At 50.7% G+C, this 57,671-nt stretch carries 52 protein-coding genes and 3 pseudogenes (2 of these 55 cut by a window edge); 23 read left to right on the plus strand and 32 right to left on the minus strand.

Features of this window, described 5'->3' with window-relative positions; translation table 11 throughout:
* From IPN95_16375 to IPN95_16395, 5 genes are all read right to left on the minus strand, one after another.
* A protein-coding gene (locus IPN95_16375; protein ID MBK9450947.1) for a BamA/TamA family outer membrane protein crosses the window boundary here: on the minus strand, window positions 1–523 show its 5' end (the start). It extends 572 nt beyond the left edge of the window; only the first 523 of its 1,095 coding nucleotides appear in the window; the start codon lies at window positions 521–523; its stop codon lies off the left edge, out of view.
* A gap of 58 nt (window positions 524–581) precedes the next feature.
* Entirely contained in the window at window positions 582–746 is a 165-nt protein-coding gene (locus tag IPN95_16380; protein ID MBK9450948.1) for a hypothetical protein, read from the minus strand.
* An 83-nt stretch (window positions 747–829) separates the two neighbouring features.
* Window positions 830–1,909: a hypothetical protein gene (locus tag IPN95_16385; protein ID MBK9450949.1), complete on the minus strand. Its 1,080-nt coding sequence runs from the start codon at window positions 1,907–1,909 to the stop codon at window positions 830–832.
* Window positions 1,910–1,915: 6 nt separating this feature from the next.
* Window positions 1,916–4,684 carry a ferritin-like protein gene (locus tag IPN95_16390; protein ID MBK9450950.1) on the minus strand — a complete coding sequence of 923 codons (2,769 nt, stop codon included), beginning with the start codon at window positions 4,682–4,684 and terminating at the stop codon, window positions 1,916–1,918.
* Window positions 4,685–4,723: 39 nt separating this feature from the next.
* Window positions 4,724–5,377 carry a TVP38/TMEM64 family protein gene (locus IPN95_16395; protein MBK9450951.1) on the minus strand — a complete coding sequence of 218 codons (654 nt, stop codon included), beginning with the start codon at window positions 5,375–5,377 and terminating at the stop codon, window positions 4,724–4,726.
* A 215-nt stretch (window positions 5,378–5,592) separates the two neighbouring features.
* Between IPN95_16395 and IPN95_16400 the strand changes: the two genes are divergently transcribed.
* Both IPN95_16400 and IPN95_16405 read left to right on the plus strand, forming a co-directional pair.
* A complete protein-coding gene (locus IPN95_16400) occupies window positions 5,593–6,189 on the plus strand; it encodes a TetR/AcrR family transcriptional regulator (GenBank protein MBK9450952.1) in 597 nt (198 codons plus the stop codon).
* A gap of 70 nt (window positions 6,190–6,259) precedes the next feature.
* Window positions 6,260–6,757 carry an acyl-CoA thioesterase gene (locus IPN95_16405; GenBank protein ID MBK9450953.1) on the plus strand — a complete coding sequence of 166 codons (498 nt, stop codon included), beginning with the start codon at window positions 6,260–6,262 and terminating at the stop codon, window positions 6,755–6,757.
* Window positions 6,758–7,217: 460 nt separating this feature from the next.
* Here IPN95_16405 and IPN95_16410 read toward each other — a convergent pair whose 3' ends face one another.
* The 11 genes and pseudogenes from IPN95_16410 to IPN95_16460 all read right to left on the minus strand — a co-directional run bounded on the left by IPN95_16410 (window position 7,218) and on the right by IPN95_16460 (window position 14,397).
* Window positions 7,218–7,349 (minus strand): hypothetical protein, encoded by a 132-nt coding sequence (locus IPN95_16410; GenBank protein MBK9450954.1) that lies wholly within the window; start codon window positions 7,347–7,349, stop codon window positions 7,218–7,220.
* Window positions 7,307–8,032, minus strand: a complete 726-nt coding sequence (locus IPN95_16415; GenBank protein MBK9450955.1) for a hypothetical protein — start codon at window positions 8,030–8,032, stop codon at window positions 7,307–7,309. Before IPN95_16415 ends, IPN95_16410 begins: the two co-directional genes overlap by 43 nt.
* An 81-nt stretch (window positions 8,033–8,113) precedes the next feature.
* Window positions 8,114–8,842 (minus strand): PKD domain-containing protein, encoded by a 729-nt coding sequence (locus IPN95_16420; protein MBK9450956.1) that lies wholly within the window; start codon window positions 8,840–8,842, stop codon window positions 8,114–8,116.
* Between the two features lie 204 nt (window positions 8,843–9,046).
* Window positions 9,047–10,844: pseudogene (locus IPN95_16425) on the minus strand (ABC transporter ATP-binding protein).
* Between the two features lie 46 nt (window positions 10,845–10,890).
* Window positions 10,891–11,079 (minus strand): hypothetical protein, encoded by a 189-nt coding sequence (locus tag IPN95_16430; protein MBK9450957.1) that lies wholly within the window; start codon window positions 11,077–11,079, stop codon window positions 10,891–10,893.
* Window positions 11,076–12,083 carry a hypothetical protein gene (locus IPN95_16435; GenBank protein MBK9450958.1) on the minus strand — a complete coding sequence of 336 codons (1,008 nt, stop codon included), beginning with the start codon at window positions 12,081–12,083 and terminating at the stop codon, window positions 11,076–11,078. The genes IPN95_16430 and IPN95_16435 overlap by 4 nt, the downstream gene beginning before the upstream one ends.
* A gap of 186 nt (window positions 12,084–12,269) precedes the next feature.
* On the minus strand, window positions 12,270–12,761 hold the full coding sequence (locus IPN95_16440) for a hypothetical protein (GenBank protein MBK9450959.1): 492 nt from the start codon (window positions 12,759–12,761) through the stop codon (window positions 12,270–12,272).
* A complete protein-coding gene (locus tag IPN95_16445; protein ID MBK9450960.1) occupies window positions 12,758–13,018 on the minus strand; it encodes a hypothetical protein in 261 nt (86 codons plus the stop codon). Before IPN95_16445 ends, IPN95_16440 begins: the two co-directional genes overlap by 4 nt.
* Window positions 12,982–13,773 (minus strand): hypothetical protein, encoded by a 792-nt coding sequence (locus IPN95_16450; GenBank protein ID MBK9450961.1) that lies wholly within the window; start codon window positions 13,771–13,773, stop codon window positions 12,982–12,984. Before IPN95_16450 ends, IPN95_16445 begins: the two co-directional genes overlap by 37 nt.
* Window positions 13,706–13,921: a hypothetical protein gene (locus tag IPN95_16455; protein ID MBK9450962.1), complete on the minus strand. Its 216-nt coding sequence runs from the start codon at window positions 13,919–13,921 to the stop codon at window positions 13,706–13,708. The genes IPN95_16450 and IPN95_16455 overlap by 68 nt, the downstream gene beginning before the upstream one ends.
* Window positions 13,918–14,397 carry a hypothetical protein gene (locus tag IPN95_16460; protein MBK9450963.1) on the minus strand — a complete coding sequence of 160 codons (480 nt, stop codon included), beginning with the start codon at window positions 14,395–14,397 and terminating at the stop codon, window positions 13,918–13,920. Before IPN95_16460 ends, IPN95_16455 begins: the two co-directional genes overlap by 4 nt.
* Here IPN95_16460 and IPN95_16465 point away from each other — a divergent pair.
* The gene (locus tag IPN95_16465; protein ID MBK9450964.1) at window positions 14,308–14,565 is read left to right on the plus strand and encodes a hypothetical protein; all 258 of its coding nucleotides are present in this window, start codon (window positions 14,308–14,310) and stop codon (window positions 14,563–14,565) included. The genes IPN95_16460 and IPN95_16465 overlap by 90 nt on opposite strands.
* 317 nt (window positions 14,566–14,882) lie before the next feature.
* Here the strand turns inward: IPN95_16465 and IPN95_16470 are convergent, their stop codons facing one another.
* Window positions 14,883–15,683: a hypothetical protein gene (locus IPN95_16470; GenBank protein MBK9450965.1), complete on the minus strand. Its 801-nt coding sequence runs from the start codon at window positions 15,681–15,683 to the stop codon at window positions 14,883–14,885.
* Window positions 15,684–16,028: 345 nt separating this feature from the next.
* On the opposite strand from IPN95_16470, the gene IPN95_16475 reads away from it, so the two are divergent.
* Window positions 16,029–17,177, plus strand: a complete 1,149-nt coding sequence (locus IPN95_16475) for a saccharopine dehydrogenase NADP-binding domain-containing protein (GenBank protein ID MBK9450966.1) — start codon at window positions 16,029–16,031, stop codon at window positions 17,175–17,177.
* Between the two features lie 68 nt (window positions 17,178–17,245).
* Here IPN95_16475 and IPN95_16480 read toward each other — a convergent pair whose 3' ends face one another.
* From IPN95_16480 to IPN95_16490, 3 genes are all read right to left on the minus strand, one after another.
* Window positions 17,246–17,614: a hypothetical protein gene (locus IPN95_16480; protein ID MBK9450967.1), complete on the minus strand. Its 369-nt coding sequence runs from the start codon at window positions 17,612–17,614 to the stop codon at window positions 17,246–17,248.
* Between the two features lie 277 nt (window positions 17,615–17,891).
* Window positions 17,892–18,428, minus strand: a complete 537-nt coding sequence (locus IPN95_16485; GenBank protein MBK9450968.1) for a hypothetical protein — start codon at window positions 18,426–18,428, stop codon at window positions 17,892–17,894.
* A gap of 81 nt (window positions 18,429–18,509) precedes the next feature.
* Window positions 18,510–20,033: a hypothetical protein gene (locus IPN95_16490; protein MBK9450969.1), complete on the minus strand. Its 1,524-nt coding sequence runs from the start codon at window positions 20,031–20,033 to the stop codon at window positions 18,510–18,512.
* 103 nt (window positions 20,034–20,136) lie between these two features.
* Here IPN95_16490 and IPN95_16495 point away from each other — a divergent pair, with 103 nt between their 5' ends.
* Complete coding sequence (locus IPN95_16495; GenBank protein MBK9450970.1) at window positions 20,137–20,484, plus strand: hypothetical protein; 348 nt, start codon at window positions 20,137–20,139, stop codon at window positions 20,482–20,484.
* 294 nt (window positions 20,485–20,778) lie between these two features.
* Here the strand turns inward: IPN95_16495 and IPN95_16500 are convergent, their stop codons facing one another.
* The 3 genes from IPN95_16500 to IPN95_16510 all read right to left on the minus strand — a co-directional run bounded on the left by IPN95_16500 (window position 20,779) and on the right by IPN95_16510 (window position 24,804).
* On the minus strand, window positions 20,779–21,540 hold the full coding sequence (locus IPN95_16500) for a hypothetical protein (GenBank protein ID MBK9450971.1): 762 nt from the start codon (window positions 21,538–21,540) through the stop codon (window positions 20,779–20,781).
* A 70-nt stretch (window positions 21,541–21,610) separates the two neighbouring features.
* Window positions 21,611–22,117, minus strand: a complete 507-nt coding sequence (locus tag IPN95_16505; protein ID MBK9450972.1) for a cupin domain-containing protein — start codon at window positions 22,115–22,117, stop codon at window positions 21,611–21,613.
* Window positions 22,117–24,804: a gliding motility-associated C-terminal domain-containing protein gene (locus tag IPN95_16510; protein MBK9450973.1), complete on the minus strand. Its 2,688-nt coding sequence runs from the start codon at window positions 24,802–24,804 to the stop codon at window positions 22,117–22,119. Before IPN95_16510 ends, IPN95_16505 begins: the two co-directional genes overlap by 1 nt.
* 171 nt (window positions 24,805–24,975) lie before the next feature.
* On the opposite strand from IPN95_16510, the gene IPN95_16515 reads away from it, so the two are divergent.
* Complete coding sequence (locus IPN95_16515; protein ID MBK9450974.1) at window positions 24,976–25,704, plus strand: FkbM family methyltransferase; 729 nt, start codon at window positions 24,976–24,978, stop codon at window positions 25,702–25,704.
* A gap of 166 nt (window positions 25,705–25,870) precedes the next feature.
* Here the strand turns inward: IPN95_16515 and IPN95_16520 are convergent, their stop codons facing one another.
* On the minus strand, window positions 25,871–26,743 hold the full coding sequence (locus IPN95_16520) for a hypothetical protein (protein MBK9450975.1): 873 nt from the start codon (window positions 26,741–26,743) through the stop codon (window positions 25,871–25,873).
* A gap of 199 nt (window positions 26,744–26,942) precedes the next feature.
* Window positions 26,943–28,667, minus strand: coding sequence for a T9SS type A sorting domain-containing protein (locus IPN95_16525; protein MBK9450976.1), 1,725 nt, complete (start codon window positions 28,665–28,667; stop codon window positions 26,943–26,945).
* A 311-nt stretch (window positions 28,668–28,978) separates the two neighbouring features.
* Between IPN95_16525 and IPN95_16530 the strand changes: the two are divergent.
* Window positions 28,979–29,766 (plus strand): annotated as a pseudogene (locus tag IPN95_16530) (ATP-binding protein).
* Between the two features lie 52 nt (window positions 29,767–29,818).
* Complete coding sequence (locus IPN95_16535) at window positions 29,819–30,232, plus strand: hypothetical protein (GenBank protein ID MBK9450977.1); 414 nt, start codon at window positions 29,819–29,821, stop codon at window positions 30,230–30,232.
* 281 nt (window positions 30,233–30,513) lie between these two features.
* Here the strand turns inward: IPN95_16535 and IPN95_16540 are convergent, their stop codons facing one another.
* A complete protein-coding gene (locus tag IPN95_16540; GenBank protein ID MBK9450978.1) occupies window positions 30,514–31,785 on the minus strand; it encodes a hypothetical protein in 1,272 nt (423 codons plus the stop codon).
* A gap of 42 nt (window positions 31,786–31,827) precedes the next feature.
* Here IPN95_16540 and IPN95_16545 point away from each other — a divergent pair, with 42 nt between their 5' ends.
* The 3 genes from IPN95_16545 (at window position 31,828) to IPN95_16555 (ending at window position 33,072) form a co-directional block, all read left to right on the plus strand.
* On the plus strand, window positions 31,828–32,073 hold the full coding sequence (locus IPN95_16545) for a hypothetical protein (GenBank protein MBK9450979.1): 246 nt from the start codon (window positions 31,828–31,830) through the stop codon (window positions 32,071–32,073).
* On the plus strand, window positions 32,070–32,591 hold the full coding sequence (locus IPN95_16550; protein ID MBK9450980.1) for a tetratricopeptide repeat protein: 522 nt from the start codon (window positions 32,070–32,072) through the stop codon (window positions 32,589–32,591). Before IPN95_16545 ends, IPN95_16550 begins: the two co-directional genes overlap by 4 nt.
* 73 nt (window positions 32,592–32,664) lie before the next feature.
* Entirely contained in the window at window positions 32,665–33,072 is a 408-nt protein-coding gene (locus tag IPN95_16555; GenBank protein ID MBK9450981.1) for a hypothetical protein, read from the plus strand.
* 30 nt (window positions 33,073–33,102) lie between these two features.
* On the opposite strand, the gene IPN95_16560 is transcribed toward IPN95_16555, so the two are convergent.
* Window positions 33,103–35,607: a cation-translocating P-type ATPase gene (locus IPN95_16560; GenBank protein ID MBK9450982.1), complete on the minus strand. Its 2,505-nt coding sequence runs from the start codon at window positions 35,605–35,607 to the stop codon at window positions 33,103–33,105.
* Window positions 35,608–35,962: 355 nt separating this feature from the next.
* Here IPN95_16560 and IPN95_16565 point away from each other — a divergent pair, with 355 nt between their 5' ends.
* From IPN95_16565 to IPN95_16610, 10 genes and pseudogenes are all read left to right on the plus strand, one after another.
* On the plus strand, window positions 35,963–36,178 hold the full coding sequence (locus IPN95_16565) for a hypothetical protein (protein MBK9450983.1): 216 nt from the start codon (window positions 35,963–35,965) through the stop codon (window positions 36,176–36,178).
* Between the two features lie 427 nt (window positions 36,179–36,605).
* Complete coding sequence (locus IPN95_16570; protein ID MBK9450984.1) at window positions 36,606–37,649, plus strand: zinc-dependent alcohol dehydrogenase family protein; 1,044 nt, start codon at window positions 36,606–36,608, stop codon at window positions 37,647–37,649.
* Window positions 37,650–37,695: 46 nt separating this feature from the next.
* Window positions 37,696–38,529 (plus strand): alpha/beta fold hydrolase, encoded by an 834-nt coding sequence (locus IPN95_16575; protein MBK9450985.1) that lies wholly within the window; start codon window positions 37,696–37,698, stop codon window positions 38,527–38,529.
* Window positions 38,530–38,799: 270 nt separating this feature from the next.
* Complete coding sequence (locus IPN95_16580) at window positions 38,800–41,436, plus strand: Ig-like domain-containing protein (GenBank protein MBK9450986.1); 2,637 nt, start codon at window positions 38,800–38,802, stop codon at window positions 41,434–41,436.
* Between the two features lie 12 nt (window positions 41,437–41,448).
* Window positions 41,449–43,498, plus strand: a pseudogene (locus IPN95_16585) (outer membrane beta-barrel protein).
* A gap of 289 nt (window positions 43,499–43,787) precedes the next feature.
* A complete protein-coding gene (locus IPN95_16590; GenBank protein MBK9450987.1) occupies window positions 43,788–44,537 on the plus strand; it encodes a DUF3494 domain-containing protein in 750 nt (249 codons plus the stop codon).
* Window positions 44,538–44,548: 11 nt separating this feature from the next.
* Window positions 44,549–45,025, plus strand: a complete 477-nt coding sequence (locus IPN95_16595) for a T9SS type A sorting domain-containing protein (GenBank protein MBK9450988.1) — start codon at window positions 44,549–44,551, stop codon at window positions 45,023–45,025.
* An 85-nt stretch (window positions 45,026–45,110) separates the two neighbouring features.
* Complete coding sequence (locus tag IPN95_16600) at window positions 45,111–45,938, plus strand: ABC transporter permease (GenBank protein MBK9450989.1); 828 nt, start codon at window positions 45,111–45,113, stop codon at window positions 45,936–45,938.
* Entirely contained in the window at window positions 45,938–46,672 is a 735-nt protein-coding gene (locus tag IPN95_16605; protein ID MBK9450990.1) for an ATP-binding cassette domain-containing protein, read from the plus strand. The genes IPN95_16600 and IPN95_16605 overlap by 1 nt, the downstream gene beginning before the upstream one ends.
* 19 nt (window positions 46,673–46,691) lie before the next feature.
* Window positions 46,692–47,480: an MCE family protein gene (locus IPN95_16610; protein ID MBK9450991.1), complete on the plus strand. Its 789-nt coding sequence runs from the start codon at window positions 46,692–46,694 to the stop codon at window positions 47,478–47,480.
* Between the two features lie 827 nt (window positions 47,481–48,307).
* Here the strand turns inward: IPN95_16610 and IPN95_16615 are convergent.
* The 4 genes from IPN95_16615 to tnpA form a co-directional block, all read right to left on the minus strand.
* Window positions 48,308–50,149, minus strand: a complete 1,842-nt coding sequence (locus IPN95_16615; GenBank protein MBK9450992.1) for a T9SS type A sorting domain-containing protein — start codon at window positions 50,147–50,149, stop codon at window positions 48,308–48,310.
* 612 nt (window positions 50,150–50,761) lie between these two features.
* Window positions 50,762–51,379 carry a hypothetical protein gene (locus IPN95_16620; protein MBK9450993.1) on the minus strand — a complete coding sequence of 206 codons (618 nt, stop codon included), beginning with the start codon at window positions 51,377–51,379 and terminating at the stop codon, window positions 50,762–50,764.
* A complete protein-coding gene (locus IPN95_16625; GenBank protein ID MBK9450994.1) occupies window positions 51,376–52,815 on the minus strand; it encodes a hypothetical protein in 1,440 nt (479 codons plus the stop codon). Before IPN95_16625 ends, IPN95_16620 begins: the two co-directional genes overlap by 4 nt.
* 217 nt (window positions 52,816–53,032) lie before the next feature.
* Window positions 53,033–53,500, minus strand: a complete 468-nt coding sequence (gene tnpA, locus IPN95_16630; protein MBK9450995.1) for an IS200/IS605 family transposase — start codon at window positions 53,498–53,500, stop codon at window positions 53,033–53,035.
* 246 nt (window positions 53,501–53,746) lie between these two features.
* On the opposite strand from tnpA, the gene IPN95_16635 reads away from it, so the two are divergent.
* A complete protein-coding gene (locus IPN95_16635; protein ID MBK9450996.1) occupies window positions 53,747–55,210 on the plus strand; it encodes a site-specific integrase in 1,464 nt (487 codons plus the stop codon).
* Window positions 55,211–55,413: 203 nt separating this feature from the next.
* Here the strand turns inward: IPN95_16635 and IPN95_16640 are convergent, their stop codons facing one another.
* Window positions 55,414–55,875, minus strand: coding sequence for a hypothetical protein (locus IPN95_16640; GenBank protein MBK9450997.1), 462 nt, complete (start codon window positions 55,873–55,875; stop codon window positions 55,414–55,416).
* A gap of 611 nt (window positions 55,876–56,486) precedes the next feature.
* Here IPN95_16640 and IPN95_16645 point away from each other — a divergent pair.
* A protein-coding gene (locus IPN95_16645) for a T9SS type A sorting domain-containing protein (protein ID MBK9450998.1) crosses the window boundary here: on the plus strand, window positions 56,487–57,671 show its 5' portion. The gene runs 1,140 nt beyond the window's last position; only the first 1,185 of its 2,325 coding nucleotides appear in the window; the start codon lies at window positions 56,487–56,489; its stop codon lies beyond the right edge, outside the window.

Genomic DNA, 57,671 nt, shown 5'->3' on the forward strand with positions numbered 1-57,671 from the left:
GGGTTTCGATCGATCCTCCCGAATCAGGCACGACTTTGAAGACATTTTGCATTTTCAGGCGCATGCCCAGGTACATGTTGTTGCGAATACTTCGTAGCCCCCGAGCCTCCACCTCAAGCCGCGTCATGTCCACGCGCTCGACAGCTGTCTTGGGCATCGCCGCCCCGATTCCCCAATAATTCTCCGGAAACTTGCGAAAACCCACCAATCCGTCGAATGCCAGCTTGTTTTTGCGGGTAAACAGGTTCCATCCGACCTCCGTGATCAGCTGTTTGTTGAGCGTATAGCTGACCTCCGCCTTGGCACTCGACAACCTTGTGAGCGAATCATCCTGCCAGAATCGGAGCGTAAACAAGGCCACGGCCCCAAAATACAGCCGCGTTTCGGGGGCGAATCCAATCGTCGGAACAGGCAGCACCCCGATTTTGCGCACTTTTTTTGCAGGCACCGCAAGCGAGTCCGTCTGTGCGGCCGCAGACATGGACAACAGGATCAGCAGCAGGAAGGAAATGCTTCGAATCATACAGCAAGATAACACGCTTGCCGCAGCAAAACCACGGCAAGCGTTTCATCATTCGAATTTACATCTGCTCATAATTGACCTTGAACTTGGGCCCGGCATTCAAACCGTCGTTCAAGCCCGTTGGCGTTTGCATCAGCTCGACGGCCTGCAATCCCATGCTATACATGGCGCCGATGGCGGCTCGAGGTATATTCGCTGTCTTCTGCGGGGGATGAGTGCGCATGATGTTACTTCGCCCCGCGCTTGAATCACTTGGTTTGTAGGCGCTCATGTTCAAACACCTTCTTGGCTATGAAGTATTGATTATTAGTTGAAAATGTTAAAGGTAATGTAAATCGCCAAGTCTTTTGGCTCGATCTTCAGGCGATGGTGCAGTTTTTGATTCACTGTATCGACGTGCGAATAATGCCCATAACTGCTTGCCCATCCTAGGCAATAGTCGATCCTTGGTGCATCTGGAAATAAAGGATTCGCTTTGTCATCAAACTTGGTGCTCATATATTCACAAACATAATGCTCTTCAAAAGGGGCGCCTTCGTAGAAATCGCCATTGTCATCCTCCATTTCTGCAAATCGAAAGCGATCTTTGTTAAAGATGTCGCCTTTAATGATGAAGTAGTCATTCCAAATGGGCCACGGTCTGCGAGGCTCCAACGAATTGGCCGGATAGTAGGCTTGCAAAAGCGTATAAACGGTATCAAAAAGCGCCCAAACAAAATTACTATCGGGGGAAAATTTGGGATGGTTGGTGTCCAACAAATGGGGATCCAAAATCGGATCTTCAAAGAACAGTTTAGCTATTGTTAGGTTCAGCCCAAGCTGCCCTTCCGGAAATTCATAGGGTGGGTACTTCGAGAACTCATATACAATTGCTAAGTGAGGAATGGAATCATTTGTTTCTTTGCGGACATAGATCTCATATTTATATTGATTGCTGAAGTTGGCGTATCCACCATACTCGCTGGTATAATTCTTTAAAGTGTCGGCAGCCTCAAATGCTGTTTGATTAAAGGCCTTGGCGATGTGTCCAAGCACCAAATCGATGCGCCTGCTTCCGAGGCTGTCCTCAAAAGCTTGTACCTCTTTTGTCGACCGACATGAAACGCATAGTGGGATTTTGAGTTCTGAAAGGCTTTTGAAACGTTGCGTACTTTCCAACGTTTCGATTTTGGGAGTCTGCTTGCATGCAAAAAACATGCTGGTAATCGCTGCCATTATCGGCCAAAGGATGGTGTTGAATGCTTTCCAAATGATAGTCAAGCCTGCAAATGGCCTCTCGGTCATCTTTTTAGCTTTCCCCATTTGATTATGTTTCCAAGAAATGCTTCGAATCATACCCCAAGATAACACGCTTGCCGCAGCAAAACCACGGCAAGCGTTTCTCATTCGAATTTACATCTGCTCATAATTGACCTTGAACTTGGGCCCGGCATTCAAACCGTCGTTCAAGCCCGTTGGCGTTTGCATCAGCTCGACGGCCTGCAATCCCATGCTGTACATGGCGCCGATGGAGGCCCGCAGATTCGTTGGATTCCCATTGAAGGTCTCATGGAGCGACAACAGCAAGGCCTGATAACTCTCCGCAAACATCTGCGAAAGCAATGCCGCGCGCGAACCTTCGGGATAAGCCACCAAACTCGGATTGTCGATCATCGGGTACACGCCTGCCGGATCGAAGGGGATCTGCGGACCTGAATAAGCCCAGCCGCCGGTCGGCGTTTGGATCAGTTGCCGACCTTCCACGATCTCCGAATACTTATAATAGTGAGCCAATTCGCCATCGCCATCCATCGGATCCTTGGCATCTGTTCCTTCGCCTTGGTCCTTGATTTCGTCAATGGCATTCAACGCATCCTGCAGGCTGTTGATGACATAGAGCTTGCCGAGGCCGCTCCATTCGCTCACCTGCTTGTCGGCATTCCCGAATGTAATTTGGCCGGAATCGCTCAAATTGGTCAGCGCAGCCTTGATTTGGTCGTAGAACCAGCCAATCGTGTATTCGGCATATTCCATGTTGGGGCTGTTGCTCAAGGCATTGGCCCGCATTTTGGCATCGAGGTTGGGGTCCATACGGCGCATCCGTTGCAGCAACAACTCCTCCGGCATCTCGATTTGCATGAAACAATCCCGAATCTGCTCGATCGAACACCGTTTGAGGTTCACCGTGAGGCCATTGCGCAATCCGCCGGGCAATCCGCCCGGATAGGTCGGAATGAATCCCGGTTGCCCGATCGACGGACTTCCGCCAATCGAGATCAAGATGTTGCAGGCCAATGACATGTGCAGCATTTCCTCGATCACGACCCCGCGAATGAGGCTCGCAACCTCTGTATTCTGCCCGGGAATAATGCTGTACATGGCCGTGAGATAAGGCGGAATGGTCGAATGCTCCAATTCGATGGCCGTTTGCAGGGCCTGCATCAACTGCGGTACCGAATCCAGATTCATATAAGCCGGATTGTCCAGCCATCTAAGCAGCATTTCGCGTTTGGGCTTGCTCAGGTCGCGCGTGACGGGCATGTAATTCGGATCGGATTCGGGGGTGCTGAAGACATTCTTGAGAATGCTCCGGTGTTTCATCACAGAGCCGTAATTTCCCAAGTCCACAATCCGTTTCATGACCGGATAGAGGTCGGCATATTGCTGGAAAATGGGCTGGACATCTTCGATCCAGGTGGGTTGATCCGGAATCGCATAGCCGCTGAAAACCAGCAGATTCAGGATTTGGCTTGGGTTTTGGATGGCACCAACTGCGGGAGCGACCGGCCCCAATTGATAGGCCACGCCATAAACCTGCCCGTCGATGTACCCGCGCGGATTTCCGGGATTTGTGGCTTGGATTGAAATGGTGGCGATGCCGTTGGAGAGCGTCTTGACCTGGAACCCGCCTTTGGGATTGGTCAAAGCGCCGGGGAACGTCACGGCCGACGTCGGAATGCCAGCGGGTGGTCCCGCAAGCGGACCTTGCGTTTGCTGACCGACCATGTTGGAGCTGTCCATTTGGAATGAAATCGTGGCATTGGGCATCGGTTTTCCAAATTTGGTCGCGTAGAGCGTGGCCATGTTGGTTTCCGTCGGATTAAAGCGGAATACAAACTGGTCAGCGCGCACATATTGCCCGTTGGCCGATTCGGAAGCGAATGCCGTATTGCCGCCGCTACCCGGCTGCACCAAACTGAGCGGCTGATTGCCGACAAGCGTTTTGTTTGCTGGGGTCAGTGGAAAACTCACAATGCCCGCTGTTCGGCCATACCAATCGTTTCCAGCGTAGGGGACGGTCCCGAGGAAAACGGTGTTTCCTGCACTGTCTTCGGTCGCAAGCATCAGATTTCCAAAAGATTGCAAAGGTCCGCCCGCACTTGTCGTGGGAAGGCTATTGCCGAGATCCAAGTGAAGAAAATTGTTCTGCACGGTCGCATACGCCGTATTTAGCCCGGGTGATGTGCCTGGTGTCGCAAAAATCGTGCGCCCTGAGACAAATTGCCTTGGCTCGGCGGCTTGTTGCGCCCCAATAGCGCCCGTCACGCGTCCGAATGTGAAATCCACCTGCGTATTGTCATCTACGTAGCCATCGACATTGAACTTGATGCTCAATTCGTTGCCTGTTCCCGTGGCTGTCTGCAATTCCTGCAAATAGCGCGAACTGGGCGCGCCGGTGATTCCCTTTTTGAGTTGGATCACGCTCTGGTAATACGCTCCGAAAAACGAATCCGGCGAGCCTTTGGGATAGCGGACCCAGATGTCTCCGAAGGAGGCTACGGCATAGTCGCCGCCAAATCCGATCTCTGAGCTTTTGGCGCCGAGATAGACCTGAAAGCCCCAAATAGCGGAAACCATCTGCTGCTCAGGATCCAAATCGACCAATTTGCCTTCGACACGGTCCACCACGCTGTTGATGGGCATTCCGACGACGGGATCCAGATTCGGATCGTCGCAAACCGAACCGTCGAGGTATTCGACTTGCGTCACGACACAGTCCTTGAAGCGCCATGCGCCGGTTCCCTTCGGATTCCACCAGCCGTTGCTCGCCCCTTGCCCAAATTCGTCGTAGTTGGGTTGGAAACGCGCTGTATTGAAGTGCTCCGGATCATTGTTGACCGTTGAGGGATCCGCTTGGAATTTTCCCGAGAAGATCAGTCTTGGAAACTGCAAATAACTCATTGCTTTAAACTATTGAAGTTGGAATAATTGGTAAATCAATCAATTGGAAACGGAGGAGGTCCTGCGCTTCGAATGCAAAATCAACCGGCCGATGCCCCAAACTGCCGTTGCCAGCAGCATTACGGCGAGAAATGCATAGAGGCCGCTGTTCAGATCGACGGCATAAGCGCCCGCGACGGCATAGAGGACGGCTGCAGGGATCAGGCCGAGGATAGTGCCCGGAATCAACTGTTTGCGGGGCATTCCTGAAATGCCGGCAATGATGCTGATCGCTTCGGCGAGGATCGGAATCGGGCGTGAAACAATCAATGCGATCAAACCATGCTTCTGGAAAAAGGTCCGTGCGCGGTCCAAGGCCATTTCGCCCATCCAGCGTTTGCCCGCACTTTCCCCTTTTGTACCGATCCAATGGCCCGTCAAGGTGGCACCCAATCCGCCAAGAATGGAAAGCAGGCTACCTAGAAATACCCCAAAAAGGACGCCATTGACGAACATGATGATGCTCGAGGGTACCGGTGCCACGACATCAGCCACGAGCAAGCCGATTCCTGCCAAGGCGGCCACCCATTTTTCCTGTGCCATCCAGAAATCAGGGCTTTCCTCCAAAAACGGTAAATGCAGGGCCTGGACCACGAAAAAAAGCAGCAGCATCGCGCCCAGCAATACCAGCGTGAACACCCAAAAGCGTCTCATAGTTGATTTTCAAAGTTGGAGCAACCCGCAAAGTAGGCCCTGCGATGCTAATTCAAGTATAATTGATTGCTATGAACAATCCAAATGTTGCCATTCGGTGGCTAGATGGTTGGGCGGGTAGCGATCAGTTCCAAATGAAGGCTGGTTGAGCAACGGAAAAAAAAGTTTGATCGACCCATTGTACTTTCAGACCGAACGGTCTTAGCTTTGCATTCATGGAAGCGAAAGCCGACCGCACGCGGCGGATCATCATCGAGAAGGCAAGCAGCCTGTTTAACCGAAAAGGTTATCACGGCACTTCCATGAGTGACATCCTCAAAGCAACAGGATTGGCCAAGGGAGGCGTCTATGGGCACTTTTCCGGGAAAGAGGAGATTGCTGCCGAGGCCTTTGAGCACGCCTTTTACAAGGTGATGGATGAATTGGCGATCCGGATCAAAAGCAGTGAAACGGCATTGGGGAAGCTCGAAGCCATTCTTGATTTCTATGCCCTTTTCCTTTCCGCCCCGCCCGTGGACGGCGGCTGTCCGATTCTGAATCAGTCCGGCTACGCCTTGGACGACGTGCCGGCGATGGCCAAACTCGTTTCCCGCGCGACGCGTACGATGCTCGATGCACTCGTCCGTATCCTCGAAAAAGGCCAAAAATATGGCCAAATCAAAGCAGAAATAGAGGCTGAAGCCTACGCAGAAATTATTTACAGCAGGATCGAAGGTGCCTTGGCACTTGCAAAGGCGACGCGTGACGAGGTGCGGCTGCACCGGTTGCTCGAAGCTTTGCGGCAAGACATGCGCCGAGACCTGACCGCATAAAATTTTTTACACAAAAATAGACCGATCGGTCTAAATAATAGAAAAGGAGAAAAATATGTTATACGGAACGATGCAACTTCCAAAAGTCCTCCAAAGTGAGGCCATTGTTCGGTTTCAGGATTGCGATCCCTTCAACCACCTGAACAATGCCCGTTACATCGACTACTTCCTCAATGCCCGCGAAGATCAGTTGCTCAAGCACTATGGCCTCGACATCTACGGTCATGCGATGACGACGGGCGCCGGTTGGGTCGTGGGCCGCAATCAGATTGCCTATTTCAAGCCCGCCAAGCTCATGGAGCAGGTGGTCATCGAAACGCAGCTGATTCGTTTTGGCAACAGGGACATCACGGTCGAAATGCGCATGTTGGACGCAGAAAAGACACAGATCAAGGCCTTTATGTGGGCAAATTTCATTCACTTCCGTGTTGCGTCGGGCAAATCCGAGGTGCATTCGGAGCAGCTGATGAACATGTTTGGCGAAGTGCATGCTCCGATGGAGGCAACAACATTCGATGAACGGTTTATGCAGTTGGTCGGTGGGAGCTCCAAGGCTTCGCGGGGCTGATTTGCGATACCACAGAAAAAATTCCCCGCAGCGTGGGCTTTACCTACGCTTGCGGGGATTTTTGCTGACTGTTGACTGATGTATTTTAGTCCGAGGCTTTCAGGGCAAACTCGGATGGACTGGGTGGGAAGGGAACTGGAGTTTCAGTTTGAGTTCGAGGCGGAAGTTCGATGGGCTGATCGCCGCCGAACAAGTTGGTGCTCAATTGGGGTGATTTTTGAGTCGTCTTTTTTGTGAACGGCTTCACTTTCAATCTTGATTTTCCTTCATTTCAAGGATCGTGAACGAGTTCTCTCTCATTCTCAATACTTAAAAATACGTTGGGCCTTTGACATCTCGTGTCAAGGAATTAAGTAATTTTTATTTTTATTGCGCTGATTGTGAGTTGATTAAGTATACAATAAAACAAGGCCCGCCGTTACCGGCGAGCCTTGCTCAATCAATCGTTTCAGACCAGAATTTACTGTACAATCAGCTTGCCGGATCCTACGACGCCGGATGCGCTTTCCAAGTTGAAGAGGTAGATGCCTGCAGGCAATCCAGCTGCGTTCAATTCGTGCTGTTCGCCGGTGATGCCTTTGTCTTGCAGCAAAATTTTACCGGTGATGTCGTGGACCGTGAGCGTGTGTTTTCGCCGCTCAGGTTGTCAAAGCGAATCATCGTGCTGCCGTTGAAGGGATTCGGAGCCACACCCAAATGGATGTTGTTGCGTCCAGGCTGCACTGCGACCAAGGTCGCCAAGGTATTGAGCGTGGTATTGGTCACGATCGCCGAATTGAAGTCAAAGTAGATATGCGCCGTGTTGGTCAATTCCGTTCCCAAAGGCAGGGTGCTTTTTGGGGTGATGCGGTAGATCACGTGGCCATGGCTACCAGGCTCATTGGTGTTGGAATCAGGCAACATGATGTTGCGGAATTCGAAGGCCAATTTGCCAAAGTCGTTGTGCCAAGTGAAGGGATGGCTGCCACCGATCACTTCCAAGGTGCTTTGGTCAAAATCGACATCCAAGGTATCGCGCAACATCACGTCGGTCGCATAGAAGTTTCCGGTATTTTGGAAGCGAATCTTATAGGTCAAGCGAGTACCCGGTGCAATGTCTCCCGAGTTTCCGATGCCAGCAGGTGTGGCAGCCTTGTCATTGGGGTCGTAGGAGGAAAGTACCGTCATATCCGCACCATCGACGTTATCGCCAGGGGCAACGTCCCCGACAATCGGGCTGATCGTTGCTTGGAATGGCAGTGCAGTTCCAACGACCGTATTGACTGGAATCGTCAACTGGCAAGTGACCGATCCAGAAGTTCAGGCAAAAAGGTTGCCGAGGCTCCAGAAACGGTATTTCCAGCATGCGTTCCATTGTTAGATGCGCCCATAGATCAAACTCGCATCGTGGTCAAAGGTCAAAGTTGCATTGAGGACGGTCGTCCCAACGTTTTCATAGTGAAGTGTGTAGGTGCGGGTAAATCCAGGGACCGGAGGAATGGCATAGAAGCTTACGCGGAGGTCATTCATGTTGGCAATGGGGCTGATTCCGAAGTCATTGCCATTGTGAATTGCACCCGTACCACCGGAAGCGATCGTATAAGATTGTCCTGAAGGTTCAGTGATTTGATGATAGGTCGGTGGAACACACGTGAACGTGTAGTTGCCCGTGGGGAGATTCACTGCCCAGTTGCCATTCGCATCGGAAGTCATGAAGAAGTTTCCTGGCTGGATATTGATGATCCGGTTGGGCCAATCAAGTTCGCCAATGTCCTGGTTGCCATTGCCGTTGGCGTCATTGTAGGTCGTACCACTGAAGTAGTCGTGGTTGGCGCAAAACGAATCCACGGTGATGTTGAAGTACAGCGAATCAGAAAATCCAGAGATCGAGTCCCAGGAATAGAAGTTGACCGTATAGGTGCCTGGGCTGCTGTAAACATGAGAAATGTAGGGTTGCTGCGAGGTGCTGCTTCCGTTGCCGCCGTCACCAAAGCTCCACCACATCCAGGATTGCGTGTAGTTGCCGCTCGTGTCTGTTGCATAGAACATTACCGGAGCACCGACGCAAGGGGTGAAAGGTAGATAGGAGATGACGTGTGTAGGCATCATTTGAGCTTTACCTAACACAGGGAAAAGAAAGCAAGCGAGCAAGAGTGGAAATAATAGTACCTTTTTCATAAACCTTACCATTTAGTCTCAATCAAAAATTAGATTGTGATAACGATACAAAGATTCGCCACCTGCATTTTCTTTACAAGTCTGTTTGGTGGGAATGTTACGTATCCAAATGGTATGTCGTGACTTAACTGTTTATTTATCAATAGATAATCCCGTCTGAACATGCCATAGATCTGCATAGATTCCACCGTGCAAAATCAGTGCATCATGCGTTCCATGCTCGGCGACACGGCCCTTGTCGATGACCAAAATGCGGTTGGCTTGCCGAATCGTACTCAAGCGATGCGCTACGACGATCGCAGTTCTTCCTTGGGCATATTTTTCGAGATTCTCCTGAATTGCCCGCTCGGTTTCCGTATCCACCGAACTCGTAGCCTCATCCAGGATCAAAACGGGGGCGTTTTTGAGGATCGCGCGCGCAATGCTCAAGCGTTGCCGCTGCCCGCCGGAGAGTTTGATGCCACGTTCGCCGACCAGACTTTGGTAGCCTTCGGGCAGGCTCATGACGAAGTCATGCAACTGCGCTGCCTTGGCAGCTTCCTCGATTTCCGATTCGCTTGCGCCTTGTTGACCGTAAGCGATGTTTTCGGCGATGGTTCCGTGAAACAGGTAGACATCCTGACTCACCAAGGCGATGTTTCGCCGCAAATCCTTCAGTTTCAGATCACGCAAATCTTCCCCATCCAGCTGGATCATGCCGTCCTTTACATCGCCAAAAACGCAGTAAAAAGCTTGATCAAGGTTGATTTTCCCGAACCCGTCGTTCCTGCAATCCCGATCGTTTCCCCGGCAGCCACCTCAAAGTCAAGCCCTTGCAGGACCGGAACCTCGTTGCCGTAATCAAAGGACACATTTTCAAATCGAATATTCCCTTTTGCCCTGCCGATCGACTTCGCACCGGCTCGGTCCACGATCGTGGCTTCCACATCCAGCAAGCCAAAAATCCGTTTGGCGCTCGCCTTGGCGCGCTCATAGCTGTCAAGGTCGCGCCCAAGCGCGTGATCAGCCATAGCAGCCGCTGAATCATCATCGAAAACAAAACCAATTCGCCGACGGTGATCATGCCGTTGTCTTTCAAGACCCAATAGCTGCCCAGCAGCAATGTGCCGCCAAATCCGACGGCTACGAGCATGCGAATCAGCGGAACATACACGGCGCTGAGTTTGATCGCCGAAAAATTCGCTTCACGATAAGCCTCCGAATTGGCTACAACCCGTTCGCGCTCATAGTCTTCTGCGGAAAAGATTTTGATGACGGCGATGCCGCTCAGGTTGTTTTCCATCCGGCTACCCAGCAATCCGGCTTCGTCACGCATCTTTGCATACCGCGGGCCAACCAGCTTTTGGTAACGGCGGCTTCCCCATAAAATGAATGGAATCGGCACCATTCCAATCAATGCCAATTGCCAGCTCGTCGTAAACAAAATGATCCCTGAAAAGATGAACAGCACGACCAATTGCAGGATTTCGTTGAAGCCGGTGTTGAGGAAACGCTCCAATTGATTGACGTCATCGCTGAGAATCGCCAACGTGTCGCCCATGCGGTGCTTTTCGAAGTAGGCCATTTCGCGGTGTTGCAGATGGTCGTAGGTGTGTACGCGCAGGTCGTGCTGCACGCGTTGCGCGAGGCGTTTGAAGCCAAAATCAAGTAACCATTCGAAGAAACTCTCCACCCCGAAAATCACGACCGTAAGCACTGAAAGGAAAATCGCCAAGGACCAGGCATCGTCGGTGCGGGCAAGCCAACGCATCCACGCAGGCGCTTCCCCACGTACCGCGTCGATGACCCAGCCCACCAACAACGGCGGCATCAGGTCAAAAACCTTGTTGGTCACGCTCGCGGCAGAAGCCAGTAAAAATTGACTGCGGTAGGGTTGGAGGAATTGAAACAGCCGCCGCATGGGGCGGTCATTCGGATGGGGAATCGCCATGCCCGAAAATTAGGCATTCTGACGGCGAAAAGGAGACTAAATGCAATTATTCCAGCACAATCGTCTTCACATCACCTTCGATCCGCTCGTCGTCCTTGATCACTGTTTCGGTATATTCGAGGGTATGGTTGTCTTTGAACCGCGGTGCCTCGACGACCCAATTGCTCGCTGCCATGTACATTAGTTTAGCGTCGAACTTGTCCTTTTTGGCCATGGTATTGCCTTCCAAGGTCAAGACGAAAATCCTTGTAGCCGAAGGTATTGGGTAGGATTCAAGGCTGTGAAGGCGACTTTTTTCTTGTCCGGCGACCAAGAAAGGCTGCTGATCGCTTCGGTATCCTCCAAGAAGGTCATGTAGACATTCTCCTGCTTCGTGATCGGATCGTAGGTGCCGACACCACCAAGACCAGCATAGAGCAAGGTTTTGCGGTCGGGCATCAGATGTAGCGAAACGGGGTAATTCACCTTGTTTTCCATGCCTTTGGCGAGTGCAAGGGGAATGCCATTTGCGTCCAACAGCTGATATTCGGTGCCGCCACTCGCCATCAGGTATTCCTTTTTGAGCACGATGAATTGGTCGGTATGGTATTCGATCGACTTGGCGTATTCCATCTCGGAAGCCTTGAACTCATTCCAATTCATCAACATGAAATTCTTGAAAATCGGCGCGTATTTCGCCACGGACGGATCGACATTTTTCTCGATTTCCGCATTGTTTTCTGGCGAAAATTTACCCCGGATGGCAAGTTTTGCGCCGTTGTGCAAGAGCATCAATTTGGTCGTGAAGGGATCATTGCCGTCACAGACATTCTGGTACATAAAACAAACTTCCAAAATGCCATCCCGGTCCAAATCTATGAGCTGCAGGCTACTTCCGACGAATGTCATTTCGCAAAGCGCCCCGCTGAAATCCTGAATGTCCCATACCAACGAACATTTGCCGTCCACCACGCGGTATTGGTACACATAAATGTCGCGTTTCGATTCCTTTTCATTGGCGTCGTAGCTGAGAAACACGGTATTCGCGCCGGACTCATCCTTCCAAACCAGGCCATCCTTGAAGGTGCCTTTGTAGATCATGCGTTTGTCGAGGGTATTTTCACGCACATGCGGAATGAAATACCCTTCGCTCATGGAAAAATAATCCTGCGCCCAGACGCCTTGGAAACAACCGAAAACGGCAAACAAGCCTATCGCGAAGACTTTCGCGTTGAACGACAAAACGTTGATTCTGCTCATTTTCGACCTTCAATTCCAATTTTTCTCTTCATCACCTATTTTCCTCAAACCAATAGATGCCTGGACCCGGAGTAAATTTCCTTGCCCTTTTCCTTGCAAAGCAAATTCCATTCAATTCGTTGTACCCGGGTTTGGCGTGAACGGAAATTATGAATGATCTTTCCCTTGGCATCCATGACAATGCATTCACCTGGACGCCTCATTTGGGCCCAGAACCATGTATTTAAGTAGCATTTTGGGTTGCCGTGCCTCGGTGAATGGATTGGGCGCCTTGCCCCAATTGTCACGCCATTTGATTTTGTTCGGGGCGAATACCATCAATTGCTCCGTCGCATCGCGTTTGGCAGCCGCCCGCAACTCTTTCAATTCGACAATGTAAATGCTGCGTCCATGGGTTGCGACCACCAATTCCGGTTCGCGGGGATGCACGACCATGTCATAGGTGGCCACATTCGGAATTTTACCGAATGCCATCCAATTCGCGCCGCCATCGAGACTTGCGTAGCATCCTTGATCGGTTCCCAAATACAGCAAATCGCGCACTTCGGGGTCTTCGATCAGGACATTCGCATTTTCCTCGGGCAGGTTGCCTTTCAAGGGGAACCAAGTTTTGCCCAGGTCGGTCGTCTTGAAGGCGTGGAAGGCAAAATCGTCGTTGCGGTAGCCGGTCAACGTCACAAAGCCGTGGCCTTGTCATGCGGCGATGGCGAAATGTAGCTGACCCACAGGCCTTTGGGAAGGCCAGCAGTGACATTCGACCAAGTTGTGCCCGCATCCGTCGTGACTTGTACATTGCCATCGTCGGTCCCCGCCCAGAGCAGGCCAAACTTCAGCGGCGACTCCGCCAAGGCGGTGATCGTCGAAAACGGAACATTGCCCTGCGGCTGCTTGTACGTCGTCAAATCCGGGCTGATCCGCTCAAACGCATTCCCCATGTCCAAACTCCGAAAGACATATTGGGCACCATGTAGATGATTTCGTGGTTGTGCGGACTGCGAATGAGCGGCGTGCGCCAATTCCAGCGGTATTTGTCCTCGCCAATGTCATGCTTCGGGGTGATTTCCGTGGATTCGCCGCCTTCTTCCAAGCGGTAATAGTTCCCGAATTGAAAGCCCGTGTACACAATTTTGGGATTTTTGATATCCGGTGCGACACACATGCCATCCCCACCAAAAATGTATTCCCAATCCTCTTCCTTGCCGGCGACATTCTTCGAACTGCCTTTTTGGACGCCGTTGTCTTGCAATCCGCCATAGACATTGTAGGGCTTTTCCATGTCCACTGCGACCGTATAAAACTGACCGACAGCGACATTGTCCAGGTGGCGCACATTTTCGGCGCGGTCATAACTTTCGTAGAGGCCGCCATCGTTGCCCAACACGATATGTTCCGGATCGCGCGGATCGAGCCAAACGACGTGGTGGTCGACGTGGATGTCATCCGCATCGAAGACCGCTTTCCAGGTTTTGCCACCATCGCGCGTGCGCAGGCAAGGCACGCCGGCAATGTAGGCTTCCTCGGGATTGTCAGGCGCGACTTTCATCATCCCGAAATAGTAGCCGTAGGTATAATAAACGTCCTTGAGCGCCTCGCTATGCGTTCTTGTCCAGGACTTTCCGCCGTCATTGGAGCGGTAGAGAGCTCTGCGCCTTTGGCTGCGGTGTTGAACATACCGCGTTGGCGTCGCCAAAGTATTCGGCGACGTCTTTGACGGTGTATTTTCCGGCTTTGATGTCATTTTTGATGCCGGCTGCTTTGTATTTTTCGGGGAATCCGCTCTCTTTCAGGAATTTGTCGAGGTTGCTGTCGGCAAGGGCAAGGACATCGGCCTGCGTCATCTTGGCCAATGCGCGGGCGGTAATGCCGCCGATGGTATCTTCTTTTTGGAGTTTGGGATCGGTGTCTTGGTTGTCGAGCACCGCATACACGATTTTGGATTGCTGGCAAGCCAGGTTTCTCCGCCGTCCTTGGACTCATAAATGCCTGAGCTTGGCCCATCCTCGTCAAATTCCCAAGCCTTGCGGCTGCGTTGCCAAGCTGCGGCGAGCAGGTGATTGGGATCCTTGGGGTCGATGGCAAGGTCGATCACCCCGGTTTCGGGGTTGATATAGAGCGTCTTGCGCCAAGTCGCGCCTCCGTCGGTCGTTTTGAAAACGCCACGGTCCTCGTTGGTCGTGTACAGCGCGCCGATGCTCGCGACCCAGGCGGTATTGATGTCGGTCGGGTGCGTGACCACGCGGCTGATGTGCTGCGTGCCCGTGAGGCCCTTGTGCGCCCAGGTTTTGCCCGCGTCGCTCGAGCGGTACACGCCCATGCCCGCGTAGGAGCTGCGGCTGCTGTTGCATTCGCCGGTGCCAACCCAGATGATGTCGGATTGGCGGTCGAGACGGCGATGTCGCCGATGCCCATTGTGCCCTGCTCGTCAAAAATCGGAGAAAACGACATGCCGTTGTTGGTCGTTTTCCACCCCGCCGCTCGCTAGGCAACGTAAAGCACTTTGGCATTCGCGGATCGGCATCAAGGTCGACAATGCGTCCGCCCTGCTGCGTCGGGCCGATGTTCCGTGCCGGATAATTGGCGAGCACGGAGCCTTGGCGCAGTGTGGAGCGCGTTTGGGCTGCGGATTCGACGGTAGCGGCAGGTGTCTGGGCTTGCGCTGAGGCGTAGCCTGACGCTGCAAGGATGAGGGAAAGGGCTATTTTTCTCATTTGGGAGGCAAAATAGGGAGAAAATTTGGGTTTTGGGGTTGCTCAGAAAGTTGGCGGAATGCGAGGCGGGAATTCAATCCGAACGTCGGTCTCAAACCTTGATCACAAACGGCAAATACCCCTTCCGCAGTTCATATTCATGCAAAAGCGCTGCCTTTAGCTGCGCATTGTTGCGCATGAGGAAAAACATTCCGCCTTGGGCCCGCAGCAGCCTTTCCTTTTCATCGACGCCCAATTGCACCTTGTACAGCTCCTTGATCGCCTTGACAAATTCGGCTTGGAGGTTGAATTCCGGACTTTGGTAGGCTTCGAAGACTGCGGCAAAACAAAATGCCTCCAATTGCAGCGACCGCTCCTTTTGGGTGGATTTGATGCCGTTGATGCCCACACAAACTTTGCCGGAATAGTAGCCTTCGGGGGTGATCTTGTTGATGTTGAAGAATTTAACCGCGACATCCAGCACTTTGTCCATGGAAAAGGAATCGGTCGGAGGGAGGCTCGGATTCAGGAAACGGGCGGCGAATGTGTTCAAGAGCTGATTGAACTCCACGTCTTTGTTCAGTTGGTTGATGAATGCCTTTTGGAGCTTGGTACTGTCATCGACGACTTTTTGCAAAGCTTTGTAGTCCAAGTGGCTGCAATTTTTGAGGAAATAGTCCAGATACATCTGATTGGCATTCACCAACGGCGCGAGGCAATGGTTTTCGGGGACGGAGTCGACATTCGTTAATACGATCGAACGCTTCCCATCGACATAACGAAACGCATTAAATATGAGGCCATAGTGGTCTGAAATGGCGCATTTGGATGTGTTTTGTGCTTGCAAGCTGCCGATGGACAACAAGGTCCAAATCAAGGCCGTGAGCAGGTGAGGGGAAAATGTTGGTTTCATGGTTTCCAAGTTCTGGAAAAAGTCTTGCAAAAAGAATTGCTGGCCAGCGAATTGCCTAATCCAGTCTTCGTTTGCCACGCTATTGGGCTGGATCGTCGATGCGCTTGTACCGATCTTCAATAAATTCGGGGTATTGCTGGTTCATTGCTTTCCTCATCTCATTTGAGAAACATTCCAACGCCAAACTCAAAAAAAACTCCCTACCTTCGTCGTATGCAACGCAGCAGAGTCCAAATCCTCCACGCCAAGCCCTGGGTTTTCATCCCGGGATTGTAGTGTTGTCTGCCAACCATTCCTCCAAACCCCCTTTCATTTTCCATTCTGAATTCTCAATTCTCCATTAAAATGAAGTCAGTAATCGTCCTTGGCGCCGGCATGGTCGGCAGTGCAATGGTCCTCGATCTTGCCAGCCATTTTGAAGTCACCGTCGCCGACGTGAATGCCGATGCGCTCAAACGCCTCGCCAAACGCAACAAAAAGGTCAAAACCGTCGAGGCTGACCTGCGCGACAAGTCGCTCCTCAAAAAATTGATCAAGCCGTTTGACTACGTCTTGTCCGCTGTCCCCGGAGGGATGGGATTCGCAACGCTCAAAACCATCCTCGAATGCAAGAAAAATGTCGTGGACATTTCCTTTTTCCCGGAAAATAGCCTTGACCTCCAGGAATATGCAAAGGCGCAAGGCGTTACGGCCATCGTCGATTGCGGCGTGGCACCCGGCATGGACAACATCATTCTCGGATTTCACGATTCGATCATGAATGTGTCTGACTTTGAATGTCTTGTCGGTGGCTTGCCCAAGGCGCGCACTTGGCCATGGGCCTACAAGGCGCCATTTTCGCCTGCGGATGTGATCGAGGAATACGTCCGCCCAGCACGCTACGTGGAAAATGGCCACATCATCACCCGTCCAGCGCTCACCGATCCCGAAATCGTCAATTTTGAAGGAATTGGTTCACTCGAGTCTTTCAATTCCGATGGACTGCGCTCGATCATGTTCACGATGAGCCACATCCCCAACATGAAGGAAAAGACCCTGCGCTATCCGGGACACATTGAATATGTGCGTGTGCTCCGCGAATCAGGTTTCTTCAGCGAAACCCCGATTGAAGTGGCGGGCCAACAAGTACGGCCGCTCGATCTTACGAGCAAGCTTTTGTTCAAGGAGTGGAAACTGGGCGAGACCGAACCTGAATTTACCGTGATGCGGGTGACGGTTTCCGGCGAATCGGAGGGTTACGACCGCACGATCGTCTATGACCTTTACGACGAATACGATCCGAAGACGCAGACGAGTTCGATGGCGCGTACAACGGGTTACACCGCCACGGCCGCCATTCACTTGATTGACAGCGGTCTGTTTACAGAAAAGGGCTTGTTCCCGCCGGAATTGCTCGGCCGTCACGAAGGCTGCTTCGCATTTTTCCTGACCTACCTTGCCGAGCGGGGCATCCACTACAACCGCAAGGAATATACACAGCGGAATACGCAATAAGCTGCATCAAAGCATTCGAAATGAGGCCGGGAAGTGATTTCCGGCCTATTTTTTTGAAGCAACTGGAACTAGACCGGCTTGATGTGGAAGACAATACGCTTTTCCTGTCCATTCAGCGTAATGAACCGCACGACGCATTTGATGTTGGCCTTGGCCTTGGGAAAGAAGAGAATGTCCTTCATCGCACCCCGCTCGTTGGTTTGATAGACCTTTTTCACCAATGGAAATCCGTTTTGCTGCGTAATCAGTTCGACGCTGCTGTTGGGCTGCAGGTCGTAGGTCTCCAAGCTTAAGAACTGATCTTTGTTGACGGGGAATTGCGCGTTTTCGACGACGTTTTTGCCGTCGAGATAGATCATGGAGGCGAAATTCTGGCCGATTTGCGGAGTTTGCGACCAAAGCAGGCTGATGAGGCAAAATTGTATTGCCGCAAACACAAGGACAATTCTTGTTGTAGCCCGTCGCATCACCACAAATCTACGAAAAACATGTGGATAAGGTTGTGAAATTGTGGATAAGCCCGCACGGAATTGACCGGGCTTTTCCTTCCAAACAAACGCTAAAAGTTAGGCAAATCGCCAGGATTGTTCAAATGAGGATCGTCATGCTCCCGTAAAAGGCCGAAGAATATTTTGAATATTAAGCCAAAGGCCTCCGTTTTGTGTGGATCGGAGCCTGTTGGGAGGTGCCTGAAAACTTCGAATTTGGCCAGGCCTATCGCGCGTAAATCGGGTTTTTGCCACTTTTGTCCTGTGGCCGCTCAAATTCCTTGAAGGTGAAGGTGAATTCGGGAATCATCAGCTCGGAAAATGGTACGACGACGGTCTGTCCTCCGCCCTGATGCAGAAGCAAGCCACCTTCGGTGTTTTCCATGTGAAAGCCTTCGATGGTGCAAAAAAGCGATTCGATCAATTCTTCTTCCCCGAAATTTGTGCAAGTAAGCGTGGTAGTGTTTTTGGCTTCGTCAAAAGTCGCTACACATGGCCCAAACTTTTCAACCAAATCGGCAAGCCCAATATTGACATTCTCCGTGCAAGTGAAAGTGATAAAACGAATCACGTTGAAGTTTTGCGGCTTCATATTCACCAAAATGGAGATGTACCGCGCGTCAAACGGCTTGACCCTGATGGCACCAAACATGTGGGCAGACCGGGGTTTTCCAAGCAGAAAAGCGATGTAGTTGGAGGAAACATCCTTGCGGTTCATAAAAGACCGCAGTTCCAAGATGGAATCGATGAATGACTTTTGCATGGGGCCAAAATAGTGTTTTTTTGGTTTCCGACGGGGAATAACCTTATAAAACTGATGCAATTGACTGCATTTAAATCACCGTCACGGTTCCTGCGCGACCGTTCTCGGTAAGCGCGTGATGGGTACGCCGGCAATGCGGGAAGAAAACCAGTCCAGAATGTCAAAAAGTTCGAGCACACTGAGGTCATTGCTGTTTTCGAGAAGGCTTTGAAGCTCGGTACGGGTCTTTTCCAGCAAAACCAGCTCTTCCTTTCGGTTGCGAATTCCCCCGGCTTTTTTGAAAAATTGCGTGACCAACCGCATAAAGGGCGTCATCGCCTTGTGTTCCCTGAGATAGTGAATCGTGCCTGGAATCTGCTGCTCCACCACATCGAGATGCCCCAGACTATAATGCGCGACCAAAAACAGAATCCAAGAGTAGAAATGGAGATCGGGTCTGCTCGATTCAAGTTTACCATCGCGCAAACTCAAAATCCAGGGTATTGCCTCCGAATTGCGGTCCACGGTGAGGAGGAAAGCGCCTGTGATGTGTCGCAACTCCATGTTGTCGGTTTTGCTGAGTTTTTCCTTGAACCTTCGCAAGCCCTCCTTGATCGATTCGACGGCTACCAACCCATTTTTTTCGTCGAGGCGCTTCTGTGCATAAACCAACTGAAGTTTCCAGTACCGCGAAAATAACAAGGCTTCTGAATCGCCGGTCTTGAGGTTCTTTCGAATGGTTTTGAGCTTTTCCGCGGCCTCCATCGCCGAGGCATATTCATTGAAGGCGATCGAGTGCAAGCCCAATTCCGTGATGGTATTGATGTAGACAAGCAACTTGCCGGGGTCAGCCATCAGAAACTCGTTTTCTTCCAAAATTTCAATGATCCGTTGGGCAAAGTATTTCCAGCCGGTGTCGCGCCCCTGAATGCTGTAAAGGTGGTTCCAAGTCCTGAAAAAATACAGCTTGGCGGTGATGGACCTGCATTCGGACTCATCTTGGAGGAGTTGATGGGTCAAAATGGAATTGACCATGGTCATGCGGATGTTCATCGGCACTTTTTGTGCGATGGAAGCTGTGTCAAAAAGGTCGCGGTACCGTTGCAGGTTTTGCTCCAACTCTTTTACCCAGGCTTCTTTGTTGCGCAAGACGCGCAGCAGGTCCAGGTATTCCTCCGGTGGAAGAAAGTTGCGGGCAATTTCCCGCTGAATGTCGTGGAGGTCCAACAATTTGCGGTAAGCTTCCAGCTTTTCTGCAAGTTTGACGGCCCGGTTCACGCGCGCCATCGCTTGCTTGTGCAAACTTTTTTTGACGAGAATCGTGATTTGTTGGCGGTATCGGTCAAATTCAGTTTCGATCGATTGGTGGTGCGGCAATTCGCAGAGGACTTCCAGAAGCCTGTCGTAGAGGTTGCTCTTGGCAATGGAAAAATTGTTCAGTGTCTTGGTTCCTTGAAATTGGGCCTTGGCCTTTTCCTCGTCAAAAGACTCCATCCCGTGCAGAATGTCAAAGACCTTCAAATAGACGTGGTCGCCTTGGCGTTTCATGATCTCGGCCTTGAAGGCTTTCACCTCCTTTTCGGTGAGTGACTTTACCAAATCATATAGATCCGACTTCGGCGTCATGATATTGTAGATTATTAGAACAATTGCTGAATATGGACGAAAATACGAGTAAAATTCGAGAATATGGGTGTATAAAATATAAGAATGAGGCGCATTTTGATTGTTGAAAACTGCAAACCCGCCTACATTTGCCTCAAGATCATTGGATCTGCTCACGCCTAGGAAGGCATCAGAGACCGTTCTTTATCTAAAATCTGAACAAGATTTAGCAAAAAGAAAAAGTGAATGCAGTTGCTTTGAGTGTCTGCAAAATAGTGAAGATAGTGACTCCCCTCGCCGCAAGCTTGGGGAGTTTTTTTTATGCTGCGCCTTTGTTTCCCACCTTTTCTGTCCGAAAGCCATCCTCGAGAACGGAATAGAATCAGGGAAATTCGACTTTAGTAAGAATAGTAGCGCTTTTGTGAGCTTTTTAACTCAAATGGGCGGTATTCGAACAGATAAAGTTTATTAGAATAGTGCCAATTTTCATTTTTACATTCTTATCTCTGCCTTATACTTGTAACAGAATTAGAGAATGATCACGCTCGTGATCAAATCTGACGATTAAGCGTTCTTTTTTTGGCAATTGGCTTTAGACATAGTTTTAGAAAGGGTGATTAACCCTGATGAATCGTTCTTTTAGCTTTCCTCTCTTAGAGAAATAAACTCCTCCATAAATCTCGTATTTGTGGGGGAGTTTTGTTTTTGAGCAATTGTGAATCGTTTTTCTGGATGGAAAGATGACCCTGCGAATTGTCCCAAATGTCTAAGCATCAAGATACGGAGCCTTCAGGAACTGAATTTGAGCAACTTTTGGTGCTTGCAAAAGGCTACCCACCATTTCCACCATTTCCCGCAGCAAAAAATGGCAAAATTCCCATTCATCGAGAAAGCCAAACGAATCCCATTGGATAGGGTGGTGAGCAGCAAACGAAAATTTACGGTCACCCAATGTGAGCTGCAAGTCCTTGCCGTTCACGGGACAAAAGCGGCCTTCTTGGGAGAGGCTGTCGCGGTAGATTTGCCATAACGTAAGCAGGCTTGCCTCGCCCTTTGATTCCGTCAGTCCCAACAACGACAAAAACACCGAACCTAAGGGATACTTGGTTTTGATTGGATTTGCGGAGAGCGTATTCAGTAATTCTCGGAGTAGAAGATCCATTTGCCGCACCACATGCTGCACAAACCCCAATTGCATCAATTGCCTGATGGTCTTGTTATTGTTGGCAATAAGGCGTTTGTCAAAGGTATGGCTGAATTCAGGCTGCACTTCCCACCACGACAAGTCGTTGCCATGCGACCGAAGGTGCATCGCATTTACCAGCAGCGCATGCGCCTGCCCGCAAAGTTCCGACCAGAACACCGAACGGAAATCTGGGTGAAGATGTCGTTTGTTCCAGAAATTTCGTGGTTCCAGTACAATGTGATAGGCCTCCGCTGCAAAACGCACCATACGTTGCGCAGGAAAATTCCATTCATCCTTGGGATCATATTGACTGAAGTCGAAGTCTGGAATCCGCGTTGCCATGTTGTAATGGGTGATTTACCATTGCCGGTGAATAAAAAGCATATTGGAATGCGACTTGTTTCCGGCGAAACTATGCCTCGGAAGTCAACGCATCAATCATTTCAGCATGTGCCGGGTACGCTTCCAACAGCATTTGTCGACCTGCCAATTCGAAGTCTGCAAAATCAAATCCCGGAGCCATGGTACAGCCACACAATGCAAAACCCGATGCCACGCGCCCGGCAAACCAACTTCCTGCGGGCGCAATCAATTGCGGCATACAGCCTTTTGCATCTGACTTTCCCAACCATTTGGATTCCAAATCTCCATTCGGATGAATGAAAATCAGTTCCAGCGCATCTCCAGCGTAATGGTGCCAGATTTCATCCGTCGCCAACCGGTGGAAATGGGATGGCTTCTCCGCGGTGACCAAAAAATAGATGGCAGTGCTGGCATTCCGGCTGCCGATGTAGCCTTGCCCCAAACTGTCTTCCTGCAAAATTTCAGGGCTGCGAAACGTCTCCTTGAAATATCCACCTTCAGGATGCGCGATCAAACCCAGTCGGTCGATCCAGTATTCCGCATTTTGGGCCGCCATCAACGCAAAAGGGTGACAGCAAACACTTTTTGCTTGTCCTTTTCAGGAATGGCTTCGTCGCCGACGATTCGCACGGCCACATAGTAGACGCCTTCAGGTACGTCTGCGCCGGATCCTGTTTTTCCATTCCACATCGCATTCTTGTCGGTGGTATTGAAAATCTGCTTTCCCCAACGGTCATATACCGCGATTTGGTAAAAGGCATCCCCGTAGTAATTGAACAGCAATTCGTCGTTGATTCCATCGCCATTGGGTGTGAAGACATTGGGAATGACCAATGAATCGGCAACGATATTGACGGTGGCCGTGCCCCGGCAACCGCTTGTATCATAGCCCAATACCGTGTACAGGATCGACGAAGTCGGTGCAACAACAGGGTCCGGGCATGTGATACAATTGATGCTCGTATCGGGTGACCAGGTATAAAACATCGCCCCGATGGCTTGCAATTGCACGCTCTGTCCTGGATTGATCGTGATGTTGCTGGGGGAGGCCTGCACTTGCAATTGACTTACGGTCACGGCAACGGAAATCGTGCTGACACAACCGTTCGTGAGGTCGGTGACCAAGGCGGTGTAAACGTTGTTGACGTCGGGTGAAATGACAGGGTTGGCAATCGAATCATCGCTGATGTATCCTCCAGACGTGCTGAGCCATTCGACCAGATAGTTGCCCGAGCCGCCACTGATCTGCACATCCAGTTGGATGCTGTCGCCCAGACAGATCGTCGAGTCAGCCCAATGGTCAAGATCCAATTGGAAAACATCGATATGAATTGAATCAATGTAACCACAACCCGACAGGGAGTTGAAGCCCGAGAGGTAATAAGTGGTATCAACCGGTGGAGAAATCACCGGATTCGGAATCGTGGGGTCACTCACGCCAACTGCGGGCAACCAATTCCAGGTGTTGACACCTGAGGAGCCAAATGTGTTGGTAATGTTGATCACGCCGTTGTTGCAAACAAAGGTGTCGGGCATCGTGATGTCGATGGAGTCAGCGACATTGACGATCACATCCGAACTGACACTGGCTGTGCAGCCATTGGCATCGGTGACCGTTACGGTGAAAGTCGTGGTCAATTGTGGTGCAACCGTCACAGCTGCAGTCGTTTGGCTATTGCTCCAAGCATAGCTGTAGGGCGTTGTGCCGCCGGCTCCGGTAGCCGAAATCGTACTCGTTTGACCAGCACAAATCGTGTCAGGATTAGAAAAAGCTGTCACGGTTGGGGATGGCAAAACCGTAAGCGTGATGCTACCGACGGTGCTGCAACTGCTTTGATCGGTGACAGTCACCGAATAAGTCGTAGTGGCACTTGGATTCACTTGTATGGAGGCGGTAGTGCCACCTCCCGGGCTCCAAGCATAGGAATAGGAACCTGTACCGCCCGTTGCGGTTGCGGTCAATGTGGCAATCGACCCGTCACAAAGGGTATCCGGATTTGCGGACAAACTCACGTCGGGGGTGTCGACGGCTACCACTGCTACCGTCGCGGTGTCAGAACAGGACGCCATGCCAGATGTATCCACGACTACCAACTGATAGTTGACTGTGCCGGGCGTGACGGGTAGTACCCAAGGTTGGGCAGCAGTTGTTCCGCTCAAATTCGTATTGGGAGTCCATTGATAGGAATAGTCATTGTTGGGGGAGCCGCCCAGCTGAAATGAATCGCCTAGACAAATCGTCCCTGGATTGCCAGTATTTGCACTCGGGAAGGGTTCTACAAACACCGTGACCGTATCTCGGTCATTGCAGCCTGCAATGTTGGTCGCAAGTATGTTCAAGTTGTAGGGGAGTGGGATCAGACTCGTAAAAATCGGATTGGAAATGTTTTGATTGTTGATGATCGGAAAGCCTTGGCCCCAAAAGTAGGTAACCCCTCCTGATGCCTGCAATTGCAAGGGTTGACCGGGACAGGTTGCCGTATCCGGGCCAGCATTGGCAAAGTTGGCATCGACACAAATTACCTGGTTTTGACCGGGATTGCCGCTTGCGCCAGTAAATCCCCACCAAACGTTGCTGTTCCCGCCAAAAACGGTGTTGATCAGGTCGATGTTGGCATTCAACCGTAAGTTGGTCATCGTCGGATAAAAAATCCTGATGTTATTGGTTCCGGGAGTCCAGAGGACTCGGTACGTGCGGCAGGAGCTGTCATTGATGGATCCCCCGGAGGCAATTGCCGGTGTAGGACCTGCAAGCGCAGAGGTGAGAACTCCATTTTGGTGAATCGCGATATGGTTTTGATTGATGTCGGCAACCCCAGCGCCCTGATTGCCCCAGGTGTCCAGCTCAAATGCAATGCTTGGCGTGATTGAAGTGTAGAAAGCATTCGGAGGGACCGCTTCCGAAAATCCAAGGCCATTCCCTCCGGCACCATAAGCGTTCAGACCTTGGCGCTGCAAGACCAAAGCGATCCCGTCTGCGCCGAAATTGAGCGAAGAAGGTCCCATCATGATCGAAAAGCTAAGGTCAAAAGGCTGGTTGAGGTCGAGTTGCACCGAATCCCAAACTACGCCGCGCGTGTTGGCCGTCTGTGGGGTGAGCAAAAAGCAATCGCCTCCCAAGCTTGTAGCGGCATTCGGGGAAGGTCCGGGAATCACCGGAAAGTGCCACTGCGCCTTGAGGGGCGAAGCAACCGAAAATACCATTACAAAAGCCAGGACAAAGACTCCAATCAGATTGCGCATCCGAACAAAAATTTAAGAATTAGCCTACAAATTAAGCGGTTTTTGTTCATTTTTAAAAGCTATTCGATGATGCTGGGCGAATCGGGAGGCATGAATGGCCCGTCCAACAAACCAATCACAATTTCGTCCAGCTTCTCGCACTGTATTTCTTTTCCTAACTTGCGGCCGTCAATGAAAAAATTGGTTCAAAACGCATTGCAGTCGGTGCTCGGCTTTCGCCGGTACCTGTTCTTGTTTTCGATGTTCAAGATTCGCACCCTACGGCGCGATAAAAAGGAGGGAGATTTTTTCCATTTCCTCTCCATGATTCCTGAGGATGCCTTGGTGCTCGACATCGGTGCCAACATCGGCATCATGACCGCTTGGCTCGCCAAACATTGCAAAAAGGGCATTGTGCATGCAATTGAGCCCATTCCCGAGAATTTCGAAACGCTTACGCGTATCTGCAGGCATTACAATTTTGCCAATGTCAGGTTGCATCAGTTTGCCTTGGGGGCCGAGGAAGGTCAACTCGAAATGGTGATGCCCGAAGTCAAAAACGTGAAAATGCAAGGCTTGAGCCACGTGGTCCATGACAGCATCACGGACTTCAACGAGGGCAGGCGCTACGCCGTCCCGCAACATCAACTTGACTTGCTTCCCGAAATCGTGGAGGAGGTCAAAGCCATCAAAATCGACGTTGAGAATTTTGAATACTTCGTTTTCAAAGGCGGCGAAAAGATGTTGCGCAAGTACAAGCCACTGATCTACTGCGAACTCTGGGACAATGAAAACCGCGAAAAGTGTTTTCAGCTCCTCCAAGGCGATCTCGGCTACAAAATCATGGTGCTTCATGGCGGAACCTTGGTTCAGTTTGATGCCAAAATCCACCAAAACCAAAACTTCTTCTTCGTAGGCTAGGGCAGAAGTGCTGTGCACGCCTCCTCCTCACTCACACTCCACACTCACACTGAAAAAGCCGCTCCGGGGTCCGGAGCGGCTTTTTTCGCCTGTGACTTACAAAAAACGTCTAGAAAAATGCTGTGGTTCATATGTGGATACCCATTGGCATCCCAATTTCTTATTCTCAGTAGCTCCAGAGGTGATGCTCGAAGTTGAGCATTTCATTCCGGCGGAAATCTGCCTCGGCCAAAGTGCGCACGCCGCGACCGCTGACATTGGTGACAAAACCGCTAAAGATCCGCTCCTCAAAAATCTCGCGCATGTTGCGGTCCTCGGCATCGTTGAAGGCGTTTTTCCACTGCGTCGCTTCCAAGGTCTCGAGCACATCGCTGAATTTCAGGCAGATGAAGTTTTCGTCAGGAAGCGTTTCGCCTGGATCTACCCAAACCAACCGAATGTACTGGATGTCAAAGATTTCGGCTGACCTGTTTTTGTCGAAGATGCGGTTTTCGATGAATTCGATCACGCTTTCGTAGGGTGCAAGGGAGAAGTCGCCTTCAGTGGCTTGGCCGCTGCCGCTTTGTGCGAAGGTGCCTTGGCCTTCTGCATTGGCGCCGGTTTCATCCACCATCACGTCCTGATCCTCTTCCATCCACATTGGATCGTCTTCAGGAAATTCTGGATCGATCGGATCCTCAAAGTCTGGCGTTTCGTGTTTGGATTGGTCCTTGGCCATCACATCCTCGTAAGTCAGCGACTTGGTGAGGTTGTCCGGGTCGTAGGCGAGGTATTTGCCGGACTTGAGACCGTTCATCAGCGCCGCGATCAGCCCGTTGGTTTCAGGGTAGCGGTTGTTGCCATACAATCCACCGTCGGTGGTGGAGATCAACGGCTTGTTGATTTTTTCGCCGAGGTCGATGCGGTTCACGACCAAGTTGCGCTGGAAGTGGTCGTCGGGACGTGGTGGGATGTTCGCTCCAGGGATTTGGGCCATCACTGGACTTGCAAACAAGCCGGCCACTACGAGGGCGAAGACGGAGATTTTTTGCGTTTTCATTGTTTTCAGCTTAAAAGTTTTACCTGAGTTTTCGCTCCAAGATCTGGGCCCAAATCCTGGTTTCTGTAAGCATAATACCATACCGGATTCAGGTTACAGGGCAGGAAAAACTTTTTTTGGATTCTCCCTTCGAATGCAAAAGAAAATGGCGGCCCAAGAGCCGCCATTTTCTATGTAATGAAATGAAAATCAATTCATTTTATTCCTTGATCAGCTGCATATATTCCTCATTCCCTTCGAATCGGATGCGCAGAAAATAGATGCCTTTTGCCAGATTCGTCAGGTTCAATTCGCCTGCGTGCTCCATTTCCTGTTCAGCAGAAACCATTCGGCCCATCGCATCTAGCAAGGTCACTTGGAACTGGAGTTTGACATTGGCGGCAACGCGTACCGTGCTTCCATTTGCCGGATTGGGCCAAACCGTGAAGTTCATGGCTCCCATGCCGTTTTCGATTCCGACAAGTTCCACGAGCGTCGCCGCAGAGGTATCGGAAGGACAGCCATTCACCCAAACGATCGCGCTGTACAATCCATTCTGGCTCGGGTTGATGCTCGTTCCATTCGTCAGGAGGTAGGCGCCGTTGAAAAACCACTGCACAGAGTCCGCATTGGCTGTTGTCGAAAGGTTGGGTTGCGAAAATGTCAAAACCGGCGCATTTGGATTGAGATGGACGACCGCATTGGTGGTCGCGCTGCCCTGACAACCATTCGAATCTACATAGGTATAGGTCATCGAATGGCTGCCTGCTCCTGCCGTTCCCGGATCAAAAACGCCGTTGGTTACGCCCCAGCCAACATAGGTTCCCCCTGCTGGACTGCCGGAATTGAGCACCATAGCGGGGTCATTTTCGCAGAATGGCCCGATGGCGCCCATGCTCACTTGCGGCATGGCATTGACGGTAATCGACCCTGTTGTCGTGGCTGTACAACCATTCCCATCGACAGCAGAATAGGAAATCGTATGTGTGCCAACACCCGCCGTCGCAGGATTAAACATCCCGTTGCTCACACCCGCACCTGAATATGTGCCGCCCGCAGGCGTCGCACCCGTCAGCGTGAGCGCTTGCGCATCCACGCACAGGCTCTGAAACTGCGGCAGCGTCGCCACCGGTTGCAACACAGTGACCACGACCGTGTCTTGGTCTGCACATAGCCCGCCATCGCTTGCCGTCAATATATATGTGGTCGTCACGCTCGGCGAGGCCGTCGTCGTCGCCGAATTGGGATTGCTCAAGCCCGTCGTGGGTGACCAGGAATAGACAGTGGCACCGCCGGTGGCGCTGCCGCTGAGGTTGGTTGACCCGCCAGGGCAGACCTGCGCATTTGCCCCCGCATTGGCGACGACGTTGCAGGGCAAAACCGTGTTGCAGCAATTGCCGCCCGTACTCAATTGGTAGGGCTGTGCGCTCCAACAGCCGTATTGCGTGAAATAACTCGTCAAGGTGCCACCCATCGTCGTCTGGAAATAGTCCTTGATCTGATCCGCCGTATTGCAGCCACCTTGATTTGTCGCTGTGGAACAGCTGTAAGCGCAAACAATCGAGGAGTACCCATTCGGATTGCTCAATGTTGCAGGGGGGAGGAAATTCACCGAAGTGAGCCCGGGATTTACCCCTGTAATCGTGGTCGTGCTCGGCGAATTGTTGCAGTGGAAGTTGTTGGTACTCACATATCCGGCATACCGTACTTCGGTCACGTTGGCGACAAATGCGCCTGTGAGGTTGATCGTGGTCGGTTCGTAGGTGCAAATCCCGATTTTAATGTTGGGAATGTTGACGTTCACGTCGATGTTCAGAATGCCACCATCGTAGTTGGCGTAGACAAACAAGTTGCCGTTGGGGGAACAGGTGACCTGCGCAACCATGCCGCTGCGGAGTGTGAGCAAGAGCACGAGCGTGAAAACCAGGGAGTAAAATTGCTTCATTGATTTCTTCAATTGACTTTTGTGGGACTCAAGATAGTGGGTTTTGCGGGGAATGTGAAATGGGGAGGGGGAAGCAGCAAACTGTTTTTCTTAGAACTGCTTCCCAGATTTTTAAATGGCAGAAAGCACAAAATGACCGGTTAGAAATCAAGGGCTTTCCACCGGTCCTCGCTTGGGATTTGCGCCTGAACATGAATAAACCTCGGAAGTGGTAAAAGTACGATTTTGAGGTTATTGCAGCCTCAACGAACGATCAACGTGATCTCGATATTGACGCCTGAAAAGAAGATGAATTATCACCTTTTAAAAGGATGCAGGAAATTTGGGCAAAGCGGGGAGCCCAAAATGGAGGGATGGATGATGAGGTTAATGCCTATAGGGAGCGATTTTTGGCGATGATCGATACCTTGTTTTGCGATTCTGGGAAAACGATTGCCAAAGAACGAAGTTTCTTCCATCGGGGGGAGATCCTGCCCTCTCAACTTTCCGCTGGAGAAAAACAGCTTCTGATCATCCTCATGACCGTTCTGGTGCAGGACAATCGGCCCTCGATCCTTTTGATGGACGACCTGAAATCTCCTTGCACATCGATTGGCAAAAGAAGTTGATTGGCTACATCCGCGAACTGAATCCCAACTGTCAGGTGATCATTGCCACGCATTCGCCCGCGATTATCATGGAGGGATGGCACGATCACGTTTTTGAGGTGCGGGATTTGATCACATTCGCAAACGCCTCATCAGCCTTCATCGCGGCCTATCTGCGGCTGTGGAAAGCGACGAGGATAGCCTTGGCGCAACGTGCTAGCGATTACAAACATTTGGGCATTTCGAGATCAATTTGCCTTCCGATATTTGCAAGGAAAACTTCAAGTTCTTGCGCGGAAAACACTGGCCCAAATTTAATACTTACCCTTTGGATCATTCGGGAAGTCAAGGACATTCTTGAGAATCCGTTCATTTTCAGAAAACTACTTCTGTTTCGCGCCAAGTTTGCATCAGCTTGGCGTGCTGCCCCCCCCCGAACGCCCCCCCGCTTGGGTTTTGAGGAGGTGATGCTCATTCCGGTGATCTTGAGTTGTTTTTTGGTTGTCCTTTAAGGCAATGGGGACAGCACTTTGATTCAATTTTGATGGATTGTCAACCGCCCCAATGGATACCCTGAATATTGCTTTAGACGAATTGAAGTCGCGCGTGGATGCCAAGGTGGCGGAGTTGGAACGGATGTTTCCACATACCATAAGGGATGCCATAAGGCCATCGGATTCGACCTATTTGTTTGCGAAGGGTCATGCCATCCTGACCAATGTGGTGTTGTCTTCCCCAGCTGCGCATTTGGAGAAGTTGGCTTCCTTGAAGGGTGCCGCTTTACCTGTAGAGACCCGAAATCAGCTACTCAGCAAACAAAAAAATGCACGCCTCAGCATCGACAAACTCATTCATGCCAATACAGAATTCAAAACCTGTACGATCAAAGCCGACCTAGACCTTCAAGGCCCACATGCGTGTGACAAGAGCGCATTTGACCAACAACCTCGGCTTGTCCCTTTCCGGAACGTGGACTAGACAAGCCACCACTGAGTCATTTGGGCCTTTCAGCACCCGCGCCCGGGACCTCCGTCGGGTGTCCGTGGTGCGAGGACTCCACCGTCGGCCCGCAGTAAGCGGGCCCTTGCCCGTAACGGTTTGCGCCAAAACCTCCTTTTCCGTTCGAGCGGAGCGTTTCGAAGGTGCTTCAGAAACCATTTCCAATGGTTTTGTATTCCGCGGAGCGGCAGCAAATTCGCAGCCAAAGCTGGCGATGCACAAAAATGCGGTTGCTGTCCAAAATTTTCGATTGCGCGCTTTCATTCCAATCCATTCTTTTTGACCATACACCGACGAATCCGACTCAACAGTCCAGCGCGTTGCTCGCTCGACAAATCAGTGAGTTTGCTTTTGTGGCTGCCACCCTCGACCACGTATTTATTGTCAACCACAACGGATTGCAATGCCCATGGGTCATTTTCGCCATAGACAAAAAAGACGGTATGGCCTGCGGGAGCGTCCAGAAAGTCTCTTGCACCCTCCAAAAAGGCGCGGTCAAAGTTCATGGGAACATCCTTGGGCGCAAAAAATTGATTCGGATAGGTTTCCGCTGTGAGATAGTCTTTAAAGGGTTCTAGATCGTATTCGTAGTAACCGAGTTCGGTGTAGAACTGATAAAATGCTGGAGCCCAACGCTTGCGGGTAAGCACGGTGTAAAATTTGGGCGAGACGATAGCATTCAAGAAATCAACGCGCTGTGCTGCGGTCGCATTCGCCGAAGGGATATCTACGCAATCGCCGCCGGTTTGCCAGAAGGAGTAGGGGAATTCAAGCAATGCATAATCCAGCACCACCGCCATTTCCAAGTCCCCAAAGTCAAGTTTTTGTGCCATCGCAGCCGCGATGAATGCCGGAAAAATGCTGTCCTTGTGTTGGAAGCAGTACAGTTGAAAGTCAGCAACTTGTTGTCCGCAGGGTGTTTCCATCAGCGGTTTGAGCAGTGCATCGGTCGTGATGGTGGGACCTTTTTTGACCGCTGTTCCGAAGACCAAAGTTGCGGAAACATCGTCGGGAAAGTACATCCGATGCGCCAATGCCGCTTGACCGCCCTTGCTCGAACCCGTTGAAATCCAGCTTCCGGTCAACAATTTTCCGAGCAGTTCCCGCACCAAGTGCACATCCGCGGCCGCCTGTTTGGTGGAAAGTTTGCTGTAATCCAGCGTCGAAGGTTGCGATTTTGAGAAGAATCGGTGTTCCACCACCACGAGATTGGCCTGCAACTGCTTGGAGAGCTCGTGCTGATAGTCGGGCTTGGCGGCATAGTCGACACCATAGCCCTCCGTCACCAGCACAATGGGCGCATCAATCGCCCGGATTCCCAAGAAAACGCGGTGAGAAAATGTGCCGCCCGTTGAGTCTTCATGGTCAAGCAATTGCGGAATGGAAAGAATAAAATAGCCCGCAGGAAACTGCGGATTGCCGATCTCCGTGACGGTAACGCCGGGCAATTCGCTCAGTCGGTCGAGCATGTAATTGCCTTGCGCAGAGATCGTTCCAGAGAAGCGCAACAGAATTCCCAGTAAAAAAGCCATTCGTAGCAATCCCGACGCTTGGCTCCGCCGCAGGCTTTTCAAATGGAAGAGGAGGATGGATGGAAAAATCAATATTGCCGGTTTTCTCATAACGCTTCAGTTGACAAAGTGCTTTGGATGGCCAAAATCCGCTTAAATCGGCTTGCTCAAACGACCTCTTTGAGAAAATCAATTGCTTTCATCCATTGCGTACTCAGGCGGAACGAAGATAGCAAAAATTTGCTTGGTCTCAGCAGTATCGAATTTGGTGCGAAGCGTTACATTCGTTTGAAAATAGGAAAAGAATGAAGAAGTTGTTGTTGGTCAATGCCTTGGTGTTGATGTTTGCAGTGAGTGGTAATGCCTGTTTCAATGGCTTTGGAGAGTCATTTGGGGAAAGTGTGCGCATGTCCCAAGCATCATTCCCGGTTCCCAATGGCCATCCGGTCAATACCAAAGATGAAGATGTGACGGAAACCCTTGATGTCCTTAAAAGGGAATATGAAAACGGTGAATTTGAATTCTCCATCGACTATGGCCTGTACCTCGTCTATGACAAGCAATACGAAGAAGCCGAAAAAGTCTTTCGCAACATCGTCGGGAAATGGCCCAACAAATACGAAGCAGCCTCCAACTTTGGGACCATCCTTGAAGTCAATGGCAAAAACGCCGAAGCCCTCAAATGGATCAAAAAGGCCATTTCCATCAATGCCAATTCCCACGATGGCTCCGAATGGCTGCATGTCAAGATCCTCGAAGCAAAGTTGAATCCAGCGAAAAATGGTCAGGTGCCACACTTACCGGCGTCGACTTCGGACGTGGTTTAATTCTCGAATCATCCAAATCGACCGCCGAATTGAATAAACTCCAAAAGCAGCTGTTTTCCAATTGAATGAGCGGGTGACTTTCATTCAACCCAAAGATCCGTTTATCGCGGCTTTGATGTTTGAACTGGGGAATGTCACCTTCGATTTGGGACATATTTTAGACGCCTTGTCGATTTACAAAAAGGCGAAGAAGTATGGTTTTGAGGACTCTTTGATCATAACGCGGATACAGCAAGGTCAAATCATTATGTCTGACCTGCAGAAATGCCTTGTTGCAACTGACACCATCATCCACGATTATTCCGCAGAAACGATTCCCGCAGCTACCATTCCGAATGACTCCGTGGCGACAACTCCCACCGCAACAAGCGCCCCGATGGGGCCGATGCCGGGCAGCCCTTGGATGTTGATTGTGATTGTGGGCGGATTGACCGTGGCAGTGTCCGCGCTGATCTATTTTCTGAAGCGTGCAGCCAGATGATCATTCACTGATGATTCGCCAAAGCGATCCTTACTTCCCGGATTGCATGCGCTTGAATTTGATCAGTTTCCACGTTTCGAGCACCATCAACAAAGCCAAGGATCCGCCGAGGGAAGGCCAGAAATGCCAAAACCCGGGGAATTCGAAGGCGAAAATTTGTTGCAAACCTGGAACCGTGATGATCAGCAGCAGAAGTGCAAGGGCGGAAATCAAGATCAGCAAAACCGCTTTGTTCCCTTCGGCCAAGACCGCGATAAAACTCCGGGTACGTGAAAGTTGGGCGACGATCAGGAAAATATTTCCGATGATCAAGGCTGAAAAGGTGATGGCTCGGATTTCTTTTTCAGAATGCCCTTCGCCGCGTGAAAAGAGATAGACACCGAGCACCATTCCCATGAGCAACAATCCTTTAATGGCACTTTGGAAAATGCGTTTGCCCCCAAAGAACATTTCATCCTTGTTGCGCGGCGGCCGTTCCATGATCCCTTTTTCCTCATTTTCTGATTCGAAGGCAATCGAACAAACCGGGTCAATGATCAGCTCCATGAACACGATATGCAGCGGCAAAAGCAGCAAGGGCCATGTCGAAAGAAATGCCGGAATCAGGGTAAAACCGATGATGGGGATGTGAATGGCAATGATAAAGGCCATGGCCTTCTGCAAATTGTCAAAGATGCGCCTGCCCAAGCGCATACCCGAAACGATCGACGCAAAATTGTCGTCGAGCAAAACCAAGGAAGCCGCTTCGCGCGCCACATCCGTTCCTTTTTTGCCCATGGCGATGCCGATGTGCGCTGCTTTGAGGGCCGGCGCATCATTCACGCCATCTCCCGTCATTGCCACAACTTCCCCGTTGGCTTTCAGGGCCTCCACGATGCGCAGCTTCTGCTCGGGCACTACCCGGGCAAAAATGCTCGTGTGTTTGATCTTCTCCCGCAAAGTCGCTTCGTCCAGTTCGTCCAGTTCCTTACCGGTAAGCACAAGTCCATCGGCCGGCAGCCCGATTTCGGCGCCAATGCTTTTGGCCGTCTCGGGATAGTCTCCCGTGATCATGATGACCCGGATGCCCGCCTTGTTGCAGAGCGCAATGGCAGCCGGCACTTCCGGACGGATCGGATCCTCCAAGGCAATGAGCCCCAGAAATTTGAATGTAAATTCGGATTGGGTTTCCGGCAAAGCCTGCCCTGCCGGATGCGCTGCTTCCGCGACGCCAATGACGCGTAATCCCTTGGCCGCCATGGCAAGCAAAGCCTCCTTGATCGGTGCGATTTCCGCGGGACTGAGTTTGCACAGCGCCGCAATTGCCTCAGGTGCCCCTTTGGCAGCCACAAGCGACGGCGTTTCCCCGACCGCAGCGAAGGCACGGCTCATCACCAACTGCTCATGCGTCAGGGCGTATTCCTTCAAAGCCTTGGGTGAAGGGGCCGTTTCCGGAAATTGGGCCGCGTGTGCAACCAAAATGGCCTTGTCCATCGGATCAATCGAATCTTGCGGCGTGGCGGCATGGGCAATATGCATCAGGGATTGTATTTGCGCGATTTTTGCCACAAAGTCCGCTTTGCCGATGTGAACGCCATCCGCATAAACCTCGGCGACAGCCATTTGATTTTGCGTAATCGTGCCCGTTTTGTCGCTGCATAAAACCGTCGCCGAGCCCAAAGTCTCGATCGCCGACGGATTGCGCGTGAGGACATTCTTCTTGGAAAGCCGCCAAGCTCCCAATGCGAGGAAGACGGTCAGGACAACCGGAAACTCTTCGGGCAAAATGGCCATCGCCGAACTCAAACCGTTGAGCAAGGATTGCAGGAAATTGCCGCGGGTGAAGTAGAAAAGCAAAACAACGGCAATGGTGAGAAAGATGGCGATGAAGGCAAGCACGCGGATGAGCACCTTCATTTCGCGTTGCATCCGGGTTTCCACCTGCTCGATTTTGCTGAGTGTCGCACCGATTTTCCCGAATTCGGTGGATGGCCCGGTTTGCCCGACTTCTGCAACAGCCCGTCCGTGGACCACAAGGGTTCCACTGAAGACGCGGTTGAGCTTGTCTTCTGCGGTGGCGTCAAGTTTTTTTGAAACGGGCAGCGACTCGCCGGTCAGCATCGATTCGTCGACGGTGAAATTGGTCGCTTCGAGCAGGGTGGCATCCGCGGGCACACGGTCACCTTCTTGGAGGATCATCACGTCACCCGGCACCACTTCGCGTCCAGGGATGCGAATCTCTGCGCCGTCGCGCAGCACGAGTGCCCGCGGACTGCTCAGATTTTTGAGCGCCTCGAGGGCGCGCTCCGTTTTGCGGTATTGAAAAAAGGTAATCCCGATGATAATGAAGATCGTCGACAACATGATCGCGCCTTCCTTGTAGTCGCCGAGCACCATGTACAACACGCCGCAACTGATGAGCAGGAGGAACATCGGTTCCTTCATCACCTCCAAGGCGATGCGCCCGACATTCTTGGGCGCAGCCGTCGCAAGCTCATTGTAGCCAAACTTTGACAATTGTGCCGCAACCGTGGCTGAATCAAGACCTTTTTTCATAATAACTTTGATCGCCGACAAATTACGCTCAATCCGTTTTCTCCACGAGGAAATTTCTTAGGAGAATGGATGATAAATATCAGCTTTATTCTTGAAGCGTCAACCAAGAATCATTCCCTCAAAAAGGCCTGCAAATTGGGTTTGATTCGTGTGTAAATGTTTGATAGGTAGTATTTTGGAATCAAAATGTTCCTTCCGAAAGACAATGATTTTCAATCCCGATCTGTGAATTTTGTACAATTTCCGAAGCATACTGTAAGGTACCTCGGCATGAGCTTTCGGAATTTTGAATTCTTGTTCCTTTCGGTACAAAGAATTGGGTCGGTGGACATAAGGTTCAGCGTAATCTAGGAAAATGGGAAATAAATTTAAAGAGGGCGAGATTGTGTATGCAAGCAGCAATCCGCGGTTACCGCTGATCGTGATTTCCTATATTGATGGACTGTATCAATGCCGCGTCGAGGCGGATCCAACAAGGCAAGGACTTGTCTATATGGAATCAGACTTGTCCTCTTTCCCAACGGTTGAGGTTGCTACAGAAAGCACCGAAAAGGGCGGGCGGTCATGTTGACGTTCAAAGTATCCTATCGGGAATTTTGCCAGTACCTGTCAGATTTGTGCATGCCCGGGCCCAAAAACGATGCTGTCGGGGAGCGGACGAAACGCCCTCCGGACCGCCGGCGGGCGGGGCGGGCGCGAAGTGGCACGGCGGCGGCGCCCTTGGTTTGGAAACATTGCATCAGATCTTCCCCCCCCACCCGCCCGGCCCCCACCGAGATGGCGCGCGACCCGGCACCCTGGCACCTTTGCGGCAGGAATCGGGTAAACCAATGCGTCCACATTGCGCTGTGATGTCACAAAGTATTGTAGTTGAGCAATATAGTGGCCACCTGTACCTTTTGCAACTTTTACAACATTCGATATAAGCAACGCTGAGACTGCCCGGCGTAGCTTGCCTGAAGTTGCAAGTTAATGAAGCGTTGAAAATTTAATTCCTTATGAAAGCACTTGTCTATCACGGTCCAGGTCAGATCCTATGGGAGGAAAAACCCAATCCTACCCTCCAAGAAAATTCGGATGTCATTGTAAAGGTTCTCAAGACCACGATTTGTGGTACGGATCTGCACATTCTCAAGGGAGATGTTTCCACAGTCGTAGCCGGGCGGGTGCTCGGTCACGAGGGTGTGGGTGTGATTACTGCTATCGGTACTTCAGTAACCAATTTTGAAGTTGGTGACCATGTGGTCATTTCTTGTATTACCTCTTGCGGGAAATGCGAAAGCTGCAAACATTCCATGCTCTCCCATTGTGAGACAGGCGGATGGATTTTGGGCAATACGATTGACGGTACCCAGGCCGAATTTGTGCGCATTCCGCATGCAGACAACAGTCTTTATTTGATTCCTTTGGAGGCCGATGAAGAAGGAATGGTGATGTTGAGTGATGTCTTGCCGACCGCATTTGAATGCGGGGTGTTGAATGGCAAGATCAAACCTGCCGACACGGTTGCCATCATTGGTGCGGGTCCCATCGGCCTTGCGGTGCTCCTGACAGCCCAATTTTATACCCCTTCGATGCTGATCGTGGTCGACCGCGACGCCAACCGTCTGCAGGTCGCGCACGATTATGGTGCAACACATATCATCGACAGCCGCATCGAAAATGCCTATGAAGAGGTGATGAAACTCACCAAAGGCAAAGGTGTCAATGTCGCCGTAGAGGCCGTCGGAATTGCGGCCACCTTCGAATTTTGTGAGGAAATCATCGCGGTTGGTGGTCATGTCGCAAATATTGGCGTGCATGGAAATAGTGCCATCCTCAAGTTGGAATCCCTTTGGTCCCGGAACGTCACCATTACCACCGGACTCGTCGATACATCCACCGCTGCAACCTTGTTGGAGCTTGTGCAGGTCGGGAAATTGGACCCGCAAAAGCTGATTACACACCGATTCAAGCTGGATCAAATGATCGAAGCTTATGCTGCATTTGGTGACGCAAGCAATATCAAAGCCCTCAAAGTGATTTTGACCAATGAAAACTGAAAATAATCCTCCCCATCACGATGCTTCTGATTTCCACATCGAAGGAATGAATAAGCAAGTCACCATCAACGGTTTGGTGGTCAGTTACAATGACGTCGGTGCAGCTGATGCCCCTGTGATGATTCTGCTTCATGGTTTTCCCCTCAACAAGTCGATGTGGGCTCCGCAATTGGAGGCGCTAAGGGAAGACTTCAGGGTTATTGCCTACGATATCCGCGGGCATGGGGACTCCGAATCCGGGACCGCAGATTTTTCCATCGAAATGTTTGTGAACGATTTGCTCTGCTTTATGGAAACCTTGGGACTGGAAAAAGTAATCCTGTTTGGGTTTTCCATGGGAGGCTATATCGCACTCAATGCGGTGGAGCGTTTTCCCGAGCGATTTGAAGCACTGATATTGAGTGATACACAGTGCATTGCCGACACGCCCGGAATCAGGGAGAAGCGCATTGCGTCGATGGACCGGATTTTGGAAAACGGGGTGGAAGCCTACGCGGATGAAATCCTGGTCAAATTATTTGCGCCTGCGTCCTTTGTCAGACACCGTCCGGAGGTAGAGGCTGTGCGCGAAATGATTGTCAATACCTCTACCGAATCCCTTTGCAATACCCTGTTTGCCTTGGCCGCCCGCAAGGAGACCCGTGGCAAATTGATGGAAATCGGAATTCCCACCCTGATTTTGGTGGGGAAAGAGGATCAAATTACGCCACTTGAAGCTTCCCAATTGATGCATGGCAGAATCCGTGGTTCGGTTTTGGCCGTTGTGGACCATGCGGGTCATCTTGCCAATATGGAGAATCCCGTGGTGTTCAATAAGCATTTGGTGCATTTTGTCGCGCAGTTTACCGACGTGCGCGTAGCCATCGGGAGATGGGCCTGAGGCACCGAAACACCGAACTATTGGTCAACTTGACCTTGGTAGAAGCTGAAAAAGGGTCGCAAAAAGTACAAGGGAATCCTTGACCTGCGGCCCTTTTTTAATTGCGCTACCACTTGGTTCATGCCCGCAATTTTGGGACAAACACATCCGTGACTTATGCAAATCATCGCATGCCTTCTGTAAGCAATGCCGTTGTCAGGAGACGCAATTTTGTAGCGTGTCAAACTTCAGACACTTGATTCCCTTTTCAGACGCAATAAATTGAAGAAAATGAATTTAAGAAAACTCTTTCCCATCCTTGCGATAGCTTGGGTGGCATTATTTGTAGGTTGTAAGAAGGACGATTTCGTTGAAGTCGACGGGAAATGTCCTGTTGTGCTCGTGACGAGTCCAGCCAACGGTGAGATCAACGTTGCCTTGAACAAAGTCATCACCGCAACCTTCAACGAGCCGATGAATCCGCTCACCATTACACAGGCATCGTTCACCATTCAAGGTGGAACTGCTGTGGCCGGCACAATTTCCTATGCGGGAGAAACTGCTTCCTTCACGCCTTCGAGTCCGTTGTTGAACAATACCACTTACGTGGGAAAGATCACAACTGCGGTGAAGGATCCAGCAGGCAATGCCCTGCAGACCAATTATATCTGGAGCTTCAGCACGGGCGCATTGGTCGCTCCGATGGTGATTTTTACAGATCCAGCAGATGGTGCAACCGGCGTCGTGCTCAACAAAGTGGTGACAGCTACATTTAGCATGCCCATGGATGTTGCAACACTGACAGCGGCCAATTTCACCGTGAGAATGGGCGGCAATATTGTGGCAGGAACGGTTACCAATACCGACACTACGATTGCATTTACAAGCACTGCCAACTTGGTCGCTGACTCGGTTTACACGGCAACAATTACGGTAGGCGCGAAGAACCTTGCCGGTGTCGCCATTGCTCAAGACACATCTTGGAGTTTTACCACGGGCACAATTTTGGCACCAACGGTAATTTCTACTGTGCCGCTGAACAATGCGACAGCTGTTCCGCAGAACCAGATCATCACGGCCACATTCAGCGAGCCGATGAATCCTGCGACCATCAACGGTTCCACCATGCAGGTGCGTGATGGTTTGACGCTTGTACCAGGCACTGTAACCTATTCCGGTTCGACAGCCACCTTCACCCCGACCACCAACCTGCTCGCCGGCACTGTCTACACCGCCACAATCACCACAGGCGCCCAGAATATGGCCGCTATCGGTTTGGCAAACAACTATGTCTGGACCTTCACCACTGTTGTGATTCCAGCCCCAATGGTCATTTCAACGGTCCCTGCCAACAATGCCATCGGTGTCCTGCGCGGTCAAATCATCACCGCTACATTCAGTGAGCCGATGAATCCTGCCACGATCGGCACCATCAGCTTCACGGTGAAAGACGGCGTGATTCCGGTATCGGGCACAGTCACCTATTCAGGTGTCACCGCAACCTTCACACCGACGACGCAGTTGAATCCAAGCACATTGTACACGGGAACGATTTCGACGGTGGCCACAAGCGCCGCGGGCGTGCCGCTTGCCAACAATTATGTTTGGACATTCACCACGATCGTGATTCCACCACCGACCGTGATCTCGACCGACCCGATCAACAATGAAACGGGCGTCTTGGTCAACAAAGTGATCACGGCAACCTTCAGCGAAGCAATGGATCCTTTGACCATCAACGGCTCGAGCTTTACGCTGAAGCAAGGTTTGGTGACAGTTCCCGGTGCTGTGACTTATGTCGGCAACACTGCTTCCTATACACCAACCTCAAACTTGGCCTCGGGAACGGTTTACACCGCTACGATTACCACGGCAGCAAGAAGCTCAGCCAACAGTATTCCGATCGCGACCAATTATGTCTGGACCTTTACCACCTTGGTGATTCCACCGCCGGTGGTGATCTCGACGATCCCTGCCAATTTGGCTACCAACGTTCCCCTGATTCAAGTGGTCAGTGCTGACTTCAGCGTGCCGATGGATCCGCTCACCATCAATACCCTGACCTTTACCCTGAGGAAGGGCGTCACAGTGGTGCCGGGTGTGGTTGGCTACAGCGGTACAACAGCAACGTTTACGCCCAATACCTTTTTGGAGTCGAATGCAACCTATACCGCTACCGTCACCAATGGTGTAAGAAGTGCCCAGAACGTGAACATGGTAAATGATTATGTTTGGACATTCAATACGGTGCCGCCGCTTGGACCACCTCCCGTTGATCTTGCTTCGGCAGACGCTTATGGTATCCTCGCAGGTGTTGGTATCAGCAACAATGCCGGCTTCAGCGAAATCCATGATATGAATGTTGGCATCAGCCCGGGCGTGCGCTCATCCGTCACCGGATTCCCGCCTGCGGTCGTCATCAACGGTGCGATCTACTGCTCCGACGACGTCTCGCCTCCTGGAATTGCTGCCCTGCTCATTCAGGCCAAGCAAGACCTGACCAATGCCTATCTTGCAGCTGAAGGCGCAAGCAGCCCTGCTCCGGTCACGGTTTCAGGCGACATTGGTGGCACCACTTTGGCGCCAGGTATTTACAAGAGTACCTCGACCTTGATGATTCAATCGGGTGACCTGACCTTGGATGCCCAAGGCGACATCAATGCAACCTGGATTTTCCAAGTTTCCTCAGCCTTCACGACCGTCGGCGGCGCCGGTGGAAACGTCATCCTGAGTGGCGGTGCCCAAGCCAAGAATGTCTTCTGGCAGACGGGCTCTTCGGCCACCATCGGTGACTTCACCATCTTCAAGGGCAACGTACTTGCCTTGACCTCCATCACCATGAATTCCGATGCTGTGGCCCAAGGCCGCATGTTGGCAAGGAACGGCGCGGTTGTCATGACTAGCACCAACATCATCACCAAACCTTAATCCAACGCTATTATGAAAGTCAAGAATATTTTCACCAAGGGGGCACACAAAGTGTGCTCCCGATTGGGCCTCGCAACGAGAAGCCTGCTCGTGACCGGCATGGTCGTCGCAGGTTTGCAAAGCACAGCAGTTGCACAGCAAAAGCCCGAATATACCCCCGCATCATGGTGGTTTGGCCTCGCAGGCGGCGGCAACCTGAACTTCTACCAAGGTTCGACCCAACGCCTTACGTCTGATCTTGTCGCCCCAATGGCCTTCCATTCGGGTATTGGATTGGGTGTGTATGCTGCCCCTTTGATCGAATACCACCGCGCCACTTCCAACTGGGGCTTGATGCTGCAGGCAGGATATGACAGCCGCAGGGGTAAATACAATCAGGAGTTTTCGCCTTGCAATTGTCCACGTGACCTGGCCGTGCGTGTCGGTTACATCACTGCCGAACCGAGCCTGCGCTTTGCGCCGTGGAAGTCTGACTTCTACATCTTCGGTGGTCCACGCTTTTCCTACAACGTGCGCAATAAGTTTGTGTACAAAGAAGGAACCAATCCCGATTACCCTGAGCAAGTTGCCCCGCCTGATCAAATTGGCGAACTCAGCGACATGAAGCCGTTGTTGATCTCTGGACAAATTGGTGCAGGCTACGACATTCACTTGAATGCCCGCAACAGCCATACACAGTGGGTACTGTCGCCATTCGCTTCCTATCAGCCTTATTTTGGTCAGGAGCCACGCACGATTGAAACCTGGAATATCACCACTGTGCGTGCCGGTGTGGCACTCAAGTTGGGTCGTGGTCGTTTGATTGAACCCCCTAAGGAGGTCATCAAACCTGAGCCAATCGCCGTCGAGGTGGTAGAGCCTAAAGTGGAATTCACTGTGAACGCCCCTGCCAATATCCCCGCCGAAAGGACTGTACGTGAGGTATTCCCATTGCGCAATTATGTCTTCTTTGATTTGGGTTCGACCAAAATTCCTGCCCGCTACGTGACCCTCCGCAAGGATCAGGTCAAGGACTTCAAGGAAGATCAGGTGCAATTGAATACACCTGAAAACATGAGTGGCCGCTCGAGCCGCCAAATGATCGTCTACTACAATATCTTGAACATCTTGGGTGATCGTATGGTCAAGAACCCAAACACAACCATTACACTTGTAGGCTCATCCGAACAAGGTCCACAGGATGGTTTGGGTATGGCAACTTCGATTCAGACCTACCTTGTCGATGTCTTTGGCATCAACATCGACCGGATCAAAGTCGAAGGCCGCAGCAAGCCTGTTAAACCTTCGCAAACAGGCGGCACCAAGGACTTGGCGCTCCTCAAAGAAGGCGACCGCAGGGTCACCATCGAGTCAGGTTCGCCGGTCTTGTTGATGGAATTCCAATCCGGCCCGGGTGCTCCTTTGAAGCCCGTCGAGATTGTAAGTGTCCAAGATGCACCGATCGAAAGCTATTTGACCTTCAAAGTGGATGGCGCAAAAGAATGCCTATTCCTCATGGTCCATTGACGTGATCGACGAGCAAGGAACCGTGCAGAAGTTTGGTCCTTATACCCAGGACGAAATCAAAATCCCTGGAAAATCCATCCTCGGAACCCGTCCTGAAGGTGACTATACCATCACGATGATCGGCGTCAAGAAAAATGGCGAAACTGTCAAGAAGTACACCAATGCCCACATGGTGCTCTGGAAACCTGCGGTGAATCAAGAAGCCAAGCGCTTCAGCGTCATCTTTGAATTCAACGAATCCAAAGCAGTGGCGATGTATGAGAAGTACTTGACCGACGTGGTGAATCCAAAGATTCCACAAGGTGGCAAAGTCATCATCCACGGCTATACCGATATCATCGGTGATGAGGACTACAACGAAACGCTGTCGATTGCCAGAGCCGCTGAAGTCAAGAGCATCATGCAAGCAGGCTTGAAAAAATCCGGTAGAACCGATGTCATCTTTGAGTCCCATGGTTTTGGTGAAAACCCCGATCAGGCCCAGTTTGACAACCGTCTTCCTGAGCAACGCTTCTACAACCGCACGGTGATCATCGACATCATCCCTGCGCAATAAGAATTTCATTTTATTCAGATTATCCCTCAATCGGCTGCCCGCGAAATATCGGGCAGCCATTGACGGTTTATAGGGGGTCAAAAGGACAAGCATACGATTGGAAGGTATTGAAAACTTATTCCTTAGGGAGACAGCATCCACGCAAAGGCTTTGATACAGAAGATACAATGTCAGCCTTCATCCGTGAAACCTGCAACATTCCCATGCGATTGTATCACATAAACCACTTTCAACTCCGCCACCTTTGTAAGGACGCTTTACCTATTGCGCCATGAATCTCAGAAAGGCTATGAAAAGAACATTACATCTCGCAATTGCCACAGTGGCCCTCTTTTTCAACTTCTCGCTCGTCCAAGCCCAGGTTCCCAATTTGGGGACAGCGGTAACCTTTGGTTTGTTTACCTCGGTGGGTGCCATTGACAATCTGGCAAATACAGTCATCACAGGCGACGTAGGGACAAACGTCGGTGCCTTTAACGGCTTCCCGCCTGCCATCGTGATCGGCCAAATCCATGTGGCGGATCCGGTTTCAGCACAGGTTGCAGTGGACGTGAACCTTGCCTATACCGAGCTGGTCGCTAATCCTTGCGGGACAGTTCTTGGGACTGGGCTCGGTGGTGGACAGGTGCTGACCCCGGGCGTTTATTGTATTGGCGCCGCTGCTATACTCAATGGCGATTTGACCTTTGATGCCCAAGGGGATCCCAATGCCGTGTTCATCGTTCAAATCGATGGCGCTTTGAGCACTGGTTTAGGTGCTCAAGTGTTGTTGCTCAATTCGGCCACGCCATGCAATATCTACTGGCAGATCAACGGGGCGGTGACCTTTGGTGACAATTCTGCATTTCAAGGCGTTGTTTTGGCCAATGGGCAAATGACATTCTTGGTGGGCGCTACCTTGGAAGGAAAAGCACTTACGGTGCAAGGTGCAATTGCAATGAATGAAAATACGATCAACAGTTGTGCGCCCGCATTGTTGCCCGTTGCCTTGGTGGACTTTCAAGCGGAAAAAGCAGATGCAGGAGGGTGGCAAAACTGACTTGGAAAACATTGACAGAATCCAATAGCGACTATTTCTTGATGGAGCGTTCCCTGGACGGGATCAAGTTTGAAACGATTGGGAAGCAGCTTGCTGCCGGGTACAGCGATCTTATGATTGCCTATACTTTTATGGATGAAACACCGGCTTCTGGCAACAATTATTACCGGTTGCAGCAAGTAGATCAAGACGGGTTGGCGACATACTCTACCGTGCAGGCCTTGACCTTTGCACAAGGCGTAAGTGTATTGTCTGTTTATCCCAATCCATTCAATTCTACCTTGGTGTTGCGCCTCGATCAGGTGGAAAAGGACGCCAACTTCGAATGGCAATTGTTGGATGCAATGGGCAAACAAGTGATGCATTCTACCCTCAAAGATCAAGTGACCCGTGTGGATATGACAACGGTATCAACGGGGATCTATTTCTACCGGCTCACGCGTAACGGAGTTGTAATTCAGTCGGGTAAAATGATTGCACAAAATTAAACCACCCTTGCGGTAGTCCGAAGTTGTCCCAAACAATTTTCTTGATTTGCATTCGACAACATTGTTCCAAGCTTGATTTTAACACATGTCTACTGAATCAAAAATAGAAGCCATTGCTGCGCCTGCAAAGGAGGAAAAATCTCCCTTTGCAGGCGGCATCGCAGTGGTCAAGGCGTTTTTCCTCACGATCACGCAGTTGACGTGGTTTCTGCTTAAGTACTTTATTGAAGTGCTTAAACCGCCGTATGAATTCAAAGAATTCCTGAAGCAATGTTTCGTCATCGGCTACAAATCGTTGCCGATTGTGGCCCTCACCGGCTTCATTATGGGGGTCGTACTCACGATTCAAGCAAGGCCCACCCTTGCCGAATTTGGTGCAGTTTCTTGGCTACCCGCGATGGTGGCCATTTCCATTGTGCGGGAAATCGGGCCGGTGATTACCGCCTTGATATTCGCTGGAAAAGTGGGGTCCTCGATTGGTGCAGAATTGGCTTCCATGAAAGTCACCGAGCAAATCGATGCGATGGAAGTGTCAGGCATCAATCCATTTAAGTATATCGTGGTGACAAGGGTTTTGGCCGCCACCGTGATGCTGCCGCTATTGGTGGTCATTTCCTGCTCCATTTCGATGTATGGCGCATTTGTGGGTGTAAACCTCCTTGGCGAGGTCACGTTTCAGTTGTTTTTTGCGCAGGTATTTGATGCCATTGGATTCAGCGACATCTTTCCAGCACTGATCAAAACCGTCTTCTTTGGGTTTGCCATCGGCCTCATCGGCTGTTACAAAGGATATACTTGCAACAAAGGCACCGAAGGTGTCGGTGAAGCCGCAAATTCAGCGGTTGTAGCTGCCTCGATTTCCGTCTTCGTGCTCGATGTCATTGCCGTTCAAATCACCAGTATCCTAACCTAATGGAACAGAAAGCAATGGTCGTAGAAATAGAACACCTCAAGAAATCTTTTGGGGACAAAACGATTTTGAGCGACTTCAGCCTGAACATCGCCAAGGGGGAAAACCTCGTGATCTTCGGGAAAAGCGGCAGCGGAAAATCTGTCTTGATCAAATGTCTTGTGGGATTGATCGATCCGGATGAGGGAATTGTCCGAATGTTAGACCAAAATATTGCGTTGCTCAATGGGGACGGCCTCAACGAATTGCGCAAACGCGTGGGCTTTCTTTTTCAGAGTGGCGCATTGTACGATTCGATGACGGTGCGGGAAAACCTTGCCTTTCCCTTACGGAGCCGTAAATCGATGCCCAAAGCGGAATTGGAGGCCTTGATCTTAAAGGCATTGACAGATGTAGGCTTGGAAGCGGCCATTGACAAAATGCCCTCCGAATTGTCGGGCGGTATGCGCAAGCGCGTGGGCCTTGCGCGCACATTGATCCTCAATCCAGAGATTATTCTTTATGATGAGCCCACCACGGGATTGGATCCGATCACCTCCAGGGAAATCAGTCATTTGATCTTGGACATTCAGAAAAAGTACGATGCGACGTCCATCATCATTACCCACGATGTGGCGTGCGCGCGGATTACTGCCAACCGTATCATCATTCTCAAAGACGGAATGGCCTTTGCCGAAGGCAGTTTTGAGGAACTCTCCAATTCGAAAGATGAATGGGTCAGCTCCTTTTTCGATTAACGATAGAATTTAATTCACTATGAAAAAGAATACCGGAAACAATATTAAGTTAGGTGCATTTGTCTCTGTCGGCATTGTCTTGCTGATCGCAGCGATTTACATGATTGGCTCAAGGCAGCATTTATTTAGTACAACATTCAGGCTCAGTGCAGTATTTACCGATATCGCAGGTCTTCAAGTCGGGGGAAATGTGCGGTTTTCGGGTATCAATGTGGGGGTGATCGAATCCATCGAACAAGTCACGGATACCACAGTGCAAGTCGATATGCAAATTGCGGAGCGGAGTCGCAAGTTTATCAAGGAAAATGCCGTTGCAATCGTGGCTTCCGATGGCTTGGTGGGGGATAAGATTATTTCCATCAAGGCGGGAAAGCCGGGCATGTCGGAAGTAGCCAACAATGATTTCATTGCAACCTTGCAACAGGTGGGTTTTGACGACGTGATGGTCGATTTGAAAAGGACAAGCGAGAATGCTGTCATCATCACGGAGGACCTTGCGTTTATTCTGGAAAACCTGGCAGCGGGCAACGGAGCCATCGGCAAATTGCTGTTTGACAGTGCATTTTCCGAGCAAATGGAAGGCGCCTTGGTCAACCTCAAAGAAGGTGCCGGAGGATTTAAGGACAATATGGATGCCGCCAAACACAGCGTTTTGCTCAAGGGCTATCTCAAGAAAAAGGAAAAGATGAAAGCCAAAGCCGCCGAAGAAAAGGCTGCAGCAGCCCAAGAAGCTAAAGAGGCTAAAGAAACCCCCGAAGCAGACGCCAAACCCGCAAGGGTGAAGCGCAATGTGATCGGGAAGGATTGAGGGGGGAATGGCCGCCAATATGGCTTAACAACGACAACAACAACAACAAAAGCCCTAATCGAGGGCTTTTTATTGATGGGAAAAACAATTCGGTGGAAGTGTTCCATGTTTCAGGGATCCATGCAGCACTGCGCACTGCAAGATCGGGAAGTTTGCGGTTCTTGTTGAAGCTGTTTCAGGTCGGAAGTCATGCGGCACTGCACGCCGGCTGACCAGGTTCTTGTTGCGGTTTTAGAGGGTGGTGTTGGGGCCACCGTTGCCGGTGCCGCCGCCATTTCCGTCGCCGCCATTTTGGCCTCCTAGTGATTCTCCTCCCACGTTTCCGCGCCTTGGCGTGGGGGTATTTGATTTGGCGGCTTGCCGCCATTTTTCATCGCCTCACCCCTTTCCCCTCTCCAACGCCTTCTTTGTCAGAGACTTGGAAGGCGTTGGAGAAGGGAGTTCGGGCGGCTTTGCCTTTCGTTTTGAGGTCCGGAAGCTTCCGATTCTCCGAAAAAGTATCGCAATCGGTAATTAGCTTCGTTGATCTGAAAATTGAGTGGCAATGTTGCCGTATCGCGATTGTGCTGAAATTGCATCAAGTTTGGTGCTGTGGTCTGGTCCGGCAGCTTCGGATACTCGGAACAGCTTCCGCACCAGGTATTTAGCATCGCCGATCTGAGGATGGCCTAACGTTTTGTGGTACCCGAAGCAAACGGTACAGTCATTCGCCGGTCGACACAGCAATTTTATGAGGCTCGAGCTTACTAAGTCACTCGAGTCCTCGCAATCAAATTGGATTCAAATTTACTACCTACATTGTCTGCATCGAAATAGCATGAAGGTTGTTAATGTTGAATGACTAGCTTCTTTGTCACCGTGGCAGCCTTGTGCTGTACTTGAACGAAGTAAAGCCCATCCGGAAGTGAAACGGATGAAACTGAAATCGAGTGGTCACCCTTTGGGCATGCAACGCCATCTAGGATTCGAAGAAGCTCGATTCCAGCGGCATTCAGCAATGTTGTTTTAACAATTTCGGCGTCTGCAAGATGAATATTGATGTGAACCACATCGTCGGCTGGGTTGGGATAGACTGCGAGTTGAAATGCATCATCGTGAACCTCCTGCTTGATGGATGGAAGGGTTTCAGTGTTGTCAGGGTCGATTCCCAAACTTTCTTGCGTAAGCGCATCGAGGTCACCTGAATGTAGGTTCGGCAATTCAGGATTGGCAAGGCGAAGCTGAGGACAGCAGGCGACGGGTTCTGGAACAATGTCGACATCCGCGCCAGAATCTATTCTGAAATCCGTGTCAGGTCTCGTGTCAAAGCCATTGGTGAAATGAAAGCCAAGGTTGCTGGTACTTGCAGCCCAGAAATAGGGAACTCTGATGGCTTCATCACTTCCGATGATGATCGAGTCGCAAGCATACCAGTCGTGGGTACCGTAGTAAGGGCCACCATACAGGTGCAATATTTGATAATGCGTCGGCGAAGGCTCGAGTCCAAAAAGTGGGGGCACGTAGTTTGGGGCAATGGAGAAGGTATCATAGGCATGGTCATAGAGGGTAAACAAATCATACCTTTGTGAAATTTGTGTTCCGCAATTTCCCAAGGTTACGACGATTTGGTAATAGTTCGGGACATTTAAGAACTGAGCGGCATCATTGCGATTGTCCCAACGCAGAGATAAATCCTCAAATCCATTTACGTTTTGTTGTACATCCGTGTAAACCGTATGCTGCCACCTGTCGATCACTTCCATGGTGTACCAACTCACGTTGTTGATATTGCTGAGCACCCATTCATCAAAAATACCATCGCCATCTGGAGTCATATAGGGTCTTGCACTGTTATTGTTCCATGAAATCAAACCATTTGGATCGCATGAGGAGCAGGTTACCGGAAACTCGTCAACGTGAAAGTTGTCAACAAAAAGGTAGCTTGATGCATTTCCTCCGGTCCTTACGATCGTGTCATAGTACCCGTCAAATAACCAAACAAACCAATCAAATCGATTTGAATAGGGAGGTGGGACTGTAAATGTATAGTCATAAGTATGCCACTGCCCCATGAGCTGACGATCAAGTGTATCATGTATTACATGGTAGCTGGTATCGTTGATTCCAGTTCCAAAGTAAAGATCAAAGACGTATGGATTAGTGTCGCAGGGGATAAAATAATCGAAGGAAAAGTGGTAGGTGCGGTGGCGTAATTTATGTGCCATTTTCTGCTGCAATCCTTCGCCTCGAGGAGGGGTAAACTTCACAACGCCAGCATAGTGTGGTCCATCGCCATTTGGAATGGCTGGCAGATTGTTCCATACATTTTCCCCTGCAAAGCAGCCCAGTGCGCCGTGAACGAAACCAGGTGCATTGTAAAACCAGTCAGTTGTAGTCTGTTTGTATTGTCGCCATCTAGCGCAATGTGCATCTAGTTCTGAAGTATGTCTTAGGTAATTGTTGTCACCATTCTCAAAGCTGTGATTCCGGATGAGATTGGTCGGTTGTCCATTACCTTGCATTTGGATTCCAAAGAAAAGGACAAAGGATAACAAAGCAAGTAGTTTTTCAGGGACTACGATGTGTCTTGAGATTTTGTGCGACCCTTTCATTGCAAAGTGTAAATTACGGGTGATTTTTGCGAAAGTTAGAATTGAAAGCAAAGATTCAGCTCTGGCCAAAATTGCCATTTCCGATTCCCATTGCCTATGTATTTTTGATTTAGAATTTCAGCGGATGCTTCCAATTCCAGACGATTGGTCAACCTCATACCTATTCCCGAACGAAGTCGCGGAGAGATTCCAAACTCATTAAGAAAAACAACGGGAAGGCCGACGTCCGAAGGATATAATTTGGCATGACGCCAAACGATTGCGGTTCTTGGATCAATGAACCAATTGACTCGTTTGACATCACTTCCAAAGTATCCACAAAACCGAATACCCAAAATTAGGGAGAGGTCATTTTGGTGGGTGCGGCCGTCTAGAAATCGTGGTTCTATTGGAGGATTATTTGAAGGCCATTCAAAGAATCTGACAAATTCGTAATACTTGTTTCGATATTCTAAATCGATATGAAATGAGATGTGCTTTGAATCCCGAATTGTGCGTTGAAATTCTCCAGAAAAACGAAGATTGGCCCTATTTAGTGCAGAATAAATTGGGTAATAGATTCCCAAAACATCAATTTTCAGCGCATTGCGCCTATTCTTGACGGGTTCTTGCCCGAAGCACCTTCCTCCGATCGTCACAACGACAATCAGCAATAAACATTTCGCTATCCTACGCATATCCATCCTCCATTCAAAACCATACCCCAAGACTTACCTCGGGATAGGCATCTATCTTATAAATATCCGACCCTAGCAGTCGATAAGGTCCCACATCGCCTGAGATCTCTAAGCCGATTCGTCTCAGGATGCGGAATTCTACACCTCCACGAAGGCGCGCCGTCGCGCCCAATCGATTTTTTCGGCCATAGTCCGTCATTCCTCCAGCATCTTGAAACTTGGCATGACTTGCGACGATTCCTGCTCGTAGTTCAGCATACAAACCTAGACCGAAGCCATCACGTTTGATCAGGCCCTTTGTCAATCGTGGACCCGCGAGCAGGTTCAAGTCCATTTGGTGCGAAACTGCAAAATCCATCCAATTGCCATTCGGATTATACACTGAAAACACGTCTGGACGCTTCGAAAACATGACCTCGCCTACCATGGAAAGGTATTGGATATTCGGCATCTTCCGTTCATACCTCAAGTCCGCATTCCACCAAAAAAACTGAAGGGTACCTGCACGTATCACCATGACCGGGCCCAACAAGTTGGTTTTGATGCCATTTTTGAGCACGATTTCCGCAGTCTGTCCCCAAGCAGTGGCAAACAACAGCAGAAGGCATAGTGTGCAGATGAGGTTTCTCATTGCTTGATCTCCTTTTTGAGGGCATCGACATCCTGTTGCAGTGCTTGGTTGGTGGCGATGATCTTCTGATTTTCTGCCTTCAATTCCAATAAATACAAAGTCAGTTCTTCTATTTTTTCAAGAGACTTTGCTTGCATTTCACCAAGGTCAATGCCTTCCATGGCTACCTCACCTGCACTTGGAACTCCTGGCAAATGACCGTTTGCCGCGATGAAAGCGGCCACTTCAGAAAGTGGCATCAGTTTGTAATCTGATTGGAATACATAGTCTGCCCAAGCTGGATAAACGTGGGCCGCTTTTGCACGGATATGACCATTCACACAGAGTTTGTATTCTCGGTTCCCCTCAAAAAAATTCGCTGTGCCGACACCAATGTGGTTAGCAACAAGGATATCCCCACCAAATTGCACAGTCTTTGCGGACTGCATGTTCACCTTAAGCTTTGAATTTTGGTTACCTCCAGTTTCAAGGAAGCCGTCTGTGCCATTGTGCCCAATCGTCATTGCATTGTTGGCATTTGACGCTTGCTGAATGGAAGTGGAGCCATTGGCTGAAACCAAAGCCAAGCTACCTGACCCACCTACTGATTCGACACGCCCAAAGGTACCATTGTGTGAGAGCGCCACGAAGTTCGCAGGATTGGTTGCTTGCGCCACTTTGGTCGTGCCGAGTACAAAAAGTCGTGTCCCAATTGCTGGGGAAGATCCGATGCCGACCGCACCTTGCTCATTTAACTGTAGGCCTTCAGGAAAAGACACCGTCGCATCAGCGATTTGGGATGGCGCCACACTAAATTGCAGTATCCCAGCGGCGGATTGATATTCCATTTTTGCGGCGGTACCAAGTTGGTAGTGATGCTGTGTCGCTCCATTTTGGTACATGTTGAACCCAATGGTCCGCACGACATCGCTGACGCCAAGATCCTGACGGTTGAAGGTCACTCCCATATGGTCATAAACCTGAAATGCTGCCTTAGCGTCTGCACCCTGTACTACGACATTGCCCGCTGGCGTGACACGCATCCGCTCAATCCCGTTGCTGTACACACGAAATGCAATCGGATTGGTCGTACCGATGAAGCAATCTGGACCAGCGGCATTCCCATCGCCATCCCAGATCAAAAGGTTGCAATCTCCACCGCCCGTGCCTGGATCGGTTGCTTTTCCGAGACTGCCATCTGGCATCACAATCACGCTGGCCGTATCGGTTGAGGAAAGCGAGGAGATTCTGACCGTTCCAGTGGCACTTAGGCTCAGTCGTTCGGTGCCGTCGGTCTTCAAAACCAGTGGTGTGGGATTTGTTGTTCCAATAAAACAGTTGGAACTTGGAGCATTGCCGCCTGTTGTCCACGGTGTTTGTCCAAAGCCGCTAATAAATGAGCCAACAGACAACACAGCCATCAAAATGGACTTTTTAAAAGAGATTCTTGTGCACATAGGCATGATTGGTTAAGAAATAGAGGGTTAAAAGCTTGAAGTTAATGACATTCTTGTGGATTCCAAACGGGATTTTACAACACACGCGTAAATCGTGGAGGTGTACACCAAGGGTTTATGTAGATCATAGGAGGCGTAGGCCTCCCGCCGAAACGCCGATGCTGCAGCCAACCGCGTCCCGCGTGCAGGAGCCTCCAGCTGAATTTTGAGGAGCCAATCATTCGTCTGCGATCCAATCGAATAGATATTCGTCCTTGTATTCGATTTCGAATTTTTTGAGGAAGCCGATGTATTCCTTCTTGAAGGACTTTTTGCGATGATGCTCTTTTTGATTCATGATGTATTTGATGATGATGTCCAATGTAGAACGGCTGTAAGAGAAGGCTCCGAATCCTTCCTGCCATCGAAAAGCATGTCTTGAAAATCCGCGTTCCTTGATGAAGGCATTGCTCGATTTTTTCACTTCGCGCACCAAATCGGAGAGTCGGCATTCGGGTCTCAATCCGATCAGGAAATGAATGTGGTCTGGCATGCCATTGATGGCCAGCATTTTTTGGCCGTTGGCTTGGACAATCGCCGTGATGTACCTGTAAAGCTCCTCCTCCCACGAGGCGTGGATCAATGCCTCGCGGTATTTTACCGCAAAGACAACTTGAATGTGCATTTGAGAATATGTATTTGCCATAGCAATATTTGACTCCGCTAGAGTCATTGATGAAAATGATAATTAAACATTTGCCTCCCCCCACCAACATTTGACTCCTCCCGAGTCATCGACCCCAGCGGGACTAAAGAATCTTCCGACATTTCCAGAAATGGCCCTGTACGCCGAATTTGGCCGCTTTCTTGCCTCCAATTCTATCAATATTCCAAGTCTTGCGACCGTCTCGCTGACCCTCGGAATCAGTTTGGAAAGAAAAACGATAGAATTATGAATCAAAAAAATCAAGGAATCGCGGGCAAAAAGAAGACTTCCGTATTGCTCCATCTGGACACTTCCCATCAACGGAAGGAGGACGGAAAAAGCAGGTTCTACCTCAAAGTGCGCGTACAAGGAAAGCCACAATTGTACGACATTCTTCCCGAAGTATACATGGATCGGAAGTATTGGGTTCACGAGACCGACGAGTCGGGTGCCGAGAAAAAGAAAATGCGCATCCAGCACGCAAAGGGAAATCCGAATTCGAGGCAATTGGAGATGACCGTGCTTGGGAAACTGAGCGAGATGATGGGCATCATCGAGGACTTGGGCAACCAAGGCCATGCCGTGACCCATGCCATGATCGGGCAGCGCTGGAAAGGCACTGGCATCAAGACGCTGGTCGAATACATCGAGGCGCGGATGGAGGATGAGCGTGCGGAGGTTCGGGCAAGCACTTTCATCAAATGGCGCTCCTGCCTACGGGCAATCCGAGCCTACGACCCACAGGTATTGCTCACTGAGGTTACGCCCGAATGGTTGCGGGGCTACGAGGAATACCTACGACACATTAAGCCACATGCGAGAATTTTGGAAATAGAGGGCAGCGAAAGGGTTGTTAAGGGCAAAGGAAAGGGCTTAGGGCAGAATGCAATCGTCGGCAATTTCAAGTTCCTCTCGAAATACCTTCGCGATGCGCTCGTGCGAAACTTCATCACCAAGAACCCGATGGAGGTTTTCAGGCATGAGACCAAGGCAAGGAAGAGGCTCCAATGGGTCACGCCGAACAGGAACATCCTTTCTGAATCTGAGATCGCTCGCTTGCATGAGGCCTACGAGGGCAAGGAACTCCTGAATTTGTTTCCAAAAGGCTCGAAGGGCATCAAGCTCCACAACGTGTTGCAGCAGGTGCTTGCGGCGATCTACTCGGGATTCCGTTTCAGTGACATCGCCCAATTCCAAGACCAACTGAAGATGACGGTCACAGACACCCATCTCAAGCTGACGATGCGCAAGGTGAACAAGCAACAAACCATCAAGATCACGCAGAAATTGCGCTCGGTGTTGTCGCTGGAAAACGGAGGCTCGTTGTTCGATGCGCCGATCATGACCAACTCCTCGATGAACACGAATCTCAGGAAGATATTGGATTGCCTCGGGATCGAGAAGTACCTGAGCTGGCACGACCTCCGCAGGACTTTTGCATCCCATCTACAATCCATGAACGTGGACATCAAGAAAGTCTCGAAGTTGTTGGGGCATTCATCGGTCGTCGTGACGGAGAAATATGTCAAGACCCAAGACTACGACCTCGACAGGGCGATGGACGTTTGGGACGACGAACCCGCAAGCCCGACGGGAATGGCAGACCGCAAGCTCATGGGCTTGGTGGTCGATCTCGTGGAGGAGAACCCCGGCTTGGTGCTGCCGACCGAATTGGCGGCGATGCTCGTGCAGTACAGGCGGGCCATGTGATCGTCCACAGCAAACGAAACGGCGATGCATCTTGCCTGAAAGGTGCATCGCCGTTTTCGTTTGGGCCAAACCTATGCCTTTCCTATTGTTTTCCTTGCAAAAGCTATGTGTTTGCTATCCTTTTCCTCTGTTTTGACCATCCATCCACCATACGTTTCCTATCCTTTTCGAGAGGCCGTTTTGCGGTTGGTGATGGCAGCTTGTCACTCGGCGACGGAATATAAGTATGCTCCCCGCCCCTTTCGCTTCTGCCGGACAACCGCCCCAGCCTTGACGAGCTGCGAAAGGTGGACGGAGACCGCATTGTCCACTTCCATTGATTGCAGGAAGAGCGGTTCCCAAGCGACCAACACCGGGCCGATCTCCCTTGCGAGCAGGGGCCGCTTGGCCTCGGTCATCACAAGGATGATCTTGTCCTTCCAAGTCATGCGCGTAGAGTACCCCGCCGGGGCATGGACGCTTCCGAATTCCACTTCGTGCTGCAAGGGCGTGCTTGACATTGCATCGATGATCGCCTCAAGCTCTTCCCGCTCCCGATGCAGCATCTCCTCAAGCGCGGTGACGCGCTTGCGCTGCCTTGCCTCCAGTTCGAGCAACTGCCTGTCGGGTATGCCCCGCCATTTCAGGCGGGCTGTCTCAGCCTCGCTCAAAAGTCCACGTCCCATGCCGAATGCGGTTCATTTTCCGCATTGGGTAAATATCGCGAAAAATTGAAATCGCATTGGAAAACCGCAGGAAAACCGCAAGAAAAGCCTCGGAAAAGCCTATGAAAACCTTCATAAAGGCAGGAAAAAGCTAAGAAAATGCTAAAGTAGGAGGCGGTAAACTGTACCCGAATTGCCAAATGTGGTCGCCTGGATGAATCGCCCTTTCTCCATCGGTGTGAATCTTCTGTGATTGCACGGAAAATCCTTCCTCGCAATCGACTGATTTCGAGGAAACAGCATGACTTTCTGAAACCAAAGGGAAGGTGCTTCTGCTTGGCAATGCCCCGATTGTCAATGCCAATCCGTAAATTCAATTGCGTGGGATTGCCGGAACCGAATAAAAGGAAACGGGCAGGTGGCGCGGCTGCAAGCGATTTCCGACCAGTTGGCGCGGAATCAAATGCAACTCGGATTTTGTCGTTATGGAATCGGCACGATGAATGCACCATGTGTTTGCAGCATGTTGCCTCAGCCTTGTAAATGTCGTAACCTTGTGTATTAGTCTTTGATCGTTCACTATGGAAAAACGGATTATACTACTCCTTTTGTGGATTTTGGTAGCAGTGCCAATGGCACTTGTAGCCCAAAACGACACAGCAAATGGAGCGCCCAAACCAGCCTACCAAGTCACGGGAATCATGGAAACTCCCATCTGGGACGGCAAGCCCATCGACCCGCATTGCGGCAAGGTGTTTGGATGCGGTGGGGAGACATCCCCAAAGGGAAGACTGTTCCAGGACCGCGACCCTGCGACCGCCGACCTGAAAAAGAAGAAAGGAATCATCGTGATGGACACGACCGACGCAGACACTTTCGCGAAGATGGAAGGCGGGATAAGCTTTTGGGACTTTTATTTGACCCAAAAAACAGGGACGGGAAGCTTCCGGGAGGAACCTTTAAGCCAACCACTGGCAAGATGTAGGTTTTTCGGATTTCATGCCTCTGATCCCAAAACGCAAGATCAATTCACCTCGATTAATACTATGGGAAAACGAATTTTACACTTTATCCTGCTGGCAGTGACCATCTTTCAGGGCAGGCTTGCGGCGCAAAACGAAAACGTAACCATTCGCACGGACTTTGAAATGGGCAAGGCTTACCACTTGCAACAAGCTGCAAACTGGATGCCCGCTGCACCGACCTTTACTGTAAACGAGAAAGGTACGATGGGCGACGACCCGAATCCGTTACCACCCTACAATGTTGGGGACGAGAACGAAACCAGCGCGAAAACCTCGGGCACCAATGGCTTCATGGTGAACGTGGGCCGAAACTTTGTAGGAAACCACCTCACGGGCGGCACTCCCTCGGACAATACAGTGGCGATCTCCAATGATGGGCTGATCGTGTCGGCAGACAATTATAGTATCGCCTATTTCAAGGAGAATGGGGACACGATCACACAGTTTGGCTTGCCGTTGGGCAAGTTTTACAGCGACACCACCATGAAACGTGATCCGTTTGATCCCAGGGTGATCTACGACAGCTACGAAAACAGATTCATTTTTGTCTCGCTTTTCCGCTCCAACGATTACAAGCAATCTAGGATGCTGCTGAGTTTCTCGAAGCCCTTGGTTGCGGATACGGTCGAGTGGTATCAATACCAAATCAATTGTGACAGCATATTCACCTCTGCCAGTGAGGCGATGTACTACTTTGACTATCCAAATATCGCAGTCAGCAAAAGCCAGTTAGTGGTGGCGCTTTTGATCCAGAAACGTGACACGAATGCCGGAACGAATTCAGGTGTGACC

The sequence above is a fragment of the Bacteroidota bacterium genome (genome assembly GCA_016718825.1).
GTDB lineage: Bacteria > Bacteroidota > Bacteroidia > J057 > JADKCL01 > JADKCL01.

Coding starts and splice junctions, on each gene's coding strand:
- IPN95_16475 (MBK9450966.1), top strand. CDS start 16,029: ATGAAGTCAGTAATCGTCCTTGGCGCCGGCATGGTCGGCAGTGCAATG.
- IPN95_16405 (MBK9450953.1), top strand. CDS start 6,260: ATGCAACTTCCAAAAGTCCTCCAAAGTGAGGCCATTGTTCGGTTTCAG.
- IPN95_16605 (MBK9450990.1), top strand. CDS start 45,938: ATGGAACAGAAAGCAATGGTCGTAGAAATAGAACACCTCAAGAAATCT.
- IPN95_16545 (MBK9450979.1), top strand. CDS start 31,828: ATGGAAGAGGAGGATGGATGGAAAAATCAATATTGCCGGTTTTCTCAT.
- IPN95_16640 (MBK9450997.1), bottom strand. CDS start 55,875: ATGGGACGTGGACTTTTGAGCGAGGCTGAGACAGCCCGCCTGAAATGG.
- IPN95_16445 (MBK9450960.1), bottom strand. CDS start 13,018: ATGGGGAATGCGTTTGAGCGGATCAGCCCGGATTTGACGACGTACAAG.
- IPN95_16420 (MBK9450956.1), bottom strand. CDS start 8,842: ATGCCTACACACGTCATCTCCTATCTACCTTTCACCCCTTGCGTCGGT.
- IPN95_16620 (MBK9450993.1), bottom strand. CDS start 51,379: ATGAGAAACCTCATCTGCACACTATGCCTTCTGCTGTTGTTTGCCACT.
- IPN95_16610 (MBK9450991.1), top strand. CDS start 46,692: ATGAAAAAGAATACCGGAAACAATATTAAGTTAGGTGCATTTGTCTCT.
- IPN95_16385 (MBK9450949.1), bottom strand. CDS start 1,909: ATGAGAAACGCTTGCCGTGGTTTTGCTGCGGCAAGCGTGTTATCTTGG.
- IPN95_16570 (MBK9450984.1), top strand. CDS start 36,606: ATGAAAGCACTTGTCTATCACGGTCCAGGTCAGATCCTATGGGAGGAA.
- IPN95_16390 (MBK9450950.1), bottom strand. CDS start 4,684: ATGAGTTATTTGCAGTTTCCAAGACTGATCTTCTCGGGAAAATTCCAA.
- tnpA (MBK9450995.1), bottom strand. CDS start 53,500: ATGGCAAATACATATTCTCAAATGCACATTCAAGTTGTCTTTGCGGTA.
- IPN95_16535 (MBK9450977.1), top strand. CDS start 29,819: ATGGATACCCTGAATATTGCTTTAGACGAATTGAAGTCGCGCGTGGAT.
- IPN95_16550 (MBK9450980.1), top strand. CDS start 32,070: ATGAAGAAGTTGTTGTTGGTCAATGCCTTGGTGTTGATGTTTGCAGTG.
- IPN95_16600 (MBK9450989.1), top strand. CDS start 45,111: ATGTCTACTGAATCAAAAATAGAAGCCATTGCTGCGCCTGCAAAGGAG.
- IPN95_16455 (MBK9450962.1), bottom strand. CDS start 13,921: ATGACGCAGGCCGATGTCCTTGCCCTTGCCGACAGCAACCTCGACAAA.
- IPN95_16525 (MBK9450976.1), bottom strand. CDS start 28,667: ATGAAGCAATTTTACTCCCTGGTTTTCACGCTCGTGCTCTTGCTCACA.
- IPN95_16635 (MBK9450996.1), top strand. CDS start 53,747: ATGAATCAAAAAAATCAAGGAATCGCGGGCAAAAAGAAGACTTCCGTA.
- IPN95_16575 (MBK9450985.1), top strand. CDS start 37,696: ATGAATAAGCAAGTCACCATCAACGGTTTGGTGGTCAGTTACAATGAC.
- IPN95_16380 (MBK9450948.1), bottom strand. CDS start 746: ATGCGCACTCATCCCCCGCAGAAGACAGCGAATATACCTCGAGCCGCC.
- IPN95_16460 (MBK9450963.1), bottom strand. CDS start 14,397: ATGGGCGTGTACCGCTCGAGCGACGCGGGCAAAACCTGGGCGCACAAG.
- IPN95_16515 (MBK9450974.1), top strand. CDS start 24,976: ATGAAAAAATTGGTTCAAAACGCATTGCAGTCGGTGCTCGGCTTTCGC.
- IPN95_16435 (MBK9450958.1), bottom strand. CDS start 12,083: ATGAGCAGAATCAACGTTTTGTCGTTCAACGCGAAAGTCTTCGCGATA.
- IPN95_16505 (MBK9450972.1), bottom strand. CDS start 22,117: ATGGCGGCCCAAAATGCGGAATACTGGATCGACCGACTGGGTTTGATC.
- IPN95_16490 (MBK9450969.1), bottom strand. CDS start 20,033: ATGACGCCGAAGTCGGATCTATATGATTTGGTAAAGTCACTCACCGAA.
- IPN95_16470 (MBK9450965.1), bottom strand. CDS start 15,683: ATGAAACCAACATTTTCCCCTCACCTGCTCACGGCCTTGATTTGGACC.
- IPN95_16625 (MBK9450994.1), bottom strand. CDS start 52,815: ATGTGCACAAGAATCTCTTTTAAAAAGTCCATTTTGATGGCTGTGTTG.
- IPN95_16510 (MBK9450973.1), bottom strand. CDS start 24,804: ATGCGCAATCTGATTGGAGTCTTTGTCCTGGCTTTTGTAATGGTATTT.
- IPN95_16565 (MBK9450983.1), top strand. CDS start 35,963: ATGGGAAATAAATTTAAAGAGGGCGAGATTGTGTATGCAAGCAGCAAT.
- IPN95_16615 (MBK9450992.1), bottom strand. CDS start 50,149: ATGGCAATTTTGGCCAGAGCTGAATCTTTGCTTTCAATTCTAACTTTC.
- IPN95_16520 (MBK9450975.1), bottom strand. CDS start 26,743: ATGAAAACGCAAAAAATCTCCGTCTTCGCCCTCGTAGTGGCCGGCTTG.
- IPN95_16580 (MBK9450986.1), top strand. CDS start 38,800: ATGAATTTAAGAAAACTCTTTCCCATCCTTGCGATAGCTTGGGTGGCA.
- IPN95_16485 (MBK9450968.1), bottom strand. CDS start 18,428: ATGCAAAAGTCATTCATCGATTCCATCTTGGAACTGCGGTCTTTTATG.
- IPN95_16540 (MBK9450978.1), bottom strand. CDS start 31,785: ATGGCTTTTTTACTGGGAATTCTGTTGCGCTTCTCTGGAACGATCTCT.
- IPN95_16500 (MBK9450971.1), bottom strand. CDS start 21,540: ATGGCAACGCGGATTCCAGACTTCGACTTCAGTCAATATGATCCCAAG.
- IPN95_16395 (MBK9450951.1), bottom strand. CDS start 5,377: ATGAGACGCTTTTGGGTGTTCACGCTGGTATTGCTGGGCGCGATGCTG.
- IPN95_16400 (MBK9450952.1), top strand. CDS start 5,593: ATGGAAGCGAAAGCCGACCGCACGCGGCGGATCATCATCGAGAAGGCA.
- IPN95_16560 (MBK9450982.1), bottom strand. CDS start 35,607: ATGAAAAAAGGTCTTGATTCAGCCACGGTTGCGGCACAATTGTCAAAG.
- IPN95_16590 (MBK9450987.1), top strand. CDS start 43,788: ATGAAAAGAACATTACATCTCGCAATTGCCACAGTGGCCCTCTTTTTC.